Below are 57671 nucleotides of genomic sequence, written 5' to 3'. Positions count from 1 at the left end.
GGCTTATGCGGACAAACTACGCCACTACGCAGTCGATCTGCCGATCCGGTTTGTCGAAATTCAGAAAGTTGTTTTGGGAAAAAATAGTAATTACGACTTTGAGCGGGGGGGCGTACTGATTAATCATCGGCTGGTGAATGGTCGGTTTCCCGGTCTGACAACCTGTTCCTTTAACCACAAGACTGAAAAGATTGATCGTCGCTCCAGGCCCTGCTTTGTACAGGAATTCCTGCCTTTGACGGCAGAGCAGGCACGTCCCCTGTTCAGCGGGATCCAGCAGGGATATAACCTTGACGCGTATGTCACACGTATCGTCACCTGGGATCGACTGCAACTGGAAGAGTATCAGGATGAGCAACTACCACCGGTATCAGTCTCCCAGGAATCATTTGAACTCTACCGCGATCCTCAACTCAAGCAGCACATTGCCAGCCTGGAGAGCAAGCAGGTTCCTCCGCCGGTTTTGAGTGATGCAAAAGGCAAAATCTTTCCCGGCCCCAATCAACCACTGGATCTCGATCAGAGTACGCTCTATTTTCTGAAACAGGAAGCGGAGGGGCATAACGCGGAAGCGGATGAACTGACAAAACTGTTCGATGATTACCGACATCATAACAAAAGTTACACCAGTACCGTCCGTGATGCGCTTCTGCAGTTGACCCGTGCGGAAGAAGAATATTCAGAATACGGCACTGCACGCAATGGTTATTCAGCAGGCAAACCGGAAGAGAAGCAACAGGCGATACAGAAATGGAAAGAAGCTCAAGCGAAAGTGAATCAGCTATTCCAGCAGCCACCGTCCTCCTTCTTTCCGGCTTCCATCGATCAACGCGATCTGGATGAAAGACAGTTTCCGGTCCTGAGAGAGAAATGGCAGAAGTGGATGAGACAGTGTATCGCTTCCACAAAACGTCATTTTGTTGTGCATGCGGAAGTCAAGCTGGATCAACAACTCCGCGATGTGCAACTGTTGATATCGCGCCAGAACCCTCCGAATCCTTATACCTGGAGTCCCACTAAAACACTAATCGACGAAGGGGTTCCCGCAAACCGTCTCGTGGTTTTGAATTATCAGGATTCAAATATGGTGATATCTCATACTCCCTGCCTGCAGCTGACGCAACCGCTGGAAGATGTACTTGACCGTGTTCCTGATCAAATACGTGATCTGATCATTGATCAGCAGAATGGAACAGCCCGGGTGGAACTGGTGGTGGCAGTGGGAAAAACCACACTGCTCCCCCATACAGATGAGAACCAACGGGGAGGGCTGCTGTTAGAAACAGAGGTCAAGCAGCTGCGTCTGTTTACTGATCGGAAATATAATCGCGAGTTGATTTATGAAGTGGAATTGAATCCAGTTGCTAATTCAACGAAAACAGGCTCTGTTTCGGTTTTACGAAGTAAAACAGCAGCACCTGATGCAGAGAAAATGCAGCAAACAAAATCAGAAAAAGTCGAAGCCCTGACACCGGCAGCCAGCCTGCGCTTGATTGCCAGATATCTACCTGAATTGACCCGGGAAAACAGTGGCGTGCTGATGTTCAACCGCTGGCGCCAGGAGACGGATTTTCTGTCAAAACGTGATCAGTCAAAATATGGAATCGTTCCGGAACATGGTCTGTATTTCCGTTCGCAGACTTCGGCGCCAACAGTTCAGCAGCTCAATGTCGAAGGAGAGGCATTCGTCAAATGGTTGAACCGACCGGAAAGTCTACCGGGCAGTCGTTATTCACTGCGGTTTGAAACCAAATTTGCGGACCTTTCTGATGAGGTGAAAGGTTATCGACAGGCTCTGGTCAGTGTCAGGGAATTTGACGGTTCCATGCAATATTCGCAAATAATGTTTCATATCGGTTCTGAAATCAAGAGTGCCAAACGCAGCATCGAAACGAATAAGTATATGGAAAAAAACTTCCCGGAACGACCCAAATCAGGTGGTGGGGGATTTGGAGGGAGCGGGGGTAGCCTGGGACTTGGAAAACAGCCGACTGATTCATCTCAGACTGCACAAGTCAGTGAGAAGAACAAAAAAATTCTGCAGGAGATCGAAGAGCTTACCCGACTCGAACAGTATCTCAGCAGCGCACCTCCCGTATTCATCCTGCGCGATATTGGAAACCAATATGGTTTGACCAACCTGCGTGGAAATCTGCAGGTGTATGGAACATCAAGTCTGGAAGAGGAGCGATTGCAGAAAATTTATGAACCGATCTTCCCCACACTCAATATGAGTCACCAGATTGTTCTCCCCGCAGGATTGCAGATCAAACCGGGAAACAGGAAATGGGAGGTTGAAGTGGAGTTCGAAGTCAAATCGGCAAAGTCTCAGGAGACGCCTCCCGAACTGTTTGATCCGAAACTGTCTGGTAAATACAGCGATAAACTCAGCCGAAAAGATCACGGCAAGTATGTTGTGTTTGATGTCGATGTCAAAGCAGCCTGGTTGATCGATAAACAGACGGGAAAGCGGGCGCACAAACTGAAGCTGGTGCCTAACCTTCAGCAAGCAAAGCAGGCCGCGGACTGAGTTGCTGAACATTCTATAGGGTAGTGACTTACGTGAAACCCCTTTCTGACGGGGCTGTCGCGAGGCGGGAGCGAGTAGAGGGCGTTCCCGTCTCGTTTTTTTGATTTTTCAGGAATAGTTTTTCTGAGCTGTCGGGATGAGATCGCCATTCTTGATCTTTATGACAACGAGTCACTCAATTCAAGAACCAGAAAACAAGTCGTTTTTATTATGAAAAATCTCCTGCTCAAGACGGTAAATATTCACAAATGGTGATCTATTTATTGGGAGGCGATTTCTGAGTCGTGCTCCATTCGTGGTCTTCTCGCAATAAAAGAAAGAATAGCGATGCTTCCATTTCTGAACCGTTTTCTGAAATCGAATTCATTTACGCGAAACACACGCAGTAAACGTAAATTATACCAGGCAGGGAACAGCATCTCACAGGTGCAGTTGCTGGAAGAACGTCGTTTGCTGGCAGGCATGTTGACATCCGACGATGTAATTGTCCGCTCGGGTGATAACGCCCCCAATCTTGACACGGGAAACAACGATGGCAATTTCAGTAATTTCAGCGAGGAGCCGATTATCAACGAGTCCGGGCTGGTTTTATTTCAGGCAAATGTCACGGGCTCTCTCACATCAAGTAATTCGGGACTCTTCCAAGGCTCATCAGCGGGCACAATTTTAAATATTACACGGCAAAAACAACCGGTTCCGGCGATTCAAGAGGGGACGCTCTACGACGGGATCTCAGGATCCGCTTCCTTGATTCCGTTGCCTTTCAACGACAGCGGCCAGGCTGTGTTTGTTGATCGTTTCAATGGAGCCAATTATTGGGAAAACACGGGGATTTTTCTCGGCAGTAATGGCAGTGAACCGCTCTTACTGGTTCAGGAAGGCAGCGATGCTCCCGGTGCGACGAACGGAAGTACTAATGGCAAGTTTGATGATCTGGAAAATACTTATGTGACAGTGAACAATTCCGGACGAATTGCTTTCAGAACCGATTTGTATGATACCGATAATGGGAACGCAGATAATCGGGTCATTTTCAGCACGGACGCAAATGGAAACCTGATTGAGATCGTCCGGGAAGGTCAATTGATTCCCGGTTCCGCCACAAACGGCTTTACCGACTTCTATTCTACGTCGATCAACAATGCAGGACAGGTGGCGTTTTGGGGACATACTTTGAATTCTTCAGTCCCGGACGGAATCTACGTCAGTAATGGAGATGGATCACCATTGAGAGTTGTCATGCAAGAGGGAGAGGCTTTTGGTTCATTCGGTGAAAAATTGAGGTCGAACGGATTGATCAGTTCGTCTTTAATCAATGAGGCTGGGGACATTGCCTTCAGATCACACGTCGACGAGGGAGACAATGGAACGATCGTCAGAAGTGTATTTGTGGTTGCCGGGAATGGGACATTGAAAGAACTGGCACGTAATGGAGACATCCTGCCTGATAATGAAATTTATTATGACAGTGGATTAGAAGATCTAGTACTGAATAATCGCGGGGACGTTGTGTTTACCGGGAAAGATGTTTTGAATAATAAAGTCCTCTTCCGGAGTGATGACGGCAGTGGGAGGAGTGACCTGAAAACCATCGTGAAGGAAGGTCAGGCAGTACCAGACAGTGATCTGCAGATTTACAACATTCAAAAATATACCCTGAATGATGCGGGACAAGTGGCGTTTACCGCATCAATCTGGGACGGTAATGACTCCAGTACTCTGCGAGATGCATTGTTTTTTTATGATGATGTAACCGGTCTCAAGGAAATTGTTCGTACCGGAGATGCATTCGAGGGGGCCACGATTTCTCAAATCTACTTTGCAGGCAATAACGAGCACATCTTTCTGGAAAATAATGGAGATGGGATCAATAACAAGGGGGAAGTTACATTCTCCTTTAAACTCGACAACGACTTACAGTTCATCGCGATCGTTGATGCTGATCTTTCGGAAGAAATCAGTCTGCGTGTTGTGTCTACTCCCACTGTGACAGACGGAAATGGAGAAAACGTCTCGCTCCCGCAGAATCAGGACTGGATCAACGAATGGGATTCCTTCTGGGTCGAGATCTGGGTCAGCACGGCTAATTCGTCAAGTCAAGGAATTGCTGCCGTTAATTTTGATTTCAGCTACAATACTCAATATACTTCCGCGACTGCAATCGAATTCGGATCCAGTTTTACTCAAAATCAGTCGGGCATAATCGATGATGAAACCGGTCTGATTGAAACCCTTTCAGCTGAAACAACCGAGACTGATTTAGGGGTAAACGATCGTCTCTTATTCGCGAGAATTCAGTTTGACTCACTGCCCGATGATCAGGTCTCCCTGGATCTGGAAGCACAAAGTATCGGCCCGTTTGATCTAGGGTTTGAGCTGATTTCACCTCAAATCAATGTCGTTGCTGATGTTCCTGAAATCACAACTGTTAATCCGAATATCGGAGCCAGTATCTGGGCGAATCCTTTTGATTTGAACGATGACGACAAGATTGATTATCGCGATCTGATACAACAGATCAGCATGTATAATACTCGTCCCAGTGAATCGAATTCCGAGTACGCCTGGTTTGCCGATTATGATCAGAACGACAGGATTGACTACCGTGATTTGGTTGCACTGGTAAAGAATTACGGTAAATCAAAAAACAATCAGTCAGTTATAAATTATCCCAACAATTATCCGGATGCCTGGAATCACAGGTTGCTGGTAACGTCCACTCAGCAGTCGCAGCAGAGTGAAGACTATTTATCACAAACCGCGGCGGAGCATATGCTGGAAACAGCGAAGAATCACCTGACTCCTCACCTCGACGCCAGCGAACAATCAAAACTTGTCCAGGTTCAGGTACAGATTAAAGATTTAGCAGGGGATACCCTGGGGTTGGCATCTGCTAACACTGTTATTATCGATCAAAGTGCCGCAGGTTATGGCTGGTTTGTCGATAAGACTCCTCTGGATCATAGCGATTATGCATTTGATAGTCGCTTAACATTGATCGCTTTGTCGGGGAGTGAGGCCGAAGGTAAGATTGACCTCTACACAGTCATTTACCATGAACTGGGACATCTTCTTGGATACGAACATGATGAAACAGGAATGATGGAAGCGACACTAGATCCGGGAGTGAGAAAGCTGACTGACTGGGTTGATGAGACTGACCATTTTTTCGCTTCCCTGAAAGATGAAACAGAACTGCTTTCTTTTTGAGGTCCTGGAAGAGAATTGTTGAGACAGCAATCAATATCAGTAATAAGACTGATATCAGCCAGACATCGGACAGTCTCTCAGGAGCGATTTAATCGTCGGATCTATGAGAAGGGGCCGTTTGCAGTTCAGGAGGCGGGAGCAGCGTTTCCGGGCGGATTAGAGCATCGTACTATGCAAGAAAAAAATCACAGAATATCGGACCAGAAGGCTATTTCATAAGTCCTAGATATAAAACGACATAAAAGTCGGGATGACAAGATTTGAACTTGCGACCTCTGCGTCCCGAATACGCTGATTCAAAATTAAGTTGTTATATGGTAGGGGTTTGCGAAGATGGCTGGTCCGTTGTTACAATAAAAACTACAGAATAACGAATAATAAAACGGACGTCAAACTCGTCCCGTAATCTCATACATTTTTGCAGAATTACGATTGATCCTTTGACTCTAGCCTTGGCAGTCGGCAGTACGTCTAATCAATGGTTCTGCTAACTTGTTCAGGAGCTGGTTCTTCAATCATCTCATAGTGGATCTTTAATTACTTTAATCGTGAGAGTTTCATAAAACGAAATAGCGGGTATGCCAGACAAGTACCCGATAATCTGTTGTAAATATTTGATTGTGCTATTGGAAGCTGATCCCGGCTTCAGTCGTTTACCAGCGTCTTCTAACAGATTTCTACAGTTTCACTCATAGTTCGAATGTTCCTTCGGTCTCATGTTGATTTCGACTTCATGATCCTGAAGGTCGTCCACGAGAGTTATAATATTGTCTGATAACTCCTCGCCATCCAGTGTCATGCGGCAGACTGCTGTAGCTGAGTTGCCGTTGCGGATCGTGATATGGTAGAACGTTTCGCGATAGCGATAATGAATCTTAAATTCAGTCCAATCAGCCGGAAGGCAGGGCTTCAGGCTCAACTTGTCTACATCTAGGTTCAATCCCAGTAGCGATTCTACAATCAGTCGGTACATCCAGCCGGCTGAACCGGTATACCAGGTCCATCCACCTCGACCGGTGTGTGGTTTGACACCGTAGACATCAGCGGCCACGACATATGGTTCTACACGGTAGGTTGAAATCTCGTCCGGGGTAGAGCCATGCAAAACAGGATTGATCAGTGAGAACAGTTCCCAGGCACGACTGCTGTCTCCCATTGCGGCAGTCGCCATGACAGTCCAGATTGCACTGTGAGTATATTGACCGCCATTTTCACGAACGCCGGGAACGTAACCTTTAATATAGCCGGGGTTGAGGTCTGACTTGTCGAAGGGGGGATCGAGTAACTGGATCAGGCGGTCATCGCTTCGCACGAGGCGGCGATTCACACTTTCCATAGCGACACTGGTTCGATTTTCTGGACCGGCACCAGAGAGAATCGACCAGCTCTGTGCGATGGCATCGATCTGGCATTCTTCATTCGTAGCTGAGCCTAGTGGCGTGCCATCATCAAAGTAGGCGCGGCGATACCATTCTCCATCCCAGCCATGCTCTTCGATATTTCCACGGAGTCGTCCCGCTTCCAGTGTGTAGCGATCAGAGATCACTTCATCGCCTTGTCTCAATGCCAGCTCGGCAAACTGAGTGAGCACATGAAACAGAAAGAACCCGAGCCACACGCTCTCCCCGCGCCCCTCTGCGCCGACAAGATTCATGCCGTCATTCCAGTCGCCACAGCCCATCAATGGCAGACCATGCTCACCAAACCTCAGTCCGTTATCGATGGCTCGAATACCATGTTCAAAGAGTGTGCCAACTTCGTCTGAGATTTGCGGCAAATCGTAATTGGATTCTTCATCATCGCGCAGTGGGCGCGATGTGAGGAAAGGCACATTTTCGTCGAGGATGCCTGTGTCTCCGGTGATTCCGACATAACGGCAGATCGCGAGAGGCAGCCACAGATAATCATCGGAGAAATGTGTCCTTACGCCGCGGCCGACTGGGGGATGCCACCAGTGTTGTACATCTCCTTCGCGGAACTGATGCGCTGCGGCGCGGAGCAGGTGCTCTCGTAGTATCTGCGGCTGAGCATAGACCAGGGCCATCGCATCCTGCAGTTGATCGCGGAATCCAAAGGCGCCACCCGACTGATAAAATCCGGAGCGAGCCCACATGCGGCAGGCCAGGGTCTGATAGACAAGCCAGCCGTTGGCCAGAAAATTCACCGACGCATCAGGCGTTTCCAGATGAATGACTCCCAGAGTTCGACTCCAGTAATCCCAGACGCCTTCAATCGCGCGATGCGCACTTTCAACCGTGCGATACTGCTGTGCCAGCGCTTTCGCTTCTGCAACTCCGCCAGCAGCGCCACTGGTGAAAGTAATGATTCGCTCCTGTCCGTCTGCTAACTGCAAGGGAACCTGGATCGCTGCACAGGGATCATGGCCTGCGCCGACGCGACCGGAGAGTCGCACACGTCGCAAGGCGGACGGATTGTCGAATTTGCCATTACGTCCTAAAAACTCGGTACGGTCGCCCGTCACAGAACGGTTGGTTTCACTGCAATTGAAAAAGGCGACACGGTCCCCAAACTCGGGACTATAGACGTTACGAGCCAGGATCGCGTCACTCGCTGGATCGATTTCCGTCACAATGTGCATTGCAGATTTGCTGCTTGAATCGCCTAGTACCAGCCCCCAGTAACTGGAGATGGACAGTTCGCGAGGACGTCCTGAGCGGTTCGTGATTTTCAGCTTACAGAATTTGACCGGCGCATCTGTCGCCACGTAGACACTCAGTTCTGTTGTCAGACCGTCTTCCGTGTAATCAAAAATACTATAGCCGAACCCATGTCGGATGATGTATGTGTTTTGTCCCCGTTTCGGTAGCGGGGAGGGAGACCAGAACAGTCCGGTTTCGTCATCCCGTATGTAAATTGCTTCGCCGCTGATATCGGAGACAGGATCGTTATGCCACGGGGTCAGTCGGTATTCATGGCTGTTTTCCGCCCAGGTGTAAGCGCTGCCCCCTTCCGAAACCACAGTACCAAGCTGCGAGTTGGCAATCACATTCACCCACGGCGCGGGTGTTGTCTTGCCAGTGGCCAGAATGGTGATGTATTCGTGGCCATCCTGACTGAAGCCCCCCAGTCCGTTGAAAAATGCCAGATCATATTGAGGAGGATTATCGACGAGAGGTTGCGTCTTCAGAACACGACTCGGAATCAGATACGGGACTGCAACATCCGTTCGCCCGAATCGCTCCGCCTGTTCCTGTAATGTTCCGGCATCATCTAATAAGACAATACGTGCCACAGTCTGCAGTAAGATACGGTCTTCTTCAGACATCTGTTCGCCACGACGTATAAAGATACCGCCGGGCCGGTCGATGAGTACTGCTTCCGAACTGGCAGCAACCAGATCAGCGATCTCATCCTGCAATGACTGTCGATACACCGAATCGTCTTCGTTCCAGATGACCAGATCGACGGCGAGCCCTTTCAAACGCCAGTAGGCATGTGCCTGCACGGCCTGCTTAACGAGACCAATTCGTTCATGGTCGCGAATTCGAACCAGTACGATAGGGAGATCTCCCGAGATACCGTAGCCCCACAGCCCCGATTGTCCCTGTCGATTGAGGCTGAGAATGCTCGTTTTGGCACGCCTGAGAGACGATGCATAAATGATTGAACTGGCCAGTCGGCCATAAATCTGCGCATCCATTTCAGAAGCACTTAATTGCTGCAGCAGAATATGACCGTGGGTCCAGGCAAGATCAAACACACGATCAGCCAGACTGTGATCGCTGTATTTTTCAGACAACGCTTCGACGCCAGCCCGTGACTCTGAGACTCCCGTTACGATATCAATGCTAACCGCTTCGTTAGGTAGTAGCAGTACTGTCTGGCGAATACTGACAACAGGATCGAGTACCGGCCCGGCAGAGTTGGAAAGTGGAGCAATACGATCGAAAACAACAGGCGCTACAAGCGTCCGCTGGCGGCCGATGAACTGCATGCGGTCTGTTTCGTAAGACGGCTCCCCCACTGTGACTCCCCTGACGGTCATCATGTGTGTCATCCATGGCGGATGTTCTTCGGTAGAGCGGGGACGACGGGTACAGTAAATTGCCTTGTGATTGGGGACCAGTTCCGTCTGGACAAACAGATTGCTGAAGGCGGGATGTGCCTCATCCTGAGGTTGTACTGCTAACACGACTTCAGCATAACTGGTCACTTCAATCCTGCGTGACGATTCGGATCGATTTGTCAGAGTGACACGACGCAGTTCGATGTCATCTTCCGGGGAGACACTGATTTGAGTATACGTTTCAATGCCCGCATCAGAACGGCGGAACTCGGCCCGTGCCTGTGTGAAGATTGCTTCGTAGCCTCTGGTGGGGCTGGTGGTCGGCTGCCAGGCATTCGACCACATGATTCTGCTGTCTACATCGCGCAGATAACAGAAGCTGCCATAGTTATCTCGAGTTGCATCTTCACGCCAGCGTGTGACAGCCAGATCGTGCCATCTGCTGTAGCCTCCTCCCGCACTCGTTACAACAACATGATATCTGCCGTTCGAGAGAAGATGGGCTTCCACTACGGGACTGTCAGGATTGGTAATCACACGCATGCTGCCCGTTTCTTCTGGTGATGCAAGGTGTGTGGCTCGTGTTTCGCTTTCGTGCGGGAGAACCGGCGCTGTGGCTCTGGGAACGCGTTCCTGTAAGAGCAGTTCCGCTGCCCGCAGCATGGGATCAGCCAGAAAGCGGCGCTGCATCGGTTTATCAAGCAGAACATATGCCAGTGAGAGCAGGCTCATCCCTTCATGGTGTGCCATGAACTGTTTCACTGTTACACTTTCCGCACCAGGTGGCAATCGTGAAGGTGTGTAGTCGACTGCCTCATAGAAGCCACAGGCCCCCAGTTGACCATCTGCTGCCAGATGCTGGAGATTCTCACAGGCAGCCTGCGGTTCGACCATTAAAGCCAGCACGCTTGCATACGGAGCAATGACCAGGTCTTCCGCCAGTCCCCGTTTCAGTCCCAGGCCGGGTACGCCGAATGCTCGATACTGATACGTCCGGTGTTGGTCTAACGTATTATAACCTGACTCAGAAATTCCCCATGGAACTCGATATTGCCGTCCGTATTCGATTTGTCTGCGAACAGCTGCGTGATAAGTACGATCGAGCAGCGTATTCTCGTAATTGGGCATCACCAGCAGAGGCATCAAATATTCAAACATGGAGCCACTCCAGCTCAACAATGCCGGCAGGCTTCCTGCGCTGGTCAGCAGACGTCCCAATGCGAACCAGTGCTCCTGGCCGAATTGTCCCTGTGCAATGACGATATAGCTGGCCAGACGCGCTTCTGAGGCGAGCAGGTCATAGTAACCGGCATCAAGTCGCCGCTCGCTGACGTTATATCCAATCGCAAACAAATCTCGGGATGAGTCATACAATAACCCGAAGTCCATGTCTGCTAATTCGCGACACTGTAAAGCCAATTCTTCAAACGTTCTGATTCTGGCGGCCGCACGGTCTGCGGCAATACCTATTGAGGCACCTAACTGCACCAGCCATTCAGAGGTTTCAGTATTTGCGACCTGTTTTGCTTCCTGGATCAGTGGCAGCAAGGTCGTTTGCAGCTTTGCGACATCTCGCAATCCTGTTGCGGTATCTAACTGTTTGAGAGCGGATGCCAACTGCTTCAATTCCGAAGCGTCTTCCCAAATATCGGGAGATTTGGGGAGAGTGAGCCAGACTGCCAGGTGCAGCAGGTCGGCCCGATGTTCCTGACAGGATCGCTCATAAGCGAGTACCCACCACATGAGTTCCGGATCCGAGTCTGCTAATGTAATGAACTCAGCAGCTTCTACTGTCATTTGCGCCAGCAGGACATTCGCAGCCTGCAGAGAATCAGGAGCGCGATTCAGCACTTCGATCTGTCGTTCAATTCTGCGACGAAAGTCAGCGTCTATCGACATTCCGTCAAAACTCAGAATCACATCCAGCAGAACCCGCAGCGTATCGCGCAAGCCTGCAAACATGCGTCTGGGCATGAGGTTCGCTTCGCTCAGTTCTCTAATGCCGCTACTGAGAACCAGCAGATTGGCAGCTAAATTACCACTGTCAACCATAGAAACATATTGGGGATGCAATGGATGAAGGGTGCGAGTGTCATACCAGTTGAAGAAGTGTCCACGATGGCGTTCCATCCTGTCGAGTGTCTTAAAGGTCTTTCGAGTTCGATTAAGGAACTGAGAGGCAGAGCAGTAGCCGAAATCGTAAGCCGCCAGTTCGGAGAGCAACGCCATGCCTATGTTCGTAGGGCTGGTACGTGTCGCTATCTCCAGATTGGGGTTCTGCTGAATATTGTCTGGTGGCAGCCAGTTCTCTTCTTCGGTGACATACTCTTCGAAGTACCGCCAGGTTTTTCTTGATAATTTTTCCAGAAAATGATGTTCTAATTCGGAAAACTGAATCCCACGTCTAGTAATCGGCCGGCTGAGTGACCAGGCAATTAATGGTGAAACAAACCAGATCACAAGCCAGGGCAGTGCCCAGAAGAATATCTCTGATTCACTGGAATAGAGTATTAATGCTAGAAGGATGGCTGACGCGGGAGCGATCATCATCTGGTAAATGGTACTACTCAAACTACCATCGCTTCCCCGTTCCGAATCGCTGGCTGTTTTCCATTCGAGGAGTCGTCGCTTTGTCCAGAACATACGCACCAGAGTGCGAATAATTGCGTCGCAGCAGATATACGTTTCATAAGGTAAAAAGACGAAAGACAGGACGTTCTGCGCCAACGGTCGTCCCGTTGCCTGCAGAGTCTCGCGTACATGCAGGCGCGAAGGTAAATCGACCGGCTTCTGAAACAGGTTGGTCAGTGTATCCAGAATTGTGGGCAGAAATACAATACAGGTTAAAAACAGCAATGATACTGCAGCCAGGTCTGGCACCAGGAGCCACGAGACGAGCAATATGCTCAACATGGCCAGCGAAATCAGGCTGCGACGCAGGTTGTCAAAGATCTTCCACCAGGAAAGGGCAGAAATCGGATTCCGCATCGACTTCCCAGCACGATTTCGAACCCAGGGGAACAACCAGCCAGCGATCTGCCAGTCTCCCCGAATCCAGCGATGTCGGCGTCCGATATCTGCCAGGTAACGCGATGGATATTCTTCATACAAAGTCACGTCGCTGACCAGAGCGGAACGACAATAGGCTCCTTCAATCAGGTCATGACTCAGAATCGTATTTTCAGGAAAGTTATTGCAGGACATTTCAAAGGAATCGACATCATAAATTCCTTTGCCAATAAATGATCCCTCACCGAATAAATCCTGGTATACATCTGAAACAACCCGCGTGTAAGGATCGATTCCGGGGGCGCCTGCATACAACTGCACGAAATGTGATTGCTGTGCACTATTCAGACTGACCGCAACCCGCGGTTGAAGGATCGTGTGTCCTTCGACGACGCGCGATTTGCGTGTATCAAAAACAGGATGATTCAAACGATGTGCCAGTGTGCCTACCATCAATCGGGCTGCATCCCGCGGTAATTGTGTATCAGTATCGAGTGTGATGACATACTTTACTGATTGTAGAATTTCGAGTTCGCCGACGAGTTCAGTAAACAGGCCTTGTTTACCGCGCAGTGTCGCATTCAGGTCAGCCAGTTTACCACGTTTGCGTTCGTGCCCCATCCAGACACCTTCTTGCGCATTCCATTCTCGAGAACGGTGAAAGAGATAGAATCTATCAGAGCGATCAGAGGCATATCTCTGATTCAGGAGTTGGATGCCATCACGGATCAGACTCACGAGGTGCGCATCAGCTGGTAACACCTCAGCGTCGGCATCCACCAGGTCTGTGACCAGAGCAAAATGTAAATTGGAATCACGATTGGCAAGATACCGTATTTCCATGCCCTCCAATAGATGCTCAATACCAGCAGCACTTGTCAGCATCGTGGGTACTGCCACCAGTGTGCGATGCTCAGGCGGGATTCCCTGTTCGTAATTCATGCGTGGCAACGATTGGGGTCGAAACAGTTGCATCGAAAACCAGTTGACAATCCCCATTCCCAAATGCGAGGCACAAATCAGAACCGGGATCGCCAGTAGCGCGAGCCCCTGCCAGCTTACACGGGAATGGTGGGCCGCAGCGAAGAAGAGTAAGGTTGCAGCAAGTGTGAAGAACGTCATTGTGGACAGGTAACAGGTCAGGGGAAACCGCCGACGTAGCTTGTCCAGCATAACGGCGGGCGTCAGTCGCATTTCGACTAAACACTCTAATACCGGGCGACCATGACCGATCAAATAATATCCTACATGAGCAGCACGGTCTTCTGGTTTATCACTCGCATGATTCTCGGCCAGTTGAACCGCTTTGAGGGCGACATCATACTCGGTAAACTTGCTACGTCGGGCAATGCCTTCAACGGCTCGTCGATAACGATTTCGTGTCGCGAAATCCATCTGTGCATAGATGTGTGAAGGGTCCCCCGTCAGTGTTCGTTCTACCAGACTATGCTTTTCAATAAAAAGGCGCCAGTCGTTGGAATTCAAAAAACGCAGGCTGTTGATACTGTTTCCTATCGAAACCTGATCGACTGCCTGGGCCTGGCCTTCCGTTTGCACCACTTGTTCGATCGTTAATACCTGGTCAGCCAGGCGATGTTCGAGCCAACTGTTCGCAAAAGCAAAGTTTGGATTCTGGCCTTGGAGATGGCGAGTCAGCTCTGCCAGAAAGGCACCTGAGAGGTGAGGGTTGGTTCGAGCCATATCTGCCAGAACCAGAATCAGGTCTGTCGGTTTCTGTTCGACCACCTTTACCATGCGGTCTGCCCAGTCGTTAGCCAGGTCACGGTCGCGCCGCGCAGTAGCAATTCTCACAGCAACGCGGCGCAGATTTTCGATCAGGGCCAGTCGCAGCATTAATGGTAATGCCCATAATTCGCCCAGTTTCAGCGTCTGGACTGACTCATAAGAGGCAATGAAGCTGTCCAGACTGTGGGCATCAATCCGACCATCAATGTGAGCAATCAGTTCGAGCGCGATGTCATAAACGCGCGGATAGCTGGCAGCGGAGCCATTCGCCAGACGTGGCAGTTCCCGGCTGTAAGAGGGCGGTAACAGCCGTCGGATGGCACGAATCTGTTCTTCCACCAGATAGAAATTGTCCAGCAGCCATTCTGCCGCTGGTTCGATGCGGCGATTCAGATCTTCTGCCGCTGCCACCAGATCGTACGTTTCATTTAAGATACGCTGGTTTTCATCGAGCCGTGGTAATAGTTCATCTCGTGACTGGCCTGATGCCAGTTTATGGGACGCAGCGATGAGCTTTGCGTGTCGTTCGAGCTGATCAATACTAAAGAGTTCAGCGCGAAGTGGCGCTTCATCGATGGGCCTGACAAGCGAAGGTTCCTGATGGCGAAACTGTCGGAAAGAAATCAGACGGTACAGTTTTTGCCAGATATCTGGAACATACATTAAGCCTCCTAGAGCCCAACTCCATCTCCTGGAGAAAGGGGTGTTGTATCAATTATAGAACGCACCAAGGTAATTAGCAATCAGCTGTGATTTCTTCCTGTGAAGGCTTCTCTCGGAACTGGGAGTAATTACTTCTTTAAAAGTATCCCCCATTTCGGGGGCGACATTCTGTCGGATTTCATGAGTCCCTTGTTTTGTGAACATGAATTTAATTAAGAATGCCATCCCAGAAATAGAGCTGGCTTTGCTCTGCTTTAACCGCTTTCACTTCTCCATCCTGCGACACGATTAATCCAATTGCCCCTTCCGATTTATGACAGAATGAAAAGACAGACTGATGTCGCAATCCCCATTGATCGCATAGATATTTACGGCCGGAAGAAGCATCTTCCACTTGCGAACCTGGCGGCAGTAAAACGGGAAACCGTACTCCAAACCCCTGGATTCGCAGGTGATCATCCAGCAGGACGGCACCATCGACGGCCGCCAGCAGACTGATCTGACTGATCCCGCGAATTAACTGCTGACTTCCCCGGCGGAGGTCAAGTTCTGCCTGTCTCTTTTCTGACTCGGCTGATGGATCTGGATTTTCATTCGCCTGACGTAACCTATCATCGAGAATTTTATACGTCACAATTTTCTCAAACAGTCCCGAATGATCAGAAACGGTATATGTAATATGGGCATGTTGTTTTTGAACTGGCAGCGGAGTGATCACAATGCTCCCCCCGTGTCTTCTTAAGTTGATACGCTCCAGTATGGCGAGAAGGGAGGTTGTATAGATATTTAACAGGGAATGTATTTCCTCTTCTTCAAGCGAACTTTTTACCAGATTTCGGTAGAGACCTGAGGAGACGAGTCCTGCGATCACCTGACGAAAGAAAATTCCCAATGGATTTGTGCCGGTCTGGAACAGATTCTCCTGGGGAAAGATCACGCGGCCATCCCGTAATCGAACCAGGCCAGATCGTCCCTGAGAAACCATCAGTGTTCCGGGACCTTCAATTGTGATCATCAGGCAGTCGGGAGGGTAATCTTCAGGTTGCATGGGGGCTGCGGGAGGATCACCGGCAGAATGTTGTACCCAGGCATGACCATGTTCAAAGAATCCCCAGATGGATAGCCAGTCTTCCCGCTGGTAACAACCAATGACGGTCTGGCGGTGTTGTGTCACCGGAGACAGTCGGACAAGTTCAGTATCGGTCAATACCACAGGTTCTGTCAGTTGCAAAGCCTCTTTCGGAATTGCTTCTAAAGAAGCATATGCTACAACACAATGGACTAATCGCTGTTCGCTTGTGCGAAATGAAGCGTGGTAGCAGGTCTCCAGTAAACGTTGAAGTATCTGATCTTCGGGCAACTCAAACTGCGGATCAGAAACATTCTGCCAGCGTGTTTTAATCGCCTCCAGCAAATCTTTTGGAAAAGCATATTCAATCATGAAACCTCTCTCTGGACCTGCCTGACCGTCAGCATCACAACAGTTACCTGTCCCTGACTGGGAAAGCCGTAACAGGATAGATCGACACTGATCTTCACTTTGGTATTTTGAGCGATTCGCTTTGAGAAGAAAGCTTCACCTCTGATCGAGGAACATTGTTCTTAAAGTGTTGCATGACATGTTTCAGCATCGGTGCCACTTCATCGACTTGAACCATGATGAGATCTCCCGGTTGCACTATGGAAAATGCACGATCGATGGCCTTTAGTGGATCGATGATGATCTCAATCTCCATTTCGGAAAAGCCGGTTTCCAGCGCGCCAGACTTGACCAGTTCAGGCGTTTCTCCCAAAACCCGATTTCGTGGATCGATGTCCGCCAGAATGATGTGATCGTAAACAGAAGCTAATGCAGCGCCAAATTCCCTGATGTTGTCATCTGTTCGATTCCCAGTACCATGCGCAATTACGATTTTGCGACCATTGCTGATTTTCGGTAACGCTGTGCCGAGGGCATTAATCGCTGGCACGTTATGTCCGTAGTCGAGAATGACCTTGAACGTCACAAAGTCAATAATGTTCATTCTGCCCGGATTCTGAGTGGCACTCGGGTGGAAAGTACTCATTCCATTTCGAATCGTATTGACGGCCATTCCTAAACCATGCAGTGCTGCTACCGCCGCCAGGACATTTGCCGTATTAAACGTGACGATTCCACGCAGTGTTATGGGAGCATCAAGAATCGAAAGTACCCGGACCGGCGGTCCATTGGAACGAATGATGACATCATCACCTTCCAGCACGACTGCAGTTCCCCCCTCTGTCAGGTGTTGAGTGACTGTTACATTCTCTGAGTCGAGAGAAAAATAGATCACTGCACCACCTGCCCGATCCTTGAGACCAACAACGACTGCATCATCTGCATTGAGAATTGAAAATCCTGATGGTCTGACGACTTCAATCACCGTCGATTTGACCAGCGCCAGATCGTCCAGATCTTCCACACCGTCTGTGCCGATGTGATCTTCATCGACATTCAGCAGAATCCCGATATGACAGTCTTCAAAACCGAGACCGCGACGGATAATGCCACCCCGGGCGACTTCTAAAACAGCATGGTCGACGGTCGGTTCACGGAGAACCACACGCGCTCCTTCCGGTCCACTGTAATCTCCGGCAGTAATCGTGACACCATCAATCTCGATCCCCGTTGTTCCCGCCAGTCCCACGTTCTTCCCGCTGTACTTTAAAGCATGTGCAATCAGTTTTGAGGTGGTCGTCTTCCCGTTTGTACCTGTGACGGCAATGATCGGGACATCAAAATTAACCGTTGAAGGAAACAGCATCTCCACAAATGGTCTGGCCACGTTGCGTGCTTTTCCCTCAGTCGGATCCAGATGCATTCGGAATCCCGGGGCTGCATTGACTTCAACAACTCCTGCAGATTCTGATTTTAAAGGCTGCTGCAGACTGGGGGCCACGATATCAATGCCGATACAGTCCATGCCGATGAGTCGGGCGATTCGTTCGCACATTAAACGGACATCCTGATGCACTTCATCAGTCACATCGCGCGCCGTCCCGCCAGTACTCAGATTGGCCGTCGATTTGAGATACAGTTTCTCATTTTCAGGTAACACGGTATCGACCGTAAACCCCTTCAATGACAGCAATCTCAGGGTCATCGTATCGACAGTGATTGTTGTCAAAACGCGTTCATGACCAATTCCCCGGCGCGGATCAGCATTTGTCATCTCAATCAACTGGCCGATCGACGAAGTCCCGTCACCGACCACGTGGGCCGGTTCTCGAAGCGCTGCTGCCACCAGTTTCCCGTTGATAACAAGCACCCGAAAATCGAAGCCAGTCAGACTTTGTTCTACAATTACAGATTCACAAACCGTCCACGCAGACATGAAAGCGGTCTCGAGTTCCTTCACATTGCAGACCTGAGCCGTAATTCCTCTGCCATGGTTTCCGACTTCCGGCTTAATCGCGACCGGATACCCGATGCGTTCTGCTGCCTGCTTTATTTCGCTGAGAGAAGAGACGAGTACTCCTTCAGGCGCTGGGATTCCTGCCTGGCGAAGCAGCAGTTTCGTCCTGAATTTTTCATCAGCAATTTCTACACCCAGTGCACTGGTTTGGTCTGTTAACGTTGCCTGAATGTGACGTTGTTTAATCCCGTATCCCAGCTGAATATGACTGTCTGCATTCAAGCGTTGTGCCGGTATCCGGCGGCGTTTTGCTTCTTCCACGATGCTGTGGGTAGAAGGGCCCAGCATGTCATTCTCGCGCAATTCCTTAAGCTCTGCAATGAGTGTCTCGATTTCAAAGGGGCGATTACAGGCGACTGACTCCACCAGCGCTACGGCTGCCTGACCTGCCCGGAGACCCGCTGATTCCACCCGATACCGATAGACGACCTTATAGATTCCTTTTGTGTCTGTATCAAAGGTTTTTCCAAACCCGACCTCCATACCAGCCAGGCACTGTGCTTCCAGGGCAATATGTTCAACGATGTGGCCCGCCCAGGTTCCCCGCTGCAGTCGCTGCTGGAAACCGCCGGGTTCACCCACAGAACATTGATGGTTATATAACGAAGGAATCAGCTGTATCAGACGCTCCGGAAAACCAGGTATGGTATCCGAAGGCTGCTCTTCATATTCTTCGATATCAAGCAGCATGAAGATCGTCGGGTAGCGGCTGTAGCGGTTGGGGCCCCTGAGGGCACGTTGTTCCAGAATTTTCATGCGGGTTCCTGTGCGCTTTGTCCGTGCCAGGCCATACGATGGCGCGCACCACCCGCAAAGTCTGTTTGATTGACTACAATAATTCCTATGTCGACGCTGTCAGCAAGTTCATTCAAAGCCCAGTCGACCGTTTGTGCGGGGCTCAGACCTTTTTCAAGTTCCAGGTAAGCCCGGTAAGCCAGTAATGATCTGGCGATGTATTCTCCGTCACCGGTGGTCGCAATGGCACCTGCTTTGCTTGCGTAGAGTCCACAACCGGGCAGAGGCACATCACCTACGCGTCCCCGTAGTACAATGGTGGTCCCGCCCGAGCTCAATGCACTCGCAAACGTCTGACCGTCCCAGGCGACACTGCCTACCGTGTCAGTCCCCAGAGCTTCTCGAAAGGGGGTTTCAAAGTTCCAGGCCCGTTCCAGATCAGCCCGCGACCAGTCGCCCATCTGTTCAGAGACAGAGAGGATCTTTTGCAGGCGGCTCTTCGCGCCGGCAGTGGTAGGATCGTAATCCTCGTAACCACATTGCCGGGCATATGTTGTTGCGCCATCACCCACCAGCAGGATATGTGGAGTTTCAAGCAGACATCGGGCGACGGCGACCGGGTTTTTCACACGCTCTATCGCTGCGACCGCTGCAAAATCCCCCGCACTCGTCATGCAGGAGGCATCCATCTGGATCGTCGTACCGTCAAAACGAAGATTCGAACCGGTTCCCGCGTTAAAGCGTTCGTCATCTTCTAAAATCTGTGTCGCAGCAATCACCGCATCCAGGGCACTTTTGTCTTGGGACATCAGTTCAAAACCGGAGTGGCAGGCATTCCGTGGCCCATCTTGAAAAGCTGGGTTTGATGATGATCCACCATGACAAACGATTATCGACATCCTCTGACTGTATCTTCGCAACAGGTTGCAGTACAGTGTGACAGATTCAAATCGCAATGATAAAAACATAATCAAAGTAAATCGCTTGAAGAAACGAACCTCTCATTCTGTTCTGAAACCCCGTATTCTGATTCCCATTGGCGGAAATGAAAAGAAATCAGCGGATTCAGAAATCTTTCGTGAAATGGTCGAGCTGGCGGGGGGCTCCCAGGCCCGCATCGTTGTAGTACCGACGGCGAGCGAGAATCCCAACGAACGGGCTCGCGATTACAATGTGCTCTTTTCTGCCTTCAACCCCAAAAGTATTCAGACGATTCATATCGGAGAACGAACCGACGCCGGGTCGAAAGCACTCTGTAAAATCATTCATGAAACAACCCTCTTTATGTTTGGAGGAGGCGATCAGCTGCGTCTGTCTTCACTGATTGGTGGCACGCCTCTGCATCATGCTTTACTGGAACGCTATCAGATGGGAGGCTGCGTCATCGCCGGGACTTCTGCTGGTGCCGCAGTTCTACCGGAAGTCATGATCTTCCAGAACAATCGATTTCGATTATTTCGAAAGGGGGGCATTGAAATGACCAAAGGGCTGGGACTGATCCAGGATATGATCTTCGATACTCACTTCGTACAGAGATCACGCATTTCCCGACTCGTTCATGCCATGGCCACCAACCCGGCATTACTGGGACTGGGCATCGAAGAAAATACAGGATTGATCATCGAGAACGAGCAACGGGCCCGGGTCATCGGCACCGGAACGGTGATTGTGGTCGATGGCAGCTCCATACAGATTAACCATATCGGTTATGCAGAAAACCGAGATCCCTTTGCCCTGACCAATGTGACTTATTCTGTGTTAACAGCCGGCATGGTTTATGATCTGAAGCAGAGAACTGTCATTGATCCCGGACCAACAGCGCCCCCCAAAAGTTCATTACCCAATCGCAAAAAAAACTCTACCTAATCAAAACTTGTTCGAGAAAGATATTTTGAACCTGGAAGAGACTTTATACTCAAGTCGCTCTCTGGAATTAAGAAAAGTGATTAATCAAATCAATTTTGTGCATTTAGACTGTGGCCAGTTTTACTATAGCGTCTCCAGGGGCATTTGGACCGAGTATAATAGATTGAAAGACTCTATAATTTAATGTGATAGGCTCTCTAGATATACCAGTGTAGTCACAAATCTGCCGGCATTTCAGAGGCTTAAAAGGGCAGGACTCAAAAGATTTCCGTTTACGGTTAAAGAGTTAGCATGTGACTGTCCCGCAAATTGTTTGAGTGTGTGATTTTGTTGGTTTTGGGAGTGTCGGTGTGTGCGAATTACGGGGCGAAATTCCCTTGAACTGATATTTGGTATTGAAAACTAACGGTCCTCATTTAGCAGAAGACGAGGATTCACGAGAATTGCGGAGGACGCGGAAGAGCGTCCCGAAAACTTGTCGGAAGGAGTGGAGTTTTGATTATTGACATGCACCATTATGGGACTCGTTTTCACTTTTAGATGTAACCAGAGGAGACCGGTTGGCTGTATAATCTGAATACTCGGCACATTTAGAAAAATATTTCAAAGTCAGAATTTATTATCATCTGCTAAGGAACAAATTCATATTGCCACGTTTCTCTATTAGTAGAGGAACATTGTTGCCTGTTAGAGGGACAATCAAGATGGTATCTCATGAATTTCAGCAACAGCGTTTGATTGGTTATGCCCGAGTGAGCACTGGTGATCAAGAACTCTCCCTCCAAATTGATTCTCTACTTCAACATGGGGTCAAACGGGAGAACATCTTCTGTGACAAACTTTCGGGTGCTAAAGCAGATCGACCGGGGCTTTGGCTGTGCCAGGAAAATTTGCGACGTGGAGATACTCTTCTTGTTTGGAGGCTCGATCGTCTGGGACGATCACTTCGTCATCTCGTCACTATGATCGAAGACTTGAAGGAACGAGAAATCGGATTTCGTTCGATTAGTGATGGTATAATCGATAAAACAACACCTTCAGGAGAACTCATCTTTCATGTTTTCTCTGCTCTCGCCCAATTCGAGCGACGACTTATACAAGAGAGAACTAAAGCAGGCTTGGCTGCAGCCCGAGCACGAGGGCGTAAGGGAGGACGCCCCCACTGAATCCAAAGTCCCCTAGAATTGTTCTGGCACAAAAGCTGTTTCGAGATAAATCGAACAGTATAGACGACATTTGTGATACGTTGAAGATTTCGAGAACAACTCTTTACAAATACGTTTCGTTACAAAACATAAAAGATAAACGAGCCGGAAAAACGTCTGAATAGCGAAATGAAACTTTTGAATGGTTGATTGCATCTTCAACGAACCCACGATTCGATTTGTGAGTAGATTGAATCGTCAAATCCCAGAATCTGTTCGTGAAACTCGTCAAATACAGAACAGTAATTTAAAACGAATGATATTTGAGGTTAATAGCTGCCCTCAAAGTGCATCGGACGATGAATCCGATGCACTTTAGGTTATGCTTAAAGTGCGTCTGTCTGTTGCACTTCTGCATTTAGTGGCGTTCCATTCTCCAGTCGGTCGATGCAACCGCTGTCACGAAGAAAACGGCACAAGTCGCACATTGGTCGGGAACAACCGGCGTCTATAACGCCAAACAGACGGCTCCTACTTGGGCATTTTACACCCACACACCGACTCGAGACAGACGGGTAGTCCATTCTCATGTGTGGTTCCGCACTTTGCGATGGGCTTCCAAAATATTGTTAGTGGATACATAAAAGTGAACCTAGGAAGTTATTTGGTGTCCCTCTGTCATGCTAGATCGAAGGATGTTTTTGAAAGGGCTACTCGCGTTTCCATCCGCGCAACTAAGTTGGGGCTGTACGAGCACTCTCCCTGTAACCTCGCATATTAATGATAGTGTTTGTGTGTGGATCGACCCGTTTCTTCCAAACATCCCTATTCCACCATGGTTTAGGGGCCCATGGATTGAGGCACTTGGTTGCAAAGCGGACGACCAAGGGTGGATCGCGAACGACCCCCGCGACCAAATCAGTCAGGCCATTCGGCAGACCTTGAATCTACAAAACGAGCAGTTGCGAATTACTCTTCCCAAAGATACTCTCTCCGTGGGAGTTTATGCTTGCGTCATCACCGGAAAGACTTTTCAGGTTCGTCGTCCGATCTTGATTGGTCCAGACCACTAGGCGTTGCCAACAAGGCGTCCATGATCTGCAGCTATCAAATCTGATTCACGTCATAGTTCACTTCGCTGGGTGGTGAGGTGAATGCCACCCGTTGCAGCATCAACCAGCACCAACACCGACGCACTTTCAGGCTTTGGCTTCGTACATTCGGAGTGAAACGCCGAAGTAGGTTCCTCACAGAAATCGCGTGGTCGGGAAATCCACGTCTGGGAATGTTGACATACAATTTGGATCCCAAATAACCACCCTTTTAGCTGGCGCAACATCTTGGCCTAACATTTCTACGTTCGGTCAACGCTGAATCTCATACCGAGCGGTCGAGAAAGATCAATCAGTAACCTTCGCCTCTTCCTGATTCGACAAACAATGAGCCGCTCGAAGTCCAATTACTGAATAAATTCGAAGTGTGTGATATCGGCCAGACATCGGACAGCCTCCTGAGAGGCCCTCAGTAGCGATTTAGGAGCAGGATGTAAGAGAGAAGAATCACGTTTGCAGTTCAGGAGGCAGGAGCAGCGATCCTGGGGGCTCTGAGCATTGTAATTTTGCATGAAAAATTACAGAATAACGGACCAGGGTGACCTGGTGGATAACGGACCAGAAGGCGATTTCATAAGTCGAAGATATAAAACGACATAAAAGTCGGGATGACAAGATTTGAACTTGCGACCTCTGCGTCCCGAAAATGCAGTTTTAAGTTGTAATGTCTTTTTTTATAATGGTTTGTGTAGATGGCGTGATACCTTTTTTACCCGAATTGATACAAAAAAGGTATCACCAAAGATATCACCGGATCTTTGGGGGAAAAGGGTTTGCAAACCAATAAATTAACGTGGCAGGCTGGGAGTAAAAATAGAGCTGGTCGCTGGCGAAAGAAGTATAACGGTAAGGTCTATTACTTTAATGGCGGGCGAGGTAAATCCGATCGAAATGCTTATGCGGCTGCCATCAGTGAATGGAACCAAATTAAACTTCGTGTTGATGCTGTTATTCCTCGAAAACATCAGGCTGAATATGATTCTCTAATCGAAACTTGGGACCGTGTTTTGACTTGGTCGAATCGCCATGGCGAAACCCAAATGGCGCAAACTGCATATGAAAAACTTATCAAACTTCGTTCAGCCTTAGAGGCACCTGTCCTTAAATCTCCGAAACGTGAGGATTATTTTGAATCGGAGTTTACAGTCCCCACAATTGACTTGCCAGAAAATTTGCTCGAACAAACTGCTAAAGAATTAAAAACAGTCAATTTTGTGTTTCCATCGCTGAGTGACTCTACAATCGAATCTCGAAAAAAATATGCGTTGGAGTTGGATGGGAGCCCACAACGGATTCTTCGAGAAATATGGCTAGATCGACTCGATTCAGTTCGCGAGCAATCAGTTAATTCCCAAGACTTACTTAGCGATAATATTGCAGAATTTATCAAACATAAAAAACAGGAAGTCGATTCAAACAGACTTTCACTATTTCGTCTATATACTCTTGAGTTACATCTTTCACATTTCCAACAAACGATCGATGGCAACATTTCAATTTCAGAAATCAACACGAAGTTATTACTGAAATACCAGTCGGTTTTATTGGAGAATATCAAAAATGGGAAATGGTCAAATACAACAGCTCGTGGCTACTTACACTCGATGAAGAGTTTTGTTCGTTGGCTCTGGCACATAGAAGCAATACCCAACTTGCCCCGTGTTTTGGATGGGCGGGTAGATATTCTTTCGATTCGTTCCGGCCCTATGAACATAATTGAATTTACTGATGATGAGATTGCGGTTTTACTCAATAAATCCAAGGGGCGAACAAAATTATTTATTTTGTTGATGTTAAATTGTGGAATGACACAAAAAGATATCTCAGATTTACGTAAAAATGAAGTTGACCTATCTGCTGGTCGGATTATTCGCAAACGATCTAAAACGTCGCATCATGAGGGGGTTCCAACAGTTAATTATTTACTATGGCCCGAAACACTAAAGCTCCTCCGGAAGTACCAAAACGACAGTGAAAGCGAGCGATTCCTATTGAATAATAAAGGGGCACCACTTTTGAGCGAATCGATCAATAAAAATCAGAAGTATCAAAAAAGTGATAATATCAAGTGCGTATTTGATCGATTTAGGAAAAAAGTTGGCATTAATAAACCTTTGAAGTCATTAAAAAAAACTTCCGCATCCCGCTTGCGAAATAATGTAAGTTACAACAGCTTGGTGGACTTATATCTGGGACATGCGCCGCAATCGATGTCGGAGCGACATTATGCGACACATCCACAGGAGTTATTTGATTTAGCCATAAGCTGGTTGGCAGCAGAATTTAAGCTGGATCCCCCTATTATGAAGACCTCTTCAGATGTACCGAAGTTATAAAGTAAACGTCTCTGTCGAGAGGTCTTAGCAGTTGTGAATAGGGCTGCAAACTGTCATGACTTCCAGTCATATTTGCGCGGGTTCTCGACACCCACGCGATTTAATATGCCGGTGATCTCTTCTCATGCGGGAGGAACTTCTCGCGGTCAGTAGTTGATTGTGTGATGTGAAGAGGGATGTGACGGATTTGACGATAAAGCAACAAACTTTCGTGTCCTTCCGGTAAGCGTGCATGATTGTTTTTTTTGAATCTGCTATCGTGAGCGGTTTCTCTTATCAGGAGGTCGGCGATGGCGAATCAGAATGCACTGTCCCCGGATCTGGCTAGGGTTCGGGATCGATTGTCGGGGTGGCGGGAGACAAAACAGCCCGGGGCGCGGATTCCCGCACCCTTGTGGGAAATGGCGGTCAGGCTGGCCGGCAAATATGGTGTGACACGCACCGCCCGGTCATTGAAGCTTGACTACTATGCGTTGAAAAAGCGGGTTTTTCTGGCGGAAGAGCAACCAGCGGAAAACGGGGCGGCATTTGTCGAATTGCCGTCCGTCTCTGCCCCGGCTCCCGCATGCGTGATCGAGTGGGAGGACCATGCCGGAATGTTGCGGGTCCATCTGACAGGTTATCAGGCCGCCGATATCGCGGTGGTGGGACGCAGCCTGCGAGGCTCAAACTGATGCTGGCTATTACACCGCAGATGAAGATCCTGGTCGCCACCCAACCGGCGGATTTTCGCAGGGGCATCGATGGACTGGCACGGTTGTGCAAAGACACCCTGGGTGAAGACCCCTTCGCGGGGACGGTGTTTTGCTTTCGCAATCGCAGAAAGACTGCCATCAAGGTGCTGGTGTATGATGGCCAGGGTTTCTGGCTCTGTCACAAGCGTTTTTCCGAAGGGCGCCTTCACTGGTGGCCCGACGCGCGAGATACCGCCACGCAACGCCTGGCAGCTCATCAATTGTCGGTTCTGTTCTCGGCCGGCAACCCGGAGCGAACGGGAGCTGCCCCCGACTGGCGGCCCGTGGGCCCCCGACTGGCGGCCCGTGGGCCCCCAGGCTTGATCGTCGCATCAGACAATTGCTCTTGCCACGCTGCGACAATCAGGGTATTCCTTCACTGAGCGAACGGACTTGGAGGCTCTGTGTTTGCCACGGATGGTGGATCATGAATCGGAAGAAACCGGAGGTCATGGAAGTGGATCACAAACGACTCCAGGATGTGGCGGACCGCGCCAGGCAATCGCTGGCTCATCAAGATGCGGAGCTGATCGAGCGGGTTTTTGAATCCTATGAATATGTGGCGGGCCTGATTCAAGAAAAGAACATGTCGATCGGCCGGCTGCAGAAGATGCTGTTCGGCGCGAAGACGGAGAAGACCAGACAGGTCGTGGGCAATTCTGATCAGGCCGATGCCGAGCCGAACTCCGGCAAATCCTCGGAGCATACCGGGGACACGGGCGAAACCGAATCCGACAAAAAGCGGAACGGCAAACCACCTCCCAGGGGCCACGGCCGAAACGGAGCCGACGCGTATCGCGGGGCCGAGCAGATCGAAATCCCTCACTCCTTGCTTCACGCCGGTGATCCTTGTCTGGAATGCGGGAAGGGAACCCTCTATCAAAAGCTGCCCCGCACTGTGGTGCGGATCACAGGCCAGGCTCCGCTGGGTGCCAGGACCTATGCACTGGAACGCCTCCGCTGCGGTCTGTGCGGCGCGGTCTTCACTGCCGCGCTTCCCCGGGAAGCCGGCCGCGAGAAATACGATGCCAGAGCCGGTGCGATGATCGGCCTTTTAAAATACGGAAGCGGGCTTCCCTTCAACCGCCTCCAGGGTCTGCAGGGGAACCTGGAAATTCCTCTGCCGGCCTCGACTCAGTGGGATGTGGTTTCCACTTTTGCCCCTCTACTCAATCCGGCTTTTGAAGACCTCATGCGAGAAGCCGCTCAGGGAACGATTCTCTACAACGACGACACAACCGTGAAGATTCTGACCCTGATGGGAGAACGCCGGATTCCCTTCGTGGACAATCCGGACCGCACCGGTCTGTTCACTTCCGGCGTCATTTCCACGCGGGATGGTCGCCGCATTGCGTTGTTTTTCAGCTCGCATCGGCACGCCGGCGAGAACCTGGCCGAGGTACTCAAGCAGCGCGCAGCCGAACTTGAGTCTCCGATCCAGATGTGCGATGCGCTCGCGCGGAACATACCCCGGGAACTGGGGACGATCGTCGCCAACTGCCTGGCCCATGCCCGCCGGCAGTTCGTGGAGATTCACGATCTGTTTCCCGCAGAGTGCGGCCACGTACTCGAAGCATTAAAGATCGTCTATAAAAATGATGCCACTGCCCGGAAAGAGGGGCTGTCTTCTGAAGCACGTCTGGAGTTACATCAAGCCCACAGCCAACTGGCGATGACGGAATTGAAGAGTTGGCTGCATCGGCAGTTCGACGAAAGGCTCGTCGAGCCGAACTCGACTCTGGGCACCGCCGTCAATTACCTGCTCAGACACTGGGAGAAGCTGACGCTCTTTCTGCACAAAGCCGGAGCCCCGCTGGACAATAACGTCTGCGAGCGGGCTCTGAAAAAAGCGATCTGCCATCGCAAAAATTCACTTTTCTATCGCACGCAAAACGGAGCCCGCATCGGCGATATGTTCATGAGCCTGATCCACACCTGCGAGCTCAATCAGGCGAACCCCTTCGATTATCTCACCGAACTCTTCCGCCATCCCGGCGAAGTCGCCGCCCATCCCGAACGGTTCCTGCCCTGGAACTACCGCCAGACAATCGCCGAACTCCCCGCCGTTGCTTGAGCCCCCGTCGGCGGCTGGCCTCGCTTCCTGAGTGGCCCGCCAAATAATTCACAACGGAAAGATTTTGCACGCTTACCGGAAGGACACAAACTTTCTGTAAATTCCTGGGACCTTCGGTCTCTGCGATCTGTATTAAATTGTCAGGTATTTCATTCCGGTTTCCCAGTCATCGCTGAGTTCCACCAGGACCGCGGTCACCAGTCTCAGCAGCGACTCCTCATTGGGAAACAGTCCCGCCACGCGGGTGCGTCGTTTTAATTCCTTGTTCTGGCGTTCCAGCATGTTCGTGGTTCGCATCCGCTTGCGATGTCCGGCAGGAATAGTGAATACCGTCAGTCCTTCCGGGATGTTGTCTTCCGCCCAACTCGCCAGTTTCGGTGCTGTTTTTTCATGAGAAGTGACGAACCGTTTCAGTTCCTTCAGCGCATCATCCAAATCTCTGGCGTTAAAGATATTGCGTAATTCATCGGCAACCTGTTTGCGCAAATGAACCTTGGAAACATATTGCATTGCGTTTTGCATCAAATGAAACTGGCAACGCTGCCAGGGCGTTCCAGCGAGCATATTCTGTCGGGCCGCTTTCAGGCCTTCGTGTGCATCACTGACGATCAGCTTCACGCCATGCAGTCCGCGCTGGTTGAGTGAGCCCAGGAATTCACGCCAATGGACTTCGGCTTTGTGCATACGGACCAGTTACAGCCCGGCGAACGTTTGCGTTCGGCGCTTGGTAAAACAGTCCGTATCACCTCGATCGAAATCCGCGCCGGACCGGAACCGGTTTATAATCTGGAAGTCGCCGGCGAACACGTCTACAGTGTCACCGACTCCGGTCTGCTGGTGCATAATACCGGACCTTGTGGCCCTGATTTATATCAAATATCGGGGGGCTAAGCAGCTCAAAGAACGCAGCAACTCTTACTGTCCTCAATCCTCATGTTATACCTGATACTCGGAGAGTTCTTCAAAATGTTGTAAATCAAGCGGTTGCTGATCTTGCAGCCAACCCTCGAATAGCAAGGGACTTGAAGACCCCGGGCAGTTATCGTCATCTTCGTGACAGAACGAATTTGGCAAGTGCAAGTTACGGCAAGGCAGTTGAGAGTCTTTCTGCACGTATCATTCAAGAAGACGAGTTGTTAAACTCGTTGTTTCATCACACTGGGCGTGCACGTGGACCCAAGGGACGATTTATCTCGTCGCCTGATTTTATTGGAATGGAGCCGGGAACAACTCGACTGTTCGACATAACGACTGAGGCCGCGATTCCGAAGCATTTAAGTCGGCCGGGGGTTGGACGCATATCTGAATTTATTATTTATCCAAGTCTTACTCCGGCACAATTTTGATGAGCAATACACCATATAAGAACAAAATAATAAACCAGACTTTCTTTAAACTAGTTGATCGAAATAGCGCTTTGTTGTATGAAGACGTGGATTTCCAAAAATGCGTTTTCGATAACTGCGCTCTTTCACTAACAAAAGATTGTTCACTGCGATCTACCGTTAGGAATGCACGCCTGACCAATTGCGAGGCAATAAATTGTGGGATTGGACCAGCAAATTTTCAAGACGTTATGGTTGATGGCCTAAAGACAAATGATCTCCTGATTCTTTGGGCTCCGCTTTTTAGGAGAGTTACAATGCGTGGCAAAATCGGGCAACTGAAGATCAATATTGCCGCTCACCACGTAGATCGAAGTGAGACAACGCAACTTCTTTTCGATTTCGCTAGGGCAGAGTTTTATTCAACGAATGAATTGGCGATTGATATTAGCGAGGGAATATTCCAGGAGTTCGATATGCATGGTGTTCCGGCAAAGCTCGTCCGACGTGATCCTGAAACACAAGTTGTGATCACGAGAGAAAACGCGATCAGGAGCAATTGGAGAGATAAGCTTTCTTCTTGGAACGACTATTGGCCATTCGTTATTGACTTATTTTTGGAAGACGAAGAAGAAGACATTATACTTGTGGCTCCGAAAGGCAAGCCCAAAAAACAATTCACAGAGTTGCTCAATGGAATTAATGAGCTTTGTGAGATTGGAGTTGCAATTCGGTAATCAGGAAAGAATAAAGTGTCAGCGACTGTGGTTCGAGTTCTTAATTCAATATTTTTGAATAGGTCATATATTGAATGCCATTTACATGAATAACCTTCATCAGCCGGACCACACTAAGCAGAATAAAAGCTCTTTTATAAAAGAATTGTTTTCATGTCTGACATCACTCGAAAAATAGCGATCTTCAGCTGCATGCTGTTGACCAGTTTCTGCTTCTGGAAAGCGGGGACGGGTCTGATAAGTGGTGCCGATGCGTCAGTGTTGCCATCCGCGCAGGCGACTTTGAGTCCAGGAGCTACATCCAAGCGGGTGGTGACGACGCCGATTCAACAGATGCGTCCCGGAATGCGGGTGGTTGGGCGGAATCCGCTTCGGCTGGAAACGGAATCAACCATCGACCCGACGCCTGAAGGCTGGCGGCTGGTGTCGGTACGGATGCGCAAAGAGGACGGCACTTACTTTGAGGCGGAACTGCTGCGGCCGTTGAGCTGGATTTCGCGGCACCGTGCAAAACCGGGCGCAGTCATTGAGCTCAACATGCCCGAACTGCATGTGGTGGGGGCAGCGGAAGTGCTTGCGGTTTCCGCCTGTCCGCCCATTGATCCGGGTGACGGACCGGTCGTGCTTTCGACGTTTAAGAACGTCGCGAAGAATGTCCTCAACATTTATGTGGAAGGGGAGACCGAACCGATCGGCGTCACCGCCGGGCATCCGATCTGGAGCGAAGACCGGCAAGCCTTCGTACATTCCGAAAAACTGCAGCCCGGCGAACGACTGCGTTCCGCGCTCGGTAAGACCGTCCGCATCACATCCATCGAAATTCGCGCGGGACCCGAACCGGTTTACAACCTGGAAGTCGCCGGCGAACACGTCTACAGCGTGACCGATTCCGGCCTGCTTGTTCACAATACGGGGCCATGTGATTTAAATCCCCCAATAAATAACACGCAGCGTATTGCTTCAATTCGGGATGCTCTGACAGACACAAATGGTCGTTTGCTTTCACGAGCAGAACGTCAAGGCATTAAGTTTGCCATTCGCCGTGTCGAGTCTCAGGGATTTCGACTTGATGGAACTGCCAAGATCAATGGCAATCAAGGTATAGACTTGACATTTAGTGGCACTGGAAACAACGCAGGTCGGTTTGCATTGGCCGAAGCGAAAAGTTCTCCGGGGCTTGGCTCACTATCGAGAGATAGCTTGGGCATTCGCCAAGGAAGTTTCGACTTCTTCCAGACACGGCTAGAACGAGGCGGGCGTACAGATTTGCTTCTCCAATTAGAATCTGGCAATGTCGATCTGTTTGGTGGCTTCCAAAGAAGTGGACGACTCTTCCAGTTTGATCCTGAGATCTTCATTCGTGATGTAAATTTTCGAACGACCCCCGGAGCAGCGAACTTGATTCCTTAGAAAAGATTCAAATGGTAAATCAACATAAACGTAATGAGTTCATTGAAGTCTATCGGCAAGGAGTTGCGAACTGGCAATTAAAAGGAAATCTCGTTAGGGAAACCCAAAGTCTTTCTTCTCTTCTGATGAACTATCTTGCTATTGCGGTAGAAAAATATGACGATAATGATGGAGCCAAGGCATGGTTGATAACGCAGGAAGCACTTCCCACGTTGGAGCGATATATCCAAGCAATGCAATTGCTCGTTGCTAAAGTAGATTCTGGTGAAGTCCCTGCATCAACGATTGCTGGAAACTACCCACATCTCGTTTTCACACTTTTGGCTTGGGCACTAGGGGAGTTTGCCCTTGGAGAGCGATTTTCTGGCATCGCTTCACGATCAGATGTCTTGGAACTCAGCACACCGTTCTGGCAAGAATTTTCACGAGCGGTCGATACACTTGTTTCAGGTCATCAATACACTGTTGGTAATTTGGCAATAAAAGGTCAAGAAGAATATTGGCGAACCTACTTGAAATTAATCGAAGTTGCCACGAACGGTCAAGAGCTTTCGACTGCCGTTGCAGCGATCGACGACGCCTTCGCACGACGCAACTTAGACAAAACGATTAAAGATGACGCCCACGAAATTGAAGGATCAGGTGGTCATCCTGTTCACTGGGATTTTCGTCGTGATGGGCTGCTCAACTATATTCAGGGAAAGCACGAGGACAGTAAAAAATGTCAGCGACTATGTTGAAATCTGTCAAGAAGCAAGAAGTGTTTGATTCCATTACTGTGAGAGCTATTCATACAACTGTATTTACATAAATAGTTTAACTGATCCGGTAAACACTTAGCAGACCAAAAGTTCCTTATTATAGAATCGTGTTCATGTCTGAAGTCAGTCGAAAAATAGCGATTATCAGTTGTCTGCTGTTGACCGGGTTCTGCTTCTGTAAAGCAGGGAGTGGGCTGGTCGGCGATGCCGATTCGTCTGTGCTGCCATCCGCGCAGGCGGCTTTGAGTCAGGCTGTCACATTCAAGCAGGTGATGACGACGCCGATTCAGCAGATACGGCCCGGCATGCGCGTGGTCGGTCGGAATCCACTTCGGATTCAAACAGAGCCGGTGATTGATCCGACGCCCGAGGGTTGGCGGCTGTTGTCGGTGCGGATGCGGAAACCGGATGGCAGTTACTTTGAAGCGGAACTGCTGCGGCCGTTAAACTGGATATCTCGGCATCGTGCGCAGCCGGGGTCGATGATCGAGCTCACCATGCCCGAGATGCATGTAGTGGGGGCGGCGGAAGTGCTTTCGGTTTCTGCCTGTCCCCCCAGTGATCCGGGTGACGGACCGGTTGTTATCTCCACGTTCAAAAACACCGCGGACAATGTGCTCAATATCTATGTGGAAGGGGAAACCGAGCCGATCGGCGTGACCGCCGGCCATCCGATCTGGAGCGAAGATCGCCAGGCCTTCATCCATTCCGAAAAACTGCAACCCGGCGAACGACTGCGCTCTGCGGTAGGTAAGACGGTCCGCATCACCTCCATCGAAATCCGCGCCGGCCCCGAGCCGGTCTATAATCTGGAAGTAGCCGGCGAACACGTCTACAGCGTTACCGGTTCTGGTTTGCTTGTGCATAATACGGGGTCATGTGACCCTCAATTATATCAAATATCGGGGTGACTATCGTATGCCGGACTTAAAGTATGAAGGTGTTGATGGAATCGAATACTGGGATATCAAGCCGTCCTCGTTCACTTGGAACCAACAATTCCAAGACATCCTTGACTGGACAGGAATTAGACCACTACCAATTGGATATAACCGATGAGCGAACAATGCACATCATTCGGTATGGTATTTTACTACTTCCAAGATCCTAGTACAGTTCTGGACCAACTCGTTCGTGTACTGAGTGACTTTGTAGAATGCTATCAGGAAGATTTCACTCGAATTTCTGATTCGGGCGATCGGTTCAAGGCTTTCAGGGAGTCGGACCCTGGATCCTTCCTTGAGAGTCGTATTCGTTCACACGACTTCTCACGCTCTCTATTTCTCTTGTTGACTAATTCACCCAAGGTTACAACACCAACACAAAAACTGTTGTTCTGGGGACGTCGTATCGATGAGAGGTTCAAGTCAAAGACACCCAATTATATCTATTTCGAATTGCCCACTACAAGCGACATCGACCTTCGTTGGCATCTCTTCAAAGAAGCATTCTTTACACTTGATTTCCATTTGGGCCTTGGCAATCGTGTCATTGCTACGGATGAAGAATCCATGCCGCGATCGGGAGCAAATGCTGCAAAACAACTTCGTCAATCTCAACTATTCGTTCAAGGTTTCGACGCTTCTTTTCGCAACATCTCGTATCTTCAAGTTCTTGAGCAGGGGGCGGCCAAATTCTTAATGCACCCAAGCCAGTTTATTGGTGTTGGTCGTGAACTCCAGCACCACATTGACTATGCAGGCGCATTGGCAGCGAGTGGTAATTCGCAAGAATATTTCGAATTTTGGCCTTCCAACGAAGTTTTTTTTTTCAAGGCGAATGATACAAGACAATTGGTGAACATGTCTGAGTTTTTATCGTGTCACTATGTGGACGTGGATAGGCCAACCATGTTTTGGAAGAAGGAAGAATGGGAATCATGGCTAGGTAAGGTTCGTGGAACAACGCCAGGAAGTATTTAGATAATTAAAGACAAAGAAAAATCTTCCCTATGAGTAAATAATGTCAAGAAAAGCGATAGCCTAAAACCTACGTCGGATTTATTTGATCAGGGGCAGATAAAGTTGTCATGAACCCTAAATCCAATTATGGGGATTAAATCAAGAGAAGTCTTGATAAAGTGTTAGCCGAAGAGAAACTGATATTTCTTTATGTTCTCAGATCGAGCCAGATATTTATGGATCGATAAATAGACAATACATTTTTCAAACGGGTAAATATCCTGCAGAACAAATGCTCTTCATAAAATAAAAGAATCATATCCATGTCTGACATTACTCGAAAAATAGCCATCTTCGGTTGTTTCCTTTTCACCGGATTCTGTTTCTGGAAAGCGGCTCCGGGATTGGTCGACGGGGCCGATGTGTCGATGCTGCCCTCTGCTCAGGCGGCGGTTCTTCCCTCGGTGACACCGCCGCGGGTGGTGACGACGCCGATTCAGGAGATGCGGCCTGGGATGGGGGTGGTGGGTCGGAATCCGATTCGGATTCAAACGGAAGCGACGGTCGATCCGACGCCGGAGGGCTGGCGGCTGTTGTCGGTGCGGATGCTGAAACCGGACGGCACTTATTTTGAAGCGGAACTGCTGCGGCCGTTAAGCTGGATATCACGGCACCGCGCGCAGCCGGGTGAGATGATCCAGCTAAACATGCCCGAACTGCATGTGGTGGGGGCGGCGGAAGTGCTTTCGATTTCGGCCTGTCCCCCCATTGATCCGGGTGACGGGCCGGTCGTGCTTTCGACGTTTAAGAACATCGCGAACAATGTCCTCAACATCTATGTGGAAGGGGAAGCTGAGCCGATCGGCGTAACCGCCGGGCATCCGATCTGGAGCGAAGACCGCCAGGCCTTCGTGCATTCCGACCAACTGCAATCCGGCGAACGCTTGCGTTCCGCGGTCGGTAAGTCGGTCCGCATCACCTCGATCGAGATCCGCGCCGGTCCGGAGCCGGTTTACAACCTGGAAGTCGCCGGCGAGCATGTTTACTCTGTCACCGGTTCCGGCCTGCTGGTGCATAATACGGGGCCTTGTGATTTAAATACCGCAAGGAGACTAACGCCGAGCGAACTGCGTGCGAAATACTCCCACCTTAAATCGGAGCAAAGAGTCGCACGCATCGACGAGTTGTCGCAAGCTAACTACATGAGACGCCTGGAAGAGCAACTTGGTAATCAAGAGTACGTATTCAGATACCTTACCGAGGATGGACTTGCTGCCTCGTACAAATACAACAGCGTGCGTGGTTACACCACCACCGAATTCACGGGATCTGCCAGCGAGGTTGCACGGGGGGCACAGATTCTCGCCGACTGGAACAATCCTGCTCTTGGACCAGCAACGAATATTCGATACGGAGTTGCGATTCCCGTGAAGAAGCTCACCGGCTACAAGCTTGCTCGCCCATTTGGCGATTCAGCAGACATGGGGTGGGAGTTTACAACAAATTCATACCCACAAGCAGGATCTGGAGGATGGACGCAATTCCTCATCGAAAGCGTTTCTTTAGACGACGTATATATTTTCAGTCTACGGTGAACAGAGATGACCAATCAATTAAGTGAATTCAATACGTTCAAGAATGACACTGAGTTTAAAGAGGTTAAGACACGGATCGAAGCACTGGTAAAGAGTGGTGATCTTCGTGAGTGCGGACTTGATCCGTCAGAGTCAACAAGATTTGTGGAACTATACAAGTCGTCAAGTGGCGATACGTGGCATCTTGCATTGCCCGACCATGCATTTCGTGGGTACTTAAAACTGATTGACACCAAGTCGCAAAGCACGGAGTGATTATTATGTAACCAATAAAGGAACCGTACATTGAGCGGTTAATCCAAAGTATGACGATAGCGCGTTCGACTCCCATGCCCAAACAACTTGGCTGCAGATCATAAGTAAACTGGCACAGGAAGGGGAAGTCCACTACGACCTCTGTATAGTATCCCAATTAAGTAGATTTATGATTAATAAAGTGAATGGAGAAATCGAAATTGGGAATGTTCGGGTAAGTCCATCGACTACTTTGAGCAGTTTTTCAAAATCAACACTTGGTATAAGTTCAAAAGTTCTTGTCAAGAATAATGACTATGTCACGCTTCAGGTAGATACGAACTCTCAAATTGGTCTTAATCTTTCGTTTTCCAATAACCGGCTCTCCACTGTGACAATTTATTTGAAGTCGCCAGAATCTTCTTGGTCATCTTGGTCAAAATATGAAGAACATGAAAAGAAATCGAAACATAATAAAATCCTTTACGCAGATCTTGGTTTAGAACCATATCGATTTTCATGGGGGGAAGTTGAATCCATTTCAGATTCCAAGTCAGGCGGTAGTTATGTTCTAGTTAAATATCGAACGAAATAAAAACTATTATGCAACCTGCAAGTTAACCATATGTGTGTCGGTGTTGAAAACAAAACATTCTGAAGTACGCTTAACAAAGAATATGGAGATGAGAATTAGCAGACAGAACGAGGAATCAGTACACTCAGATTGAATCAGATGTCTCTGGGATAGCAATTAGACATCATTTTTCAAATGAGGAAATCTTCAGCAGGATATATGCTGCTCACGGAATAGTGAAACGTACCCATGCCTGACATCTCTCGAAAACTAGCCATTATTAGTTGCCTACTCTTCACCGGTTTCTGTTTCTGGAAAGCGGGAACGGGACTGATTGGCGGTGCCGATGCGTCGATGGTGCCTTCTGCGCAGGCGGCTTTGAGCCCGGCTGTCACACCGCCGCGGGTGGTGACGACGCCGATTCAACAGATGCGGCCCGGAATGCGGGTGGTCGGGCGGAATCCGATTCGGATTCAAACGGAAGCGACTGTTGACCCCACGCCGAAAGGTTGGCGGCTGTTGTCGGTGCGGATGCTGAAAGAAGACGGCAGCTATTTTGAAGCGGAATTGTTGCGGCCTTTAAGCTGGATCCGTCGGCACCGTGCGCAGCCGGGGGCGGTGATTGAGCTCAGCATGCCCGAACTGCATGTGGTGGGGCCGGCGGAAGTGCTGTCGATCGCCGCCTGTCCGCCCATCGATCCGGGTGACGGGCCGGTCGTGCTTTCGACGTTTAGGAACGTCGCGAAGAACGTCCTCAACATTTATGTGGAAGGGGAAGCCGACCCGATCGGCGTGACTGCCGGGCATCCGATCTGGAGCGAAGACCGGCAAGCCTTCGTGCATTCCGACCAGCTGCAACCCGGCGAACGTTTGCGGTCAGCGGTCGGTAGAACCGTCCGCATCACCTCGATCGAAATCCGCGCAGGCCCTGAGCCAGTCTACAACCTGGAAGTCGCCGGCGAACACGTCTACAGCGTAACCAATTCCGGCCTGCTGGTGCATAATGTGAGTGACTGTGATTTAGTCACAAAAATCGGTTTACCTGATGGTAACTACATTGACTTAAATGCCCCAGCAACAATTCAACAGCCGCTTCGTCTAACACACCAACCTACGACGCATACGCTTAGCCAGATTCGCAACATGCGACAGCCTGCCAAATGGCAAGCGGGTGAGCAGTATGTTCAAGAGTTGTATGGTTCTGCGGGGCAACGACATTTTCCCGTTACCGGCACGGGTGGGCGTTATGTTGATGCACCAGTTGACCTTCCATCAGGCGGAGTTCTTGCTGGCGAATTGAAGACGTATGGCCAGTGGCGCACTGTGAGCGGTGTACCCCAGCGGCAGACAGTGCCGCTGTCGGATCATATTCGCCAGCAAATCCAGAAGGATGTTTGGTTGCGAAATAACGTTCCAGACTACGATCCACGTTGGATGTTTCTGGATTCTCCGCCCTCACAGGAACTGCTTGGCTTCTTACGTCAAAACCGGAACGTATCTGTCACCCATCAGTGACGGTAGGAATTGAAATGCGAGAACTTACACAACTGGAAATGGCTGATCTTGGTCGACGAAAGACGCAGTTTGATTCGTTCCTCGAAGAACGAATGCCTGTGCTAACGGATTTCATCCAACGCCTAGAGTTGCCAAATGCTCCGATGGTGCTGGTCGAGGCAAATACATTTCTGCCTGCTATTAGTCAGTACATGGAATCTCAGCAAATTGACGGTGAAGACAGAACTTGGATTCTGACTCGGATTGGCTACTTCATCGGAGAGTGGCTCGTGCAGAGGCATGGTGGGTGTTGGTACTTGAATGAAGTTCCAGATACTCGCTACTTTCTTCGTTACGTCGTGGGTAGGTTCTCAGGCATCCCGAATCAAAATGCGATGATCGCCCCGTTTTCCATTGCGGAAATGTTTGTCGATTCCCCTTGTCCCCGGAGTCTCGTCAACATGTTGGCAGATGTCGACTCCGAATTGACCAGCAGCTAATTCCTACTTGCGACTCGTCATCACGATCTTCGCAGGCTGTGCCGGTCTGAACGGTTGCAGTTTGGTCGGTTGAGCAGTCTTCCACGGCTTAAACACCGGCACGCCTGATGGCGTCTTCTGATTCAAGTTCTTGTTGAATGCTGAAATCTTCGGCAACGGAGTGAGTGGCTTCAGACCATTTAGAACTGAAAAGTGGCAAAACTGTTTGAGATTCCATGAAAGTGGAAATATCGGACTTCCGGTAAAAGAGGTGAGTTGCTCTGCAGATGTAAATATGGTCATAATGTTCTCTATTCACATCTGATATGGACCAATCTTCTCTTACTGGGAGTCGACAGGTATGGCGGCTGCGGAATCGAGCGTCAAAAGCAAAGCGATCGAAGATATCTCCTGGCTGGATGCAGAAAAAGAATATGCATTAGGAGTACACCGGGGAAAACTGGTTTGTCGCAATCCGAAAGGGAAAAAATTAAGTGCCGTGCCCAAGTGGCTCAAAGAAACAGAACTGGCCGAGCAGCTTTTGGCGCTGTGCGAGTGGCTGGCCGATCATGAAATGGAATGTCAACACCGCATCGAAACCTGGATGCTGCGATCACTGCCGGTACCCCGCGATGCGGTAGAAGCAGTCTGGGCTGACCCTGTCTGGTCCGACGCATTACGCAATATGGTCGTGACCCCACTGGATGCCAAGGGCAAGGCGAATACTGAGCAGACCGGGCTGCTGCGAGATGTGGTGGCGAAAAAGGGAATAGGCGTTGTCGACCGCGACGGTGAAACCCAATGGATCAAAGCTGCCCAGATTTTGATTCCGCATCCGATTCTGATTGATGGTCTGGAAGATTTACGCGAAATTTCCGTTGATCTCAAATTTTCACAGGCGATCAATCAACTGTTCCGCACCGTCTTTTCTGCGACCGCAGCACAACAGGATCTAACACGCATCACGGATTTTCAGGGGGGGCGATTCGCGCAACTCAATTTTGTAACGTCCCTTTGTAAACGCCTGGGAAATCCGGTGAGAGGTGGTTATGCCTGCAACAAAATCTGGGAGAACTCCATCCCGCTGGAAGCGCGGTTCTGGGTGGGAGACGAATATCCCGAGTCGGAAACATCTACGGGAGAATTGATTTTCGTGAACGAGGAACAGGTTCCGCAGAAGATAGAGGATGTGGGACCGGTGACCTTCAGCGAAGGGATGCTGATGGCTTCACAAATTTACGCCAAGCGTCAGGTTGAGAAAGAAGAAATTGACAACTCATGAGTACGACAACCATTAAATTAGCCGCTGGGGGACTTCTGCCGATAAAAACCAAGGCAGATGAGGTGACCACAGAATCGATTGTTGCGCGCAGCTATCAGCATCCGGCACTCAATGGTCGACCTGTCATCCGACTGGCGTCTGAGCGACTGGGTGAAGCGGAAGATCTGGCGATGGATTTTCTGGGCTTTGAACCACCGGAGATTTCTCAGGCAGTGGGAGTGCAGCAGCGAGGGAGCCTGGGATTCGCGGCCTGGGCATTGATCAATGATCCGGAGAATGCCCGGTTTGCTCTGGACCTGGTCAAACAGATGAAGGGGACGGCTCGCAGGGCAAAATCCAAACCGGGACATGCCTGGGATGCGTATGTGGAAATTGCCCGGGAACTGGGGCGTTCTGCCCGACATTTTCTACCTCCTTACTGGGAAGAGGTAGGGAGAACCTATAAAGATCTCGGTAATCAGACCTATGCCGCGCGGTCTTTAAATAAGTCTCTGGAAGCAGAACGCGTGCATGCTCTGGAATCAGATCGGGAGCGCCGCCGCGATGTCGTTTTAGAGTTTGTACTTTCCGGCTGCCTGGCGGGAAAAGCGTTGTCTGAATATTCGCAGGATCTCTCAGACCAGTACCCTGCAGAAGAGGCCTTTCAGATCTTTCAGGATTTATGTGTGCGACGAACGCGTGGCGGAATGGCGCCGTGGGCGAATCTGCCGAAAGATTTTATCAAGCTGGCGAAAGCCGCTGATTTGGATGTCGATACGGAACTGGAGCAGTGGCTGGAAGAGATTGTTGAAGCCCCTGCTATGGGCCGGGCTTCGATGCAGTTCTGGAAGTCCTGCAGTAAGCATAGTCAACGGATCGTAGCGCGGAAACCTGCATTTGCCATTGCACTTTTGCAGCAGACCAAGCCGGAAGCCGATCGCTATTATGAAAGTAAAACGGATGTCTGGCTGGAACTGCTGGAACAATGGGGCGTACTTGAATTTCTCTGGGAAGATCAATATCAGGGGGCACCACCACTGGGCGAGCCAATCGCGATCTGGCTGGGGCGGCTGATTGGGGAACAGGTACCCGCATCGAATCAAATCCTGGAGATGTTCAGAAAACTGATACCTCGTTTAAATCAGGAACAGACTCCTTTACCTTTGCAGGTAAGCGGCCGCTATCGGGGTCGCAGTATTGATGTGGACCTGCTCGAAGCGGCTCTGGCGAATGGGATTCCCGTCGCAGATCCTGTGGGAGGTTGTTCCATTTCCTTTCTGGGCTGGCTTGAGATCGATAATGCACACGAATTTCGAAATCAGGATATTGTGTATGCCGGTCAAGATGAGCGGTTTCGCGCTGTCATTCTGAACGATCTGGATTCTGCTCTCATACCACGCCCGGGGGAGCGGGTGCTGGGGGGATATCGAATCACCGCCGAACACCAGTTCTTTCCCCAGGCAGCCGGCGACCGTCCGGGAATTCTGGGATTGTGGCGCGAACACACGTCAGAAATGATTGATCAGTTGGAACAGAGTGGACTGGCCAGCTTTATCGATATCAGCGTCCGGCTGCAAAAGACCCTGTGGCCGGATACGTTAAGACTGTTTCCCGATCTGTCCAAACGTCTTGCCGATTTTGATCCGACAGAAGTCATTCAAAAGACCCTGCAGGCAGGAGTGATTGATGAGTATGGTCTGCCTGCATTGGAACAGGTGATCGAAGAAAATCAACTCAAACTGGAACTCGATTCGTATCGAGTCCATTGTTGCTCATTGACTTTTCCTGCCATCGTTTTGAATGACAGCACTCATGCTTATGTGATCTCAGGTGACGGGAGAATCAAAAAGCACGAACTACGGATTCCTGCCAACTGCCACGTTCAAGGAATAGAGGTGGTTGGCGAAGATCTGGCGGTTGGCTACCGGGATACATCCTGGTCAGATTATTTTTACTGGTCGAGCAACCCCGAAAAAACGTACTCCATCAACTTTTCACTGGGTAATCCCCGAGAACATCTTTCGGTTCAGATGCCGGATGGTGGTGCGTTTCGGGGAAATCGAATCGTTCATGCGGGAGACAAGCAACCTCCGATGGGAATGCGGTTTTTCCACGATGGTGATCGGTTCTGGCGGTTCACGCAGGAGTTCGATTATGAAACGAGTGAATACCAGTCGAAGTTGCTGGAAGTCAATCCGGAGACAGGTGCTGAAATTCGCGCGAGTCTGCCGGCCTGGTTTGAAACAGAGAATAAGGAAAAGACAGAGTACTTGTTCTCGGAGTTGCTGCCCGCTCCTGTGGGAACTGAGCACACGCCTTTGGGCACGCAGGGTGGTATGCTGGGCTGGAAAGCAGTCCAACGCAGTGATGGTACTTATTACGGAGAAGGGATTGATGGCCGTCGCTGGGATCAACCTTTGATCGATGGTCATAACGGCACTCAGGCTCCTATTGGATTATTAAAACAGCCGGGAGGTGACGCGTTTCTACCTGTGTCTGCGCAAGGTGACACTCGCGGTGGAGCCTGTTGTGTGTGGGATCCGACAGGCACAACAGTGGTTGCGCGCCTGCAGCCCTTTCATTTTGGGTTTGCCGCCGGTCAGAGTGTGCTGCTGCCGATCACGTTCTGGCATTTGATGCAGCCTCGACATATGGCTTCTTCGCGTAAATTACGTCAAACCAGTCTGGATCAGTGTAAAAAACTCCTGCAGGCGGTCAATCTGGATCTGGATCAAATTAAAAAAGAGCTGAAACAGAAAAATAAAAAAGAAATCCAAGTTGAAGAACTCCAGTTTCCACAGCTGCATTCTGAGTTAACAAAATGGCTGCCTGAGGCACCGGAGCGGTTACTGACCGGAGTGGCAGGCAACATTGCCCAGGCTGCGATGAATATCAAAGCTTTTCAAGATAATCTGACAGACCTGATTGAGAGTTCAGAAAAGGAAGATTTCGGCTCAACTGCTAAAGAGGATCAGGCGATTGAAGCGGCTGGTATTTCCTGGAATCTGCCTCGCACTAATTATTATGGTCTCCACCAGGAGGGGGCTTCGCTGAAAAAGCATTTGAGTGCCGTGGCGGCATTTCTGAAGGGAGAGTCAACGGGGAGCGATCTCCCCGGTTGTCCAGTGATCTGGTTCACCTTATTAAATGACTTAGCTTTACAAAGTTGGCGCGCCTACTGGCGGGCGGCTGCCTCAAATCTGGAATCAAAAGAGAATGTTGAGATTCTCTGGATTGAATTTCTTGAATTCTGGAATGAGCTGAATCTGGCCTCGCTGCCGGGCAAATTCAGTATCATGCAAGGTTGTCCTGCCAAAGCAAAGCTGAAACAGTATGGCGGTTATGATGTTGACGTCGAGGGGGGCGCGTCCTACACACTGGAAAAGGGGAAAGACCAGTTTATCGTCCTGGAATGTTTACGCTATAACGAAATGCCTTATGAAATTCTGCGTTACTCGACAGCCAGGACTCCCGGCAAACCTCCTGGAATGAAAGTGGAGAATATCCGTGACTTGAAACCGGATCTCGGTTTCGAAGAAACAGCTGAATTCATCCAAGCCGCACGAAAACAAGAAGGGCTCGCATTACCTTCCAGTTCGGAATTAAAAACGATTGCCGAGCGACTGGGGGTGACACCCGCGGAAATTGCTTTGATCTGGCTGGCAGGCTTGAAGATGGACGCGTATGCGAATAATTTCATGCCTTCCGAGATCCGCAAAGCTTTGGGATTGAAAGTCACGGAAGTCAGCGCTGCCAAACAGTCATTGCAAAACATGAACCAGGATCTGTTCAACCAGCTTTGCCGGTCCCTGGTCGCCTGTAACGCTGCCGCGCCCTTTGCGGAAGATCATACAGAAGCTTTTGATTCGCTGATCGAGACCTGGGAAACCAGTATGCCCCGGCGTTTACCCCTGGATGCCGGACTGCAGAAACAGCTTTCCGCACTGGCAAAAGCGTCGACTTGGCAGCGTGTCAGCCACGAGCAACTGCTCAGTCTGGCTGCTGATCCCGGGAGAGATCCATTGCTGCAGCTACTGGAGATGCGTATCGAATATACGGAAGACGGGAATGTTCCAGACCTGGATGTCTTCGCAAAGAAACGGCAGATCACGATCACACCTGATATGCTCAAATCGATTACTCAGCTGGTTGGTCTGGTGCATTACTTCACACCAACGGGTCATGCAGCACGCGGCATGATGCCTCCCTTGATCAAGCAGGTTCACAAGTTATTAAACAGTCCTAAAACGTTGATTCCGTTACGTGTTATTTATCTGCACAATCATGACGAGAAGAGAAAAATACCGACTCCCCAGGAGTGGCTGAATCAGAATCTGGGAAAAGGGAAAAAAGATAAAAAATATCCAATTTACAGATATGATGATGAATTGATTTCCGCCGCGTCCTGTGATGCGATTCATCAGGTGCTGACTGCCTTTCACCCTCCTGCGCTCAGCAGCTCTGCTGAGATGAACCGACTGCTCGCAATCGAAAACCAGATAATACAGGATGAATATTATTCAGGCCTGCAGTACAGTCTGCAGACTGTGGTTCTCTTACTGAGCCCGGGCTTTAAAAAATTGGAAAAGTCAATTCTCGCTTCCGGATATGAAGCGGACCAGTGGCTGCAGAATCCACTGTTGACAGCTCCTGATGTTGTGGCAGAGATTCAGAAGAAATATAAGATTTCAGAAGACGCCGCCGTTTTGTATGCTCAACTGCTCGCACTCCCCGATCCTTCGACGGTGAATCTGCGGACCTGGAATGGCTGGAAGCTGGCCCTGATCAAAAATGCAGCAGCGGAACTGATCGACAAGGAACTCGTACTGGAAGCCAAACGGGCTCGAGCAGGGCGAAACATCTTCCTGCCCGGTGAATGGACCGAATTGAAAGCTCCCTTGCTGCCTCTGGAAACCTGGAAGATCGAGCATCTGGTTGAACCGGATCTGGAGTATCCGGTACCATTTCCTGTTGGCGTCCCGCTGGTATTGAGGCCTTTTGAAGAATTATTTACTGCAGCCTGGCAGCGAGTAAAAGACGGTGATGAGCCGCGTTACGAAGAAGTGAAACGGAACCGAAAGAAAAAATAACCATGGCAAAGAAAAAAGCAGTCAGGAAGTCTGACCGTGATCAGTCTGCGGAAGCGTCACCGATGACAGATACAGCACACAGGCAACAGGCGCCCGCGGAAGAAAAATATGCAGCACAGCTGACGTTTCTGTCTGCGATTGATACTTCTCCCCGACCTGCCGGCTGGCAGCTCTCACCGGAGCGGGTCGTCGATTTTCTATGTGGTACGGATGGGGAATCGATTCGCGCCCCGGCTGCAGCCAAACTCCCCGCTGATTTCCACAGGTCAATGAAGCTGGAAGCGAAATTTGTCGGTCCACGATCTCTGGTAGAACGTTGTGTGGTCACACTGGCAGGCGAACGGGGACTGTTACTCGTCGGGCAGCCAGGTACGGCAAAAAGCATGCTGGGGGAACTGCTGTCGGCAGCGATCAGCGGAACCAGCGCCCTGACGATTCAGGGGACAGCGGGGGCGAGTGAAGATCATCTGCGATACGGCTGGAACTATGCGATGTTACTCGACCAGGGGCCACGACCAGAGGCACTTGTTCCTTCACCTGTGCTCACGGGGATGAAACAGGGGGCACTCGTGCGAATCGAAGAAATAACCCGCTGTCTACCTGAAGTGCAGGATGCGCTGATCAGCATTCTCAGCGAACGCCGCCTGATGATTCCCGAGCTCAGTGGAGAGGCCGGCAGTGTATTTGCCGCTCCGGGTTTTAATCTCATCGCGACCGCCAACCTGCGTGATCGGGGGGTGTCCGAAATGTCGGCAGCCTTGAAACGCCGGTTCAATTTTGAAACAGTGATGCCGATTTCAGATCCGCAGCAGGAAGTTCAGCTGGTAGGTGATCGGTCCAGAGCGGTCCTGCAGGAGTCCGGAATAACCCCAGAAGTGGATCAGCGGTTGCTGGAGATACTGGTGACGACATTTCGTGACCTGCGGGACGGACGAACGGATGAAGGCTGGTCGGTGGAACGACCGGCAGCTGTGATGAGCACAGCCGAGGCAGTGACCGTTGCTGCGGCCATCACACGACAAGGTGCGTTCTTTGCTTCGCAGAAAGATCCCGTCTCGCTGGTTCCCGGATATCTGCTGGGGGTGGTCTTCAAAGATAATTCGGATGATCGGGACCGACTGCTGGCGTACTGGGACGGCCCGGTTCGCAGGCGTAGTGAGAGTGACTCGCTCTGGAAGCGGATGTATGATCTGCGGCACGTACTGGAAGATGCGGAGTTGGAGATCTAGACTTTGTTCAAGTTTATAAACCGACTCCGGGGCCATTAGTACGGATATCATAGTATGAAAGTCGCAATGGATCATGGGGAGGCACACCAGATTGGACCGGGTTTGAACGAAGGGAGAACACAAAAATTCAATGCGAAGTGCACCACCCGACAGGGATGACCTGCCAGAAGATGTTCTCAAGCAGATGGCCGATTGTACGACCCCGTGGCTGATTGGGGTCCGACACCATTCTGCTGCGCTGGCACGGGGGCTGCCCTTTCTGCTGGACCAGTATCAGCCTGAAGCAATCCTGTTGGAGATGCCACCCGATTTTCAACGCTGGCTGCATTACCTGGGGCTGCCAGAACTGGAAGCGCCTGTCGCGCTGGCTGCCTGTGGTGATGCGAAGCTGTTGTCCTTTTATCCGCTGGCGGATTTTTCCCCGGAACTGGCAGCCATACGCTGGGCTGATCGGCATGATGTTTCGGTGACTTTGTGTGATCTGGATCTGACTTCGATGGCCTTGCTTGACTCGCAGGAAATTCCGGATGAGAACCAGTCAATAGGTACCAGCTGGCTGGAGAGACTGCTGGCCAAAACGGGGGTTCGCGACACCGGGGAACTGTGGGATAAAATGGTGGAGACGCCCGCTGTCGGTTCCTCACCGGAGTCAATTCGCCGGGCGGCTTTGCAGTTTGGCTGGATGATCCGGCATTCATCCGGGGGGCCCTCTTTTCATGATGTACATCGCGAAGCGGCGATGCGCGCTGCAATCCAGTCTGCTCCCACCCGTACCGCGGTGATCGTCGGGGCGTTTCATGCGGCAGCGCTCTTGCCCGAACCTGTTCTCTGGTCAGCGCCTGCTCCCCTGAAGCAGCAGGCAGCAGGATCCCCACCAAAGACGCTGGATACTTCGCTGATACCTTATTCTTTTACCCAACTCGATCAGCGAAGCGGCTATCCTGCCGGGATTATGGATCCGGTCTGGCAGCAGAGTATGTTGCAGGTGGAAACGGTAGCAGCAGGTAATGAACTGGTCGTCGATCTGGCAGTGAAGCTTTGCCGCGAGCTTCGACAGGCAGGACATGTGGCAGGTACCCCGGATGCGATGGAAGTCGTACGCTTCGCTCGTGATTTATCACAGCTGCGGGGGTATCAGGTTCCGGGGCGAGCGGAATTTCTGGAAGCGGTCGAAACTGCTCTGGTGCAGGGAGAACTGCTGGGACGGGGGCGGGCTGTAGCGGCGGCGGCACAGACGGTATTAGTCGGATCGAAAACAGGGCAACTGCCCGCAGGGACACCACGCAGCGGTCTGGCATTACAGATTGAAGCCGCCATCAAGCGATTGAAGCTGCCGGGCCCTGATTCTGTGAGTCATGAGCCTCGCGAGCTGCGACTTGATCCGCTGCGTTCTCCCCTGGATCGTGCCCGCGCGGTTGTCTTGCGTCGTTTATGTCTACTCAACCTGTCTTATGCCCAGCGAAAGGATTCGGCACAAACCGGACACCGGGAAAACCTGACCGAAGTCTGGCGCGTGCAATGGACTCATGCGACTGCTGCAACGGTCGAGGCCTCCGGAATCAATGGGGCAACCCTCGATCAGGCCTGCCAGGCGTTCATTCAACGGATTCAGCATCAGGCTGCAGACGGGGTTGAAAGTGAGACACAGCATCCGGCAACCCTGCTGGCACGTCTGAATGTTGCCGCCGAATGCGGACTGGGTAACATTACGAAATCACTACTGTTAGAGTTGCAGGCAACGTTCATGCAGGCTGCCTCACCTTCACAACTCATAGAAGCCGCCTCACTCCTGCAGCGCATTTCTGCCGGTCATATCTCTGGTTTACCACTGGATGCGGAGGATGCCGTGCCTCCGGATGTTGAACTGTTTCAGGTGCAGCCAGAGTTGTTGAAACTGCGACCACTGGTAGAAACGGCGCTCTCACATTTAAAAGGGCTGCTTGGTTCTACTGACCCCGCCGATGTCATCCTGCTGACTGATCTGGCGGCAATGATTACAGGTGAACTCTCTGGCAGCGTGGCCGGGAATCAGGAACTGTCCTCACTGCTTCCTGCCTTACGGGATCAGCTATCACGGCTGAGCAGGCAAGGATCACCGCTGATGCAGGGCGCTGCCTGGGGGGCACAGGTTGCAGCAGATCTGATTGCGGCTGATGTCTTCCAGGCCTGTCTGGCAGGCTGGTATGATGCGGCGAGCACACATGAAGGACGAACGAAAGTCAGTTTGAGGCTGAATGGCCTGCTGGTGCCACTGCTGCCGCTGGTATCAGTTGATCCGGTCTGGCTGTCCGGATTGGCAGAGCGCTTGGGTGATTCAGCAGATGACGAATTTCTGGTGCGCCTGCCAGCGCTGCGGAAAGGTTTTCTTTCGATTTCGCCAGCTGACCGAGTCCGCTTGTTGAGGGATCGTCTGCTCATTTTAGAACCGGATGGCCCGAGAGGCTCACATCTGCATCATCTGGAAAATCCGGAACGTCTGGCTCAGTCACTGGTTGCCGATCGCAAAGGCCGTGAAGCAATTGCGAATTTATTTCCGGATTTTCCATTGCGACAGTTAAATATAAAAGATCCCTTTGCGAAACCGATACGAGTGGCCGAAGCTCCTGGAGAGATTCCACTGGCTGATCGCTGGCGGCTGATATTAGGTGTGAAAGGCTGCTCGACTCCGAAGAGTCAGCAGGTGGCAGGGACCCTGGATCAACTGTATGGCGGTTCGGAGCGAGAGGGCCGTGGTCTTCAGGGAGATCTGGCATCTGATCGGGGAGGGACTGAAGCTGCAGCGCCTTCCGTCCGGGAGTGGATTTCTGATGTCGAAAGGTTATTCGGTAAAGATGTTTGCGAAGAAGTTCTGGGTGAGGCTGCTGTCAATGGTCGTGCCGCGGTTTTGGAGCACCTGAATCATGCCACGGTGAGACCTTCTGTCGAACTGTTGGAGCAGGTGCTCTCATTACGCGGCGCACTTTCAGAACGTGAACTGGGTCTGTTGCGGAAACTTGCCCGGAACATTACCGAGCGGATGGCAAAACAGCTGGCGAATCGTCTGAGACCTGCTTTGCATGGATTGAGTATCGCCCGTCCGACGCGTCGTCGCAGTCCGCGTCTGGATTTCGCCAGAACATTGAATTCCAATTTGCATACCGCCTATCGCAAAAGTGATGGCCGGATCTCGATTGCTCCGACGCGTCTGGTTTATCGTCTGCCCGCCAAAAGGCAGATGGACTGGCATCTGATATTTGTGGTGGATGTTTCCGGATCAATGGAAGCTTCTGTGATATACAGTTCCATGATGGCCGCGATATTTTCAGCTTTACCGGCCATCGATGTCAAGTTTTTTGCCTTCAGTACACAGGTGATTGATTTTACCGGCAGGGTAGAGGATCCATTGTCGCTTCTGATGGAAATTCAGATCGGGGGAGGGACGCATATTGGCCTGGGGCTGCGGGCGGCGCGCGAGTCGATTACAAATCCGTCCCGGACGCTGGTGGTACTTGTGACCGATTTTGAAGAAGGTGTGTCGGTGCCGGAGTTGTTGTCTGAGGTGGTCATGCTGTCCAGTTCCGGTGCAAAGCTCATCGGATTGGCGGCTCTGAATGACGAGGCGAAGCCCCGTTATCATGCGGGAACAGCCGCGGCAGTGGTGCAGGCGGGAATGCCTGTCGCAGCCGTCAGCCCGGAACGACTGGCGGAGTGGGTGGGTGATCAGATCCGCGGAGGGACAGCATGACCAAACCCCCGCGCCCCACGGTTTCTCCCAACGTCGTTGCTGCGATCATTGATGCAACGCCGGACCGGGTCCGAAGACGCCTGGATCGAAATCCCCAAGCCGCGAAGGAATGGCGATGGCAGTGGGCACAGACCACCTGGCAGGTGGAAGCTGGTAACGAAACGGTAGTCTTCTCTGGAACTCACCTGGAAACTATCGATCAGATGGTCTGCTCCTGTCTGCTGGCACCCCATTGTTTTCATATTGCCGCCTGCCTGACCAGTCTGGATGTGGTTTTACCTGATGCGGTTTCTGCGGAGAGTGCGGAGTCTTTCGAAGAGCAGGGGGAGGTCGTAGAAACGGAGCTCAGTCCCGGGCAACGGCAGGCTGCCTCAGAATTCGTGCGGGCCCTCACTCGGATTCTGGAAGCTGGTGTGACCAATACCGGCGTGCTGCTGCAGTCACAGTTATTACGATCGGTACATCAGTGCCGCGCCGAAGGTCTGCACCGCGCTGCCGTCACCGGGTTAAGGATTATGTCCGGCACTCTGGAATTCCGTAAGCGTTCACCCGAGTCTGATCCGTTACAACTGGCATTGGATATTGCAGACGCATTAGAAACAACACGGCGGTTGCTGGATGAAAAATCGGTTGCCCCATATTGGGTGGGAACCTCGCGTCGTGCGCAATTTCCGGTTGAACCCGGGAAATTACAGGGCCTGCTGGCCGAACCTGTGCTGACTCGCAGTGGCTTTGCGGGGGCGACTGTACTGTTTCTGGGGGGAGATAGTCGTTTTTATTCTGTTGGTGAGGTCAGACCCGGTGATGAGCAACTGGCGCGGGACGCCTATCGGGGCGGAGTTGAAATGGGCTCATTGATCCAGCCCGCACACAAACTGGCACGCAGTCTTTATGTGGGGACCGGACTCACGGCATCACTACAGGGACGACTGGGACGCGGAAAAAAAGTGAAGATCATTGAACAGGGGACAGCGTCCTGGCAGAGTCGGGATGTCCAGGCTCTGTTTCAGCGACCAGTGCTTGATCAGTGGAATGGCGTCTTCCAGAGAGCCGTACTGCCTGAAGTAGAGCAACCTGCCGGCTGGGATCTGGTTTTCCTCACAGGTAGCGTACAGGGGGCGTATGGTTCTGCGCTTCTGTTTCAGCTTACTGAGAACGGTGCGGTGCTGGAACTGGCGATCGAAAATGAGCATCCGGCACTTTTTTATCGAGAAAATCTGCGAATGCTCAGTCATGCACCCGGCCTGCGTCTGCAGATCATCGCGCGAATCAGGTTGCAGGAACCTGACAGAATATTTCCGCTGGCAGTCACACAGGATATTAACCCGGCTCCTGCAGTGCAGGAACCTCGACTGGGGTTGTCGGAGAAGCTACAGGGATGTCTGTTACTGGGCTTCGATGAGTTACAGAGAAGTCATCTGGTGAATGCAGAAATTCACGAATTCATTTTCGACAGGCATCCGCAGGCTGAGGAATCTGATGTTCTGAGCAGACTGCAACGCCGCTGGGTGGCACTGATGATCGGGGGGGCTACAGCGCAGCGTAAAACAACCCAGAGTACGTCAGGAGACGAAATCAGCCTGTTGCAGCGGAATGGTTATGAAACTGCAGCAGCGTTATTAGACCAATTTTCCCGAGTCGCTTCGGTAGAAGGACCGTCTATCGTTCATGTCTTTCTGGCAACGGCTGTTTACCTGAAGCATGCTCAATACGAGTTAATCAGATCAGCAGCGCTGGAGCGACTGGCATCTGTGGACTGATCTCTTGAGTGCATACAAAGCTGAATTGTGAAAGCGTCTGCCCGTGCATTGGAGAGCCGATACATCGATACTTACATTAGGGTATTTGGGCAGCGACCACCATTCAATCCGGTAAATCACTGAGATGGAGCAAGCATCGTGAAATTACAGTTCAGTGTTGCAGCACGCAACAGAAAGTTCTCAAAGGCAATGGATCGTATTGATCCCCGATTCACTGCTCTGACTGATACTTATGAGAGCGTCGAGTTGGCTCACCCAATACATGAGGCAATTCTCGTTCTAATTACTGACAATAAGGATTCAGGATTCCTTGAGGAAGTTGAGAACAACGATAGCTTCTTTCAAGTCTTGGTTGGTTGTTCACTTCGTGGTGGTGACGATGAATTGGCTGAAGATGTATTCGAGATTCTGCAAAAGGCAATGCGACTCTGCCCATTCGCCACACCAGACCACGAGACATTTGAAGCGTTGTTTGAGCGATTGCGGCCAACAGTTCTGAGCTAAAGCTCCCGGCGCTTTTGGCTTCTCAAACTTTGTAGAGTGTGCCGGCTTGAACGGTTGCAGCTTAGCCGGTTGAGTTGGCTTTCATGGTTTGAACACCGGCACGAAGGAGCGACCCCAAAACCTGGCCGCTTCTGTGCGTCAGCGGCTGATGTGGTCATCATTCGAATGTGACAGGCCCCCCATTTTCGTACCAGTTGTTATGAGAGTAATTGGGTATCAGCAGTGTATCTCTGGAAGGCGGACGGAGTCCGACTGGAAGAGATACACTGCTGCGAAAATTGTCTCGGGGTGAGGTACCCCAGCGAACTGTGCGGACGGACCTCGTTGTAAAACTCCTTCCAGCTGTCTGTCTGCTTCCGGGCGGATCTCAGGTTTTCAAATATCTCACAGTTCATGAACTCATCACGCACCCGACTGTGAAAGCTCTCTGCGTAGCCATTCTCCCACGGACTGGCCGGCTCGATATACAACGTTTCCACGCCAATCTGTTTCAGCCATTCACGAATCGCCTGGGCGACGAATTCACTGCCGTTGTCACTCCGGATATGTTCCGGCACGCCGTGCGTCTTAAATAATTCAGCCAGGACATTGATCACGTCTTCACTGGTGATGTGACGGTCCACCTTCAAGACCAGGCATTCTCTCGTATACTCGTCTAAAACGGAGAGCCACTTGAGCGTGGTTCCGGTTTCTGTCCGATCAAAAATAAAATCCCAGCACCACACATGGTTTTTCCTTTCCGCGCGACGGAGATGGCAGGCATTCGCGCCTGTACCCAACGCACGCTTTTTCTTCTGTTTCCGGGGGACTTTGAGCCCTTCTCGACGCCACAAACGATAAATCCGTTTGAGATTCACCTTCCAGCCGTCTGCCTGGATCATCCTGCCGATACGTCGATATCCAAAACGAGGATGACGACGTACCAGGTCCAGGATTTGCTTCAGCAACGCCGGCTCGTCATCGGGCGGTTCCGACTGGTAGCGCTGACTGGAGCGAGGTTGATTCAACAGTTGACAGGCTCTGCGTTCGGAAACGTCATATGTATCCTGCAGATGCTGAACGGCCTGGCGTTTGCGAGAAGGGCTTACCAGTTTCCCTCCGCGATTTCCTTGAGCATGGCTTTATCGAGTTCAGCTTCAGCGAGCAGTCTTTTGAGCCGACCGTTTTCCTGCTCCAGTTCTTTCAGCCGTTTGGCCTCTTCGGCCTTCATCCCGCCGTACTGAGTTTGCCAGCGGTGATAGGTCGGCTCACTGCCCCCCAGTTGCTGGCAGACTTCGCCAATGGTTTTTCCAGCATTCAGCATCGCCTCGGCGTCACGCAACTTGCGGACAATCTGTTCCGGGGTATGCCGCTTACTACGTCGTTTCGTCATGATCGTCTCCTTAGAAAAAGTCTATTGGAAACTCTCACAACAAATGGATCAAGTTAAGGGGAGCATGCCAAATGGATGGACACTTCCGGTGACTGAATCAGAATTCGCCCTATTAAAAAGAATCATTCGCGCGCAAAAATACTGTCATGATCACTAAACCAATCCATAATAAATCAGGGATTCATCGGGGCAAGGTGCAGTGAAAATATGAAATCTCATTTAAGGTGTTGTAGTTGCGCACAAAGATCCTGTTTTCGCATGTATTAACATCGAACTCTTAGATTATCATGGCAATTATCTGAGTGGCTAAATTCAATCTACTTCATACTTCTTGTTTCTGATTAACTGTAGTATTGGTTCGCTAGTCGAAGTCTAATACTCAATGTGGGGCACAATTCCCACTTTTCCGCCATTTGCGAAAAGTTCGGTGTGCGAGAGCACACAGCAAGCAAAGTAATAGAAGATCGATACTGAGAAGAAGTGAGAAGTTCATACTCAGTAATAGTGACTGTGAGAGCGGAATCATCTGCTGTATCTCCTGGTGAGATTCAGCCAGCGTTTTCTAGCTTCTCTGGCAGTATTCAGGAGTTCTGATCTTGAGAATTCCCGGAATCCTTTCTGGAGAGCCATGCTGCTCACTCGATCGACTATACCAGGTGCTATCGAGTTCGTGAGGGTAGGTCCTACAGCATTGATCCATCCGAGCATTGTCCTTCTAGTCGCCATGACAGGTTTGGGACTGCCTTTTGTCATTGTCATTCCTGTATCCAGGTCTGAATATGCTGATTCGGGTATGGATAGCTGGATTTCTCCGTTTGTCCAATTTGGAATCAGACCCAGTAGAGTTCTGTTATGGTTTGGGTCTCGGATGTCTTGAGGTGGCCCGTCTTCGCGTTTCAGTCTTAGTTGGGCTTCGCTCAGGATCTCATTTGCTGTTTGTAGGATCTGTTCTCCCTCATTACTGTCTCTGCATAGATATGTAGTGTTATCCACATATCGCAGTTGGGTTAATCCTGGAAACCTCACTGTCATCACGGTATCCAGGCTGTTATGGAGAAACGACTCCATAGCGACCGGGCTGTAAGGCGAACCTTGCTCGAGTCCAGTCGTGTGATGGGGGCCACACTGACCCCTAATGATTCGTTCTACCAGACTCATTAGGTCTGGTTGATTTAAGTACGATTGTTGGGTATGTAGCACTTGCTCAATCGGTGCACTGGGATAACAGTTTCTGATGTCATCAATTGCCAGCACATATTTTTGCTCGCGCCAGATCGCCTGTTGCATAATCGCATATATTAGCCACACATCTCTTCCATAACCTGATAGGATGCGTCTCCAGTAATCGTTCAGGCACAATAAAAGTGCTTTCATTACGACTCGATCGAACAGAGTCGGTATTGCCAATTGGCGAGTTCCACCGTTTGTTCCTTTCGGAACCGGGACCTCTCGAGTTAGGCCAGGGCAATACGTACCTTCCGTCAGCTCTCTTGCGATCTGTTTCAAGATCGCATTCCGTTCAGTATTTGAAACGTCGCTGAATGTAATACCATCGACGCCAGCTGCTTGTCCTCCGTGTTGTTTCAGCCATTCATATACTGCACACAGGTTGTGATACTTAGCGAATTTCGCAATATCAAATGATCTCGGATTTGAGCCGTAGACCTTCGGAATGCGATGATCTCTGCGCAAAGAATGTACCTGATGCTCTATGTTTAGCGGGAGCACCGCTCTATCCGGACGATTTGGTACATTTACAAATGAGGTGAGAGATCCACTGGTCATGTTTAAGCTTTGAAATAATTAATGATTCGTTCAACCACAGGTATTTCACGCACGCGATAGATATCTTTTTTGCGAAATGCCTGACGCCGCATTCTACTCCAGCCAGCAGTCTGCCGACTGAAATTATCAAGAAAGTCAATAATGAGAAGTGGTTTATCAGGATTGGATATTTTCTGGTACTGCCAGGAATTCGGAATTTGATTGATGTCAGTCCCTCCACCAGCCCATACGATGATGTCGGAACAATAACCGCTGAACTTCCTGGCAAAATCAACCAGCACGATCTGTTTTCTCCCTTCATGGAACCCTGGGGGAGTACTGATCCTGCGACGTATGCTGCGGGGAAGTCCACGCAGATTATAGTTGTTAATTTCCAGGTATATAGGCCATTCAGGTAATCTACGGGCGAGTTGGATGGCATGTTCCAGATGTTGTACTAATATGGACACGGAATATCGCTCTCGTGGATGATTGTCCTGCCACCTGGTAATATCCCGATAGGGGCTTCCGGAAACAGTTGCGCCTGCTGACAGCGCAATGGATAGATCCCTGATCCTGTCATTCCGTAGATCCATAGTCGTATAACACAGAGGTGATTCAATGCGTCGCCGACTGGATCGACCACGATTCCCCGTTGGTCCAAGTGGAATCAAAGCCAGGTCGATCTTACGTCGAATGCGACTATTAGGCATTAGATCTATCACCTGAAAACCAAATACTGAGTTAACGGTTTTTAACTCGTAGGGGGATAGTGGCTGTTTTTTTCGATGGCGAAAAATTCCGAATAATCGGAATCTGGCATCAATCTGACTTAACGCACACTGCGCATGATCCAGAACACAATCATATCCATCGAGTAGAATCACGATGTCACTTTTCGGGAAATCATAGTCGGCTATGTCAAGGAATTTAGACAAGATGATCCGAGGCATGGGAGCATCATCATGAATTACGAAGCTATGCTGGTTTTCTACCAGGAGCAGGTTCCCGGAATGAATGATCTCAGGAGGAAGTAATTTTCGTACATTGTTAAATGTTATTTGTAGATCAGAGCTATATCTCCCCAGAATGATAATGCGAGAATAGGGATATGCCACACAGAGCTCAGCGATTAATACCGATTCGTCAAATTCACTTGAAACCTTGATCTGACCGCGGTGATTCTCCGCGACAAACCAGGCAAGCGGTGGATAGAGGAGCTGTGGGATATAGCGAGGATCGTGTAAGCTGCTGATCCGCGGTGATTGAGTTCGCTCCACAAGAAGCCGACCAAGGTAATTGGCAATTAACCTGAGAGGAGCAATCAGACCTGCATTAGGGTTTTGGATTCCATCCGGAGGTGTGAGGGTCGATGTGCCCTGGCTGAGATTTTCAATAAACCCATTAATACCGACATCCCGAGTGATTTTGCGATTTTTGAATAACTCTTGAAAGCACTCGTCGAGCTGGGTCTCCATACTGATGTGATGACCATTCCGGTAGAATACGATCGGGCGAGATTCCTGCTCCCGTTCTTGGTCATGATATTCTGCTTGCTGTGACATGCATCTATTCGATCTGCAGACAAATGGAGAAAGACTCAATAATTACGAATTAGTTGAATCACAGTTCCCGCAATCTGTTTAACGTCTATAGGGATCAATAGATCCTCCGAATATGAATTTTCGGTCTGATTTTGATTTCGGGATTTCGATTGATGAGAGGGCCTGTTTTCTAATTCAATACGTCTCCGCAGTTTCTCATTTTTATCCTGTAAATTCTGATCTGGGTTTTCGTTTCCGACGCTATAGATCAAAGGTAGCTCATCAGCCT

Annotated in this window: 31 protein-coding genes and 2 pseudogenes (2 of these 33 only partly in view); 24 read left to right on the top strand and 9 right to left on the bottom strand. The window is 50.3% G+C overall.

Going from position 1 to position 57671, the window contains the following annotated elements:
- Together GmarT_RS15640 and GmarT_RS15635 are read left to right on the top strand one after the other, a co-directional pair.
- Window positions 1-2530, top strand: partial view of a hypothetical protein gene (locus GmarT_RS15640; RefSeq protein ID WP_002643549.1) — the 3' portion only. The gene continues 1592 nt to the left of window position 1, outside the view; the window shows 2530 of its 4122 coding nt (coding positions 1593-4122); its start codon lies off the left edge, out of view; its stop codon occupies window positions 2528-2530.
- 327 nt (window positions 2531-2857) lie between these two features.
- Window positions 2858-5740 carry a DUF7453 family protein gene (locus GmarT_RS15635; RefSeq protein WP_002643550.1) on the top strand — a complete coding sequence of 961 codons (2883 nt, stop codon included), beginning with the start codon at window positions 2858-2860 and terminating at the stop codon, window positions 5738-5740.
- Between the two features lie 685 nt (window positions 5741-6425).
- On the opposite strand, the gene GmarT_RS15630 is transcribed toward GmarT_RS15635, so the two are convergent.
- The 4 genes from GmarT_RS15630 to GmarT_RS15615 form a co-directional block, all read right to left on the bottom strand.
- Window positions 6426-15185 (bottom strand): GH36-type glycosyl hydrolase domain-containing protein, encoded by an 8760-nt coding sequence (locus GmarT_RS15630; RefSeq protein WP_002643551.1) that lies wholly within the window; start codon window positions 15183-15185, stop codon window positions 6426-6428.
- Between the two features lie 208 nt (window positions 15186-15393).
- Window positions 15394-16626: a putative sensor domain DACNV-containing protein gene (locus GmarT_RS15625; protein ID WP_002643553.1), complete on the bottom strand. Its 1233-nt coding sequence runs from the start codon at window positions 16624-16626 to the stop codon at window positions 15394-15396.
- Window positions 16627-16720: 94 nt separating this feature from the next.
- Window positions 16721-19378 (bottom strand): cyanophycin synthetase, encoded by a 2658-nt coding sequence (cphA, locus tag GmarT_RS15620; RefSeq protein WP_002643554.1) that lies wholly within the window; start codon window positions 19376-19378, stop codon window positions 16721-16723.
- Window positions 19375-20256, bottom strand: coding sequence for an isoaspartyl peptidase/L-asparaginase (locus tag GmarT_RS15615; protein WP_044235899.1), 882 nt, complete (start codon window positions 20254-20256; stop codon window positions 19375-19377). Before GmarT_RS15615 ends, cphA begins: the two co-directional genes overlap by 4 nt.
- Window positions 20257-20293: 37 nt before the next feature.
- On the opposite strand from GmarT_RS15615, the gene GmarT_RS15610 reads away from it, so the two are divergent.
- The 7 genes from GmarT_RS15610 (at window position 20294) to tnpC (ending at window position 28624) form a co-directional block, all read left to right on the top strand.
- On the top strand, window positions 20294-21223 hold the full coding sequence (locus GmarT_RS15610; protein WP_002643557.1) for a cyanophycinase: 930 nt from the start codon (window positions 20294-20296) through the stop codon (window positions 21221-21223).
- A gap of 704 nt (window positions 21224-21927) precedes the next feature.
- The gene (locus tag GmarT_RS15605; RefSeq protein WP_002643559.1) at window positions 21928-22389 is read left to right on the top strand and encodes a recombinase family protein; all 462 of its coding nucleotides are present in this window, start codon (window positions 21928-21930) and stop codon (window positions 22387-22389) included.
- The gene (locus GmarT_RS30410) at window positions 22386-22553 is read left to right on the top strand and encodes a helix-turn-helix domain-containing protein (RefSeq protein ID WP_198139379.1); all 168 of its coding nucleotides are present in this window, start codon (window positions 22386-22388) and stop codon (window positions 22551-22553) included. Before GmarT_RS15605 ends, GmarT_RS30410 begins: the two co-directional genes overlap by 4 nt.
- Before the next feature lie 1700 nt (window positions 22554-24253).
- Window positions 24254-25816 (top strand): tyrosine-type recombinase/integrase, encoded by a 1563-nt coding sequence (locus GmarT_RS15600; RefSeq protein ID WP_149302955.1) that lies wholly within the window; start codon window positions 24254-24256, stop codon window positions 25814-25816.
- Between the two features lie 290 nt (window positions 25817-26106).
- A complete protein-coding gene (locus GmarT_RS15595) occupies window positions 26107-26490 on the top strand; it encodes a hypothetical protein (protein WP_002643562.1) in 384 nt (127 codons plus the stop codon).
- Window positions 26382-26933: an IS66 family insertion sequence element accessory protein TnpB gene (gene tnpB / locus GmarT_RS30405; RefSeq protein ID WP_081459352.1), complete on the top strand. Its 552-nt coding sequence runs from the start codon at window positions 26382-26384 to the stop codon at window positions 26931-26933. The genes GmarT_RS15595 and tnpB overlap by 109 nt, the downstream gene beginning before the upstream one ends.
- A gap of 44 nt (window positions 26934-26977) precedes the next feature.
- Window positions 26978-28624: an IS66 family transposase gene (gene tnpC, locus GmarT_RS15585; protein ID WP_081459353.1), complete on the top strand. Its 1647-nt coding sequence runs from the start codon at window positions 26978-26980 to the stop codon at window positions 28622-28624.
- 132 nt (window positions 28625-28756) lie between these two features.
- Here tnpC and GmarT_RS15580 read toward each other — a convergent pair.
- Window positions 28757-29314, bottom strand: a pseudogene (locus tag GmarT_RS15580) (IS256 family transposase); the annotation flags it as partial.
- Here GmarT_RS15580 and GmarT_RS15575 point away from each other — a divergent pair.
- The 15 genes and pseudogenes from GmarT_RS15575 (at window position 29288) to GmarT_RS15505 (ending at window position 52702) form a co-directional block, all read left to right on the top strand.
- Window positions 29288-29515, top strand: coding sequence for a polymorphic toxin-type HINT domain-containing protein (locus GmarT_RS15575; protein WP_230682487.1), 228 nt, complete (start codon window positions 29288-29290; stop codon window positions 29513-29515). The pseudogene GmarT_RS15580 and the gene GmarT_RS15575 overlap by 27 nt on opposite strands.
- Before the next feature lie 454 nt (window positions 29516-29969).
- Window positions 29970-30686 carry a hypothetical protein gene (locus GmarT_RS15570; RefSeq protein WP_002643567.1) on the top strand — a complete coding sequence of 239 codons (717 nt, stop codon included), beginning with the start codon at window positions 29970-29972 and terminating at the stop codon, window positions 30684-30686.
- A gap of 153 nt (window positions 30687-30839) precedes the next feature.
- Entirely contained in the window at window positions 30840-32096 is a 1257-nt protein-coding gene (locus GmarT_RS30035; RefSeq protein ID WP_002643568.1) for a polymorphic toxin-type HINT domain-containing protein, read from the top strand.
- A gap of 11 nt (window positions 32097-32107) precedes the next feature.
- Complete coding sequence (locus GmarT_RS15560; RefSeq protein ID WP_002643569.1) at window positions 32108-32836, top strand: hypothetical protein; 729 nt, start codon at window positions 32108-32110, stop codon at window positions 32834-32836.
- A gap of 134 nt (window positions 32837-32970) precedes the next feature.
- Window positions 32971-33741 (top strand): annotated as a pseudogene (locus GmarT_RS15555) (polymorphic toxin-type HINT domain-containing protein); the annotation flags it as partial.
- A gap of 171 nt (window positions 33742-33912) precedes the next feature.
- Entirely contained in the window at window positions 33913-34779 is an 867-nt protein-coding gene (locus tag GmarT_RS15550) for a hypothetical protein (RefSeq protein ID WP_002643571.1), read from the top strand.
- 302 nt (window positions 34780-35081) lie between these two features.
- Entirely contained in the window at window positions 35082-36353 is a 1272-nt protein-coding gene (locus tag GmarT_RS30030; RefSeq protein ID WP_002643572.1) for a polymorphic toxin-type HINT domain-containing protein, read from the top strand.
- Between the two features lie 1057 nt (window positions 36354-37410).
- Window positions 37411-38676 (top strand): Hint domain-containing protein, encoded by a 1266-nt coding sequence (locus GmarT_RS30025; protein WP_002643575.1) that lies wholly within the window; start codon window positions 37411-37413, stop codon window positions 38674-38676.
- Window positions 38677-38690: 14 nt separating this feature from the next.
- Window positions 38691-39155, top strand: coding sequence for a hypothetical protein (locus GmarT_RS15535; RefSeq protein ID WP_002643576.1), 465 nt, complete (start codon window positions 38691-38693; stop codon window positions 39153-39155).
- Between the two features lie 340 nt (window positions 39156-39495).
- Window positions 39496-40416: a DUF4132 domain-containing protein gene (locus GmarT_RS15530; protein ID WP_002643578.1), complete on the top strand. Its 921-nt coding sequence runs from the start codon at window positions 39496-39498 to the stop codon at window positions 40414-40416.
- Complete coding sequence (locus GmarT_RS15525) at window positions 40413-45485, top strand: hypothetical protein (protein WP_002643579.1); 5073 nt, start codon at window positions 40413-40415, stop codon at window positions 45483-45485. Before GmarT_RS15530 ends, GmarT_RS15525 begins: the two co-directional genes overlap by 4 nt.
- A gap of 2 nt (window positions 45486-45487) precedes the next feature.
- A complete protein-coding gene (locus tag GmarT_RS15520) occupies window positions 45488-46714 on the top strand; it encodes an ATP-binding protein (RefSeq protein WP_002643580.1) in 1227 nt (408 codons plus the stop codon).
- A gap of 130 nt (window positions 46715-46844) precedes the next feature.
- Window positions 46845-50438, top strand: a complete 3594-nt coding sequence (locus GmarT_RS15515; protein WP_002643581.1) for a DUF5682 family protein — start codon at window positions 46845-46847, stop codon at window positions 50436-50438.
- The gene (locus GmarT_RS15510; RefSeq protein WP_002643582.1) at window positions 50435-52198 is read left to right on the top strand and encodes a hypothetical protein; all 1764 of its coding nucleotides are present in this window, start codon (window positions 50435-50437) and stop codon (window positions 52196-52198) included. Before GmarT_RS15515 ends, GmarT_RS15510 begins: the two co-directional genes overlap by 4 nt.
- A 138-nt stretch (window positions 52199-52336) precedes the next feature.
- Entirely contained in the window at window positions 52337-52702 is a 366-nt protein-coding gene (locus GmarT_RS15505) for a hypothetical protein (RefSeq protein ID WP_149302953.1), read from the top strand.
- 197 nt (window positions 52703-52899) lie between these two features.
- On the opposite strand, the gene GmarT_RS15500 is transcribed toward GmarT_RS15505, so the two are convergent.
- The 4 genes from GmarT_RS15500 to GmarT_RS15485 all read right to left on the bottom strand — a co-directional run.
- Window positions 52900-54074 (bottom strand): IS3 family transposase gene (locus GmarT_RS15500; RefSeq protein ID WP_230682490.1). Its coding sequence is split into 2 segments (ribosomal slippage): window positions 52900-53801 and window positions 53801-54074, totalling 1176 coding nucleotides; the frame shifts between segments, so codons are not numbered across the junction.
- Window positions 54075-54596: 522 nt separating this feature from the next.
- Complete coding sequence (locus tag GmarT_RS30400) at window positions 54597-55859, bottom strand: reverse transcriptase domain-containing protein (RefSeq protein WP_002643586.1); 1263 nt, start codon at window positions 55857-55859, stop codon at window positions 54597-54599.
- A 2-nt stretch (window positions 55860-55861) separates the two neighbouring features.
- A complete protein-coding gene (locus GmarT_RS15490; protein ID WP_002643587.1) occupies window positions 55862-57403 on the bottom strand; it encodes a hypothetical protein in 1542 nt (513 codons plus the stop codon).
- Between the two features lie 35 nt (window positions 57404-57438).
- A protein-coding gene (locus GmarT_RS15485) for a helix-turn-helix domain-containing protein (RefSeq protein WP_149302951.1) crosses the window boundary here: on the bottom strand, window positions 57439-57671 show its final stretch. Its footprint extends 556 nt past the window's final position; only the last 233 of its 789 coding nucleotides appear in the window; the start codon falls outside the window, past its right edge; its stop codon occupies window positions 57439-57441.

Origin of the sequence: Gimesia maris (assembly GCF_008298035.1) — a bacterium.
In the GTDB taxonomy this organism is placed as follows: Bacteria; Planctomycetota; Planctomycetia; order Planctomycetales; family Planctomycetaceae; genus Gimesia; species Gimesia maris.
This window is presented reverse-complemented; position numbering and strand designations above follow the sequence as displayed.

Bases quoted from the DNA above. Each gene is read 5' to 3' on its own strand.
- GmarT_RS15605 (WP_002643559.1), top strand. From the start codon at position 21,928: ATGGTATCTCATGAATTTCAGCAACAGCGTTTGATTGGTTATGCCCGA.
- tnpB (WP_081459352.1), top strand. From the start codon at position 26,382: ATGCGTGATCGAGTGGGAGGACCATGCCGGAATGTTGCGGGTCCATCT.
- GmarT_RS15560 (WP_002643569.1), top strand. From the start codon at position 32,108: ATGGTAAATCAACATAAACGTAATGAGTTCATTGAAGTCTATCGGCAA.
- GmarT_RS15615 (WP_044235899.1), bottom strand. From the start codon at position 20,256: ATGTCGATAATCGTTTGTCATGGTGGATCATCATCAAACCCAGCTTTT.
- GmarT_RS15535 (WP_002643576.1), top strand. From the start codon at position 38,691: ATGCGAGAACTTACACAACTGGAAATGGCTGATCTTGGTCGACGAAAG.
- GmarT_RS15575 (WP_230682487.1), top strand. From the start codon at position 29,288: ATGGACTTCGGCTTTGTGCATACGGACCAGTTACAGCCCGGCGAACGT.
- GmarT_RS15490 (WP_002643587.1), bottom strand. From the start codon at position 57,403: ATGTCACAGCAAGCAGAATATCATGACCAAGAACGGGAGCAGGAATCT.
- GmarT_RS30035 (WP_002643568.1), top strand. From the start codon at position 30,840: ATGTCTGACATCACTCGAAAAATAGCGATCTTCAGCTGCATGCTGTTG.
- GmarT_RS15515 (WP_002643581.1), top strand. From the start codon at position 46,845: ATGCGAAGTGCACCACCCGACAGGGATGACCTGCCAGAAGATGTTCTC.
- GmarT_RS30400 (WP_002643586.1), bottom strand. From the start codon at position 55,859: ATGACCAGTGGATCTCTCACCTCATTTGTAAATGTACCAAATCGTCCG.
- GmarT_RS15570 (WP_002643567.1), top strand. From the start codon at position 29,970: ATGAGCAATACACCATATAAGAACAAAATAATAAACCAGACTTTCTTT.
- GmarT_RS15525 (WP_002643579.1), top strand. From the start codon at position 40,413: ATGAGTACGACAACCATTAAATTAGCCGCTGGGGGACTTCTGCCGATA.
- GmarT_RS15510 (WP_002643582.1), top strand. From the start codon at position 50,435: ATGACCAAACCCCCGCGCCCCACGGTTTCTCCCAACGTCGTTGCTGCG.
- GmarT_RS15530 (WP_002643578.1), top strand. From the start codon at position 39,496: ATGGCGGCTGCGGAATCGAGCGTCAAAAGCAAAGCGATCGAAGATATC.
- GmarT_RS15595 (WP_002643562.1), top strand. From the start codon at position 26,107: ATGGCGAATCAGAATGCACTGTCCCCGGATCTGGCTAGGGTTCGGGAT.
- GmarT_RS15625 (WP_002643553.1), bottom strand. From the start codon at position 16,626: ATGATTGAATATGCTTTTCCAAAAGATTTGCTGGAGGCGATTAAAACA.
- GmarT_RS15550 (WP_002643571.1), top strand. From the start codon at position 33,913: ATGAGCGAACAATGCACATCATTCGGTATGGTATTTTACTACTTCCAA.
- GmarT_RS30025 (WP_002643575.1), top strand. From the start codon at position 37,411: ATGCCTGACATCTCTCGAAAACTAGCCATTATTAGTTGCCTACTCTTC.
- cphA (WP_002643554.1), bottom strand. From the start codon at position 19,378: ATGAAAATTCTGGAACAACGTGCCCTCAGGGGCCCCAACCGCTACAGC.
- tnpC (WP_081459353.1), top strand. From the start codon at position 26,978: ATGAATCGGAAGAAACCGGAGGTCATGGAAGTGGATCACAAACGACTC.
- GmarT_RS15630 (WP_002643551.1), bottom strand. From the start codon at position 15,185: ATGTATGTTCCAGATATCTGGCAAAAACTGTACCGTCTGATTTCTTTC.
- GmarT_RS30030 (WP_002643572.1), top strand. From the start codon at position 35,082: ATGTCTGACATTACTCGAAAAATAGCCATCTTCGGTTGTTTCCTTTTC.
- GmarT_RS15635 (WP_002643550.1), top strand. From the start codon at position 2,858: ATGCTTCCATTTCTGAACCGTTTTCTGAAATCGAATTCATTTACGCGA.
- GmarT_RS15520 (WP_002643580.1), top strand. From the start codon at position 45,488: ATGGCAAAGAAAAAAGCAGTCAGGAAGTCTGACCGTGATCAGTCTGCG.